This is a genomic window from Solidesulfovibrio sp. DCME (genome assembly GCF_049995385.1).
Taxonomy (GTDB): domain Bacteria; phylum Desulfobacterota; class Desulfovibrionia; order Desulfovibrionales; family Desulfovibrionaceae; genus Solidesulfovibrio.
In genome coordinates this window covers 3079094-3135711 of the sequence record NZ_CP188261.1, presented here as the reverse complement: position 1 = coordinate 3135711, position 56618 = coordinate 3079094, and the positions used below count along the sequence as shown (strand labels likewise).

The following is a 56618-nucleotide window of genomic DNA, read 5'->3' as shown; positions in this document are numbered from 1 at the left end:
ACCATGGTGCGGCGCATGACCTCGGCCGGCTGGACCTCGACCACCTGGCCGTCGTGGTAGCTGACCACGTCGCCGCCGAAAAAGGCCACGTCGGCCGGGTCGTGGGTGACCATGACCAGGGGGATGTCCAGGCGGCTCAGGATGCCGGCCAGCTCCACCCGCACCCGCTGGCGCAGGGGGATGTCCAGGGCCGAGAAGGGTTCGTCGAGGAGCAGGGCGCCCGGTTCGCTGACCAGGGCACGGGCCAGGGCCACCCGCTGGCGCTGGCCCCCGGAGATGCGCGAGGGGCGCGACTTGGCCAGGCCGGCGATGCCGAACAGTTCCATGATGGAGGCCACCCGTTCGCGGCTGGCGGCCGGGAGCTTGCCGAAAAGCGGGGTCAGGCCGAAGGCGACGTTTTGCTCCACCGTCAGGTGGGGAAACAGGGCGTAGTCCTGGAACAGGTAGCCGATGCGGCGGTCACGGGGGGGCAGGAAGATGTTGGCCTGGCTGTCGCACAGCACCCGGCCGTCCAGGGTGATGCTGCCGGAGTCGGGCCGCATGAGCCCGGCGATGGCCCGCAGGGTGAGCGTCTTGCCCGAGCCCGAGGGGCCAAACAGCACCACCCTATTGTCCGTGGTGGAAAAGACGGAATGGAGATGGAAATCCCGGGTCGCGCTACGGTAGCACTTCTTGATGTCGATGGTGATGCGCATGGGGGCAGCCGCGCTCCGTGGTTTCGGGACCCGGCCAAAGGCGGCGCGGGCCCCGGGGCAAGGCGTGGTTAGGGCTTCTTGAAGCCGAACTTGGCCAGGATGGCCTGGCCCGTGGGGCCGGTGACATAGGACACGAACGTGGCGGCGGCCTTCTTGTCGGAAGCGGTGGCGGCCACGGCGATGGGGTAGATGACCGGGGCTTCCACGGGCACCTCGGAAATGACCTTGACCTTGTCGCCGCCCTGCTTGGCGTCGGTGGCGTAGACGAAGCCGGCGTCCACCTCGCCGCGCGACAGGTAGTCCAGCACCTGGCGGACGGATTCGGCCATGACGAACTTGGCCGACAGGGCGTCCCACTGGCCGAGCTTGGTCAGGGCGGCCTTGCTGTAGCGGCCCACGGGCACGGAGTCGGGGTTGCCGATGGCGATGCGCTTGGCCGAGGCGGCGGCCAGGCTGGTGAGGTCCTTGATTTTCGCCGGATTGTCGGCCGGCACGGCCAGGACCAGGTCGTTGCGCACGAAGTTGACCCGGGTCGGCACGTCGACGAGCTTTTTCTCCACGGCCTGGTCCATGGTCTTCTGGTCGGCCGAGGCGAACACGTCCACCGGGGCGCCTTTTTCCATCTGGGAGAGCAAGGTGCCCGAGGCGGCGAAGTTGTACACGATGTTGATGCCGGGATGGTCCTTGGCGAAGTCGGCCTTGATGGCATTGAAGGCGTCGGTGAGGCTGGCGGCGGCGGACACGGTCAGGTCGGCGGCCTGGGCCGGCAGGGCCATGACCAGCACGGCGGCCAGGGCGAACAGGATTTTTTTCATTTTCGGCATCCTCCTTGTCAGGCTTTGGGTTTGATGATCTTGGCCACGACCACGAGCAGGGTCACGCACACCACGGAGATCAACAGCACCAGCTCGTTGGCCAGGTCGTCGTTTCCGGCCTGGGTGGCGCTGTAGACCGCCAGGGACAGGGTCTGCGTCTTGCCCGGCAGGTTGCCGGCGACCATGAGCGTGGCCCCGAATTCCCCCATGGCCCGGGCCAGGGCCAGCATGACGCCGGCGAGAAGCCCCCGCATGGCCAACGGCATGGACACCCGGAAGAAGATGGCCAGCTCCGAGGCGCCAAGCGTCCTGGCCGCGTTTTCCAGGTTCTCGTCCACGCCCTCGAAGGCCGCCCGGGCCGAGCGGTAGACCAGGGGAAAGGCCACCACCGCCGCGGCGATCACCGCCCCCTCCCAGGTGAACATGATGCTTATGCCGAAGGTGTCCCAGAGGTAGGACCCGAACACGCCCCGGCGGCCAAGCAGCACGATGATGTAGTAGCCGAGCACCGTCGGCGGCAGCACCATGGGCAGCGTCAGGACGGCGTCCACCAGGTCGCGTCCGGGAAAGGCCCGCACCCGGGCCAGCCTGGCCATGGCCACGGCCGGCGCCGCGGCCAGGGCCGTGGCCAGGGTCGAAACCTTCAGCGTCAGCAACAGCGGCGGCAGGGCAGCGGCGTCAAGCATGGGCGTTTTCTCTCATGGCCGCAAGGCGCGTGGAGGATTGGAAACACGGGGCGTGGCCGGCCGCGTCAATTCAGACTGCCGAAAGGATAAGGAAAGGTTGGCGTTCTGTATAGAGTATCACGGTTTTTACTGGACACGTGCCAGTCGTCGTTCCGTCCCGGACCCGACGGTATGGTAGGCCATGCGCCCTATTGCGTTTCGGGTGTGGGCGCATGCCTGGCCGGGCCTCAGCGGTTGCGCGTTTTTTCCGTGGGGACCGCCACCGCAACGGCGACGGCGGTGCGGGGCCGGCCGGCGAGGATACGCAGCAGGATGGCGAGCATGAAAACCTCCTTGGTTGGCTGGGCGCAAGCAAGAGCGATGCCGGCGCGAGGCCGCGTATGGGCTCGCAGGGCAATGCGGGCACGGAGGGCGGGCCTGGCAAGGCGCCACGCGGGAAAATACCCGGGCGCGAGCCGCGCCGGCCTGGCGGGCTGGTGCGGAAACTGGCCGGGAAACGCCAAAAATGCAGGGCGGGAAACATTTTTGTAGCCACCGGCCGTGCGCGCGCCTTCGCGGCCCGTGGCCGTACCGTCAACCCGTCAGTCGAGCACGGACAGGGCGGCCAGGATGTAGGCGTCCAGGGCCGATCGGGCGGCCGGGGGCAGGTTGCGGAATTTGAGTCCGACCTCCAGGCGGCGGCCCGAGGCGGCTACCCGGACGACGGCGCAGGCCAGGCCGGACGCCTCGTCGGCGTCAAAAAGTTCGCAATGGACCTGCGCCGTGTCGTCGACCCGCACCAAGGGTGGGGTGTTGTCGAGGACCGCCGAGAACTGGCAGCCCGACAGGCTCAAGTCCATGAGCATGCCGGCCAGGACGCTCTCCCCGAAACGGGCCCGGCCGGGGATGCAGCAGGAGATGCGCCGGTGCCGGCGCAGGTCGTGGGATTCCAGGCTGCCCGGATAGGTCAGGAAAATCAGGGGAAACGGCACCTGGATCCACTTGATCACCCGGGAGGAGAAGCCCACCACCGTGCCTTCGTGCAGGTAGCGGGCAATGACGGCCGCATCGGGATACAGCAGCTGGTAGAGGGCTTCGCGTCCGGCTTCGGGCAAGTGCGGCATCTGGGCGATGACGAACCGGCCGCGGGAATGGCCCACGCAGTGGGTCGGCAGCTTGTCCTCGAGGCCGGCCACTTCGAGGATCATCCGGGTGCCGGGCGGGCAGTGCAGGCTCTCGGTGGGGGCGCTCATGGGATGTGGTCAATGGAGGCGGTGATGTCCGGCAAGGGGAGGGCGTCGTCCCGGTCCGGCTCGCCGGCGCGCAGGCCCGACAGGAAGCGTTGGGCATGGGCGAAATCCGGGCGGAGGGCCAGGGCCCGTTCCAGGTGGCCCATGGCGCCGGCCGGGTCGCCGGCCTCGGCCTTGGCCCGGGCGATGTTGAAATGGAGGTTTTCGTCCGTGTCGTTGCGCGCGAGGGCCTTTTCGTAAAAGGCCACGGCCTCGGCGAATTTCTGTTCCTTGCGCAGGCTGATGGCGAACTCGTTGAACAGGTGGCGTTCCTGCTCCGTGAAAAGGACATCGATGTCGAAGATGCGGCGCAAGGCGGCGGCGAGCTTTTTCCCGTCGCCTTTTTGCAGGGAGATGTTGCCCAGGGCGATGTTGGCCTTGGGGTGTTTTTCGTCCAGGAGCAGTGCCTTTATGAATTCCTTTTCCGCCGCGTCCAGGTCGCCCTCGGCCAGGAGCCGGTCGGCCTGGGCGATCTTTTTTTTGAGCGATTCGATAAACGGCAGGCAGCGTTTCTCGTAGTAGCCGGACTGCGGCTGGTAGGCGGCCAGGAACTCCCCCCGGGTGACGGGCGCAACCGGGCCGGAGGGAATGGAGTTGGCGTTGAGGGCCTGGACGAAGTATTCGCCTTCGGGGCTGCGGCGCACGAACCAGTAGGTCTTTTGGTCATGGCCGCGACTGGTGGTGCCCTGCCCGATCTGTGTTTGTCGGACCATGGAATAGACGCCGAGTATGCGGCAGTCCTCCATGGCCGGCAGTTGCACGCTGGTCTGTTCGCCATCGGTGGCGGCGGATGCTTGGGGCATGGTTGGCGGTATGACGCCCACCGGAAACGAGCGTGGAGCGATGGGTTGGGGTTGTCCCCGGCCTGAAGCGCTTCGTGAGCGGCCTGATGACCGGGGCGCGGTTGGAGCCGCACGCAATCTGCCGGACTATTTACATCGAAACGGCGCCAGCGTCAAAAGCCCGTGAACGTCTCCGCAGCCACAGCCTGGGGACGTGCACGGGCCCTGTCGTCGCCGGTGCGGCCCGGCGGCCTCAGCCGCCGCAGCCCTCGCCGCCGCCGGCGCCGCCGCAGCAGGCCTTGCCCAGGCCCTTCTTGCGGCTTTTGAGAAGGGACAGGTCGCCCGCGCCGTAGACCTCGGCCAGGGCCGTCTCCAGAAAGCCCGAACATTCGTAGGGCAGCACGCCGTGGGCCGTGAGCACCTTGCGCGGCGTTTCGCCGTAGGCGGCCACGAGCACGGCCCGGCAATCGGAGAGCACCTTGGCCAGCTCCTCCCAGCGCCTGGGGCCGGCGCCCGGGTCGGGGGCCCAACGGTCCTCGACATAGGCGAAGCCGATGTCTTCCTGCTTCCAGATCTGGAACTTGTGGGCCTCGCCCAGGTGCATGTTGACGAGCATGCCCTCGCGGGTGGCCACGGCCACGTAGGGGCGCTTGTCCAGGTCGGCCCCGGGCACGGTGCGGGAGCATTCGCCCAAAAGCGGCGCGAGCTCGCCCGAGCGGTCGTTGCATAAAAGCCCCACGGCGTCGGCCCGGCAGCGCTTGCAATGGCTCATCTGGGGCACGAGGCCGCCGGCCTTTTCGCGCAGGTCCTTGATCATCTCGGCCGAGGGCGTCGGCACGTCGGCAAAGGGCGTGTCGGCCACCGGGAAGATCGGCATGATGTTTTGGATGTCCACACCCAGTTCCGACAGCTTCTTGGAGACCTCCAGGACGTGCTGGTCGTTGACGCCCGGGATGACGATGGTGTTGGATTTGACGATCACCCCCTTGTCCTTGAGGATGCGAATGCCTTCGAGCTGGCGTTCGAGCAGCAGCTTGGCCGCGGCCTCGCCGCGCAGGATGACCTTGCCGTCCCGGGCCCAGGCGTAGATCTTGGCCCCGATTTTCGGGTCCACGGCGTTGACCGTCACGGTGACGTGGGTGACGCCGAGTTCGGCCAGTTCGGCCGCGTTTTTGGGCAGGGCCAGGCCGTTGGTGGACAGGCAGAAAAGCATCTGCGGATACTTGTCCTTGAGCAGCCGGATGGTCTCCAGGGCCTCGGGGTTGGCCATGGGGTCGCCCGGGCCGGCGATGCCGACCACCGTGATGCGGGGCTCCTTTTCCAGGACCTTTTCCATGTACAGCACGGCCTGCTCGGGAGTGAGCACGGCGCTGGTGACGCCGGGCCGCGATTCGCTCACGCAATCGTACTTGCGGTTGCAGAAGTTGCACATGATGTTGCATTTGGGCGCCACGGGCAGGTGGACGCGGCCGCAGGAGCCGGCGGATTCGCGGTTGAAACAGGGGTGCTTGGAAAGGTCCTTGGTGGTGGTCATGGCGCGCTCCTTTGGGAAATGGCCGCTGCCGGCCTAGAGATAGCCGTACCCGACGGCGCTGTCTTCCTGCTTGCGTTCGAGGATGGTGTTGACGAGGAGATCGAAAAGCGTCTGGGTGCCGCGGTAGCCCACGTGGAGCAGCCGCTGGCCGCCGAAGCGGTCGTGGATGGGAAAGCCCACCCGCACAAGCGGCACGCCCATGTCCTTGGCGTAGCGGTAGCCCTTGCTGTGGCCGACGAGGAGGTCGGGGGCGAGCGTGGACGCCTGTTCGGCGATGTCGTGGAAGTCCACGCCTTCCCGGGCCTCGGGCGGCTCGGGCAGCAGGCCTTGGGTCACCTCGGCCAGGGCCTGCTTGAAGTTGCGGCACTTGGCGCCGGTTGCGGCCAGGATGGGCTTGACGCCGATCTCGGCCAGAAAGGCCACCATGGCGATGACCATGTCCTCCTCGCCGTAGACGATGGCCCGCTTGCCGGCCACGTACTTGTGGCCGTCGACGTAGGCGTCGACCAGGCGGCCGCGCTCGGCGGCGTATTTTTCCGGCATGGGGCGGCCGGTCAGCTCCTCCAGGGCGTCGAAGAAGCGGTCGGTTTCCCGGATGCCGACGGGGATGCCGAGGCGGATGTTTTTCACGTCGAAGCGACGTTCCAGGTTGGCCCCGGCGCTTTCGGCCGTGTGTTCGGCCCGGCCGCATTCGATGGTGCCCAGGGCCGCGGACATGGCCCGGATGTCGGCGAGCCTGGTGCCGCCGGCGGGCAGCTTTTCGTAGTCGAGCAGGGCCGGCCGGTCCATGGTCTCGGAGATGTCGGGCAGCACCGTGGCCGCGACGCCGTAGTCGGCCAGGATTTCCTTGAAATGGCGCAGGTCGGCCGGCGAGACGAAGCCCGGCAGGAGGTTTATGCGCCGCTCGGCCGGCAGCTTTTCCCGCACGAGTTGGGCGGCCAGGGCGGCCGTGGCCGCGTGCCAGCCCTCCATGTGGGTGCCGGAGTAGCTCGGGGTCGAGACGCTGACGATCTCCGGCAGGGGCAGGTCGGCGAACTCCTTGCGGAATTCGGCCAGAAGCCGGGGCACGTCGTCGCCGATGGTCTCGGTCAGGCAGGTGGTGGCCACGCCGACCACCGTGGCCCCGTACTTGGACATGACGTTGAGGATGCCCTTTTTGAGGTTGGGCCCGCCGCCGAACACGGCCTGCTTTTCGCCCAGCGCCGAGGAGGCGATGTCCATGGGCTCGCGGAAGTGGCTGATGATGTAGCGGCGCATGTAGGTGGCGCAGCCCTGGGAGCCGTGCAGGAACGGAATGGCCCCCTCCACGCCCCGGAAGGCCAGGGCGGCGCCCAGGGGCGTGCACAGCTTGCAGGCGTTGGTGGTGGAAACGTAGGGGGAATCGCTCATATGCCTTCTCCGCCGGCCGCGCGCTTGGCGGCGGCCTTTTCCTCGGCCTTGGCCATCGCCTCGCGACGGGGCACGAACCGCCAGATGGGGCTCGTGGCCGAGGCGTGGACTTCCTTGGCGAAATTGAGCATGCCGACGAAGCCTTCCAGGGCTTCCTTGCGTTCGTGGTTGTGGTCGCAAAACCCCACGCCGAGCTTGTGGGCGATGGGGCGTTCCTTGACGCCGCCCACGAACAGGTCCACGTCGAGTTCCTTGACGTACTTGGAGAGTTCGAGGGGGTTGGAGTCGTCCACGATGACCGTGCCGGGGTCGCAGATGGCGGCCAGTTCCTCGTAGTCTTCCTTGGTGCCGGTCTGGGAGCCGACCAGCACCACCTTCATGCCCAGGTGGCGGAAGGCCTTGATCAGCGAAAAGGCCTTGAAGGCGCCGCCGACGTAGACGGCCACCTTCTTGCCTTCCAGGTCCTTGCGGTACTGCTTGAGCTTGGGCAGCAGATTCGCCAGCTCCTCGCGCACCAGGTCCTGGGTGCGTTCGACGATGCCCGGGTCGCGGTCCTTGAAATGGTCGGCCACGGCGTAGAGCGAGTCGGCCATGTCCTCGATGCCGAGGTAGGAGACGCGCAGAAACGGCGTGCCGAAGCGTTCCTGCATCCTCTGGGCCAGTTCCATGGTGGCCCCGGAACATTGCACCACGTTTAAGGCCGCGCCGTGGCAGCGCTTGATGTCGGCCACCCGTCCGTCGCCGGTGATGTTGGCCACCACCTCCACGCCCATCTTGCGGAAGTATTCGCGGATGATCCAGATTTCCCCGGCCAGGTTGAAGTCGCCGAGGATGTTGACGGAGACGGGGCTGATGCCGGCCGTGTCGCCCGTGCCGGCGAGCGTGAACATGGCCTTGCAGGCGGCGGCGTAGCCTTCGCGCTTGTTGCCCTTGAACCCCTCGGACTGGACCGGGATGACCGGAATGCCGGTCACTTCGGCCACGTCGCGGCACACGGCGCCCACGTCGTCGCCGATGATGCCCACGATGCAGGTGGCGTAGACGAAGGCCGCCTTGGGCTGGTGGCGGGCGATGAGTTCGAGCAGGGCGGCCTTGAGCTTTTTCTCGCCGCCGAAGATGACGTCTTTTTCCTGAAGGTCGGTGGAAAAGCTCAACCGGTGCAGCTGCGGGCCCGAGGACAGGGCGCCCCGGATGTCCCAGGTGTACACGGCGCAACCGATGGGGCCGTGGACCAGGTGCAGGGCGTCGGCGATGGGGTAGAGCACCACGCGCGAGCCGCAGAACACGCAGGCCCGCTGGGACACCGCCCCGGCCAGGCTGTCGCGGTTGCAGGCCAGCTCAAAGGGCCCTTCGCCCTTGCGGTGGATTTGATCCCGTCGTTCCTCGAAAATGGCCTCTTCCATGCAAGCTCCTTTCCCCGGTCACCTGTTGTCGGGGTCAGCGAGACTATACAAGGAGCGTGCCACGCGATAACAGCTTGAATTTGTTTAGTTTGTATTGGAAGTGTCACAGGCCCTAACAAAATTGTAGCAGCGCCGGCAACAGAATTGTAGCCACAAGCAGGCTTTGGTCCAAAAAACGTGGACGCTGGTCACCAATCGCCCGCGAAGGCCGGCCTGGGCGCCGCCGGGCGGGCACGGGGCCGCGCCGTGGAGACAGTGGTTGTGATGGTATCAGCCCGGCGACGCCGGACGGGCACGGGGCCACGGCCCCCGACACGGCCCATGCGCGGATTGTCGGCGTCCCGTCACGCGTTCGTCGCCTGGGGCGGCCCGGCCCGGACTATAAGCGGCGGGCATAAACGTCACCCACAACGCCCACCGGCACGGAACCATGACAAAACCACTGCGCTCCCGCCTCCACGACGCCTTTTTCCGCTTCGTCCACGGCAACCGCCTCATCTACAACACCTGCTGGGAAGATCCCCGCCTGGACCGGCGGCTGCTCACCCTCGGGCCTAACGACAAGGTGGTGGTCATCACCTCGGCCGGGGACAACGCCCTGGACTACCTGCTCGACGGCCCGGCCGCCGTGGCCTGCGTGGACGTCAATTTCCGGCAAAACGCCCTGCTGGAGCTCAAGCGGGCGCTTTTTGCCGCAGCGGGCTTCGAGGAGCTCTACGCCTTTTTCGGCGACGGCGGCGGCCCGGGCTGCGCTGCCACCTATGCCCGCATCAGGGGGGTGCTGCCGGACTATGCCCGGGCCTTCTGGGACCGTAACATCGACTATTTCAAGGCCGGCTTCCTGTCTCGCTCGTTTTACTACCACGGCGCTTCCGGGGCGGTGGCCTTCGCCTTTTCGCGGCTTTTAAGCGCGGTCAAGCCCGGCCTGCGGCGCCGGATCCCCGAACTGCTGGCCGCGGTCGACCCCGAGGAGCAGCGCCGGATCTTCGGCGAGATCGAGCCGGTCTTCTGGGACCGCCTCAGCCGCTGGCTGGTGGGCCGGCCGGAAACCATGGCCCTGCTCGGCGTGCCCCGGCCCCAGATCGCGCTCATTCGCCAGTCCCATCCCGGGGGCCTGGAAGGCTTCGTGCGCGACAAGGTCCGCCAGGTCTTCACCGGCCCGCCCATGGCCGAGAACTATTTCTGGCGCGTCTACCTGACCGGCCGCTACAGCCGGGACTGCTGCCCCGAATACCTCAAGCAAGAGCACTTTCCGGTCATCCGCGACCGCCTGGGGAGGCTTTCCAGCCACACCGCGACGCTCAGCGCCTTTTTGGCCGAAAACCCCGGCCCCTACAGCCGGTTCGTCCTCCTCGACCACCAGGACTGGCTGGCCAGCCACGCCCCGGCCGCCCTGGCCGAGGAATGGGACTTGATCCTGGCCGCCGCCGCGCCCGGGGCCAGGATCCTCATGCGCACGGCCGGCCTGGACGTGTCCTTCGTGCCCGGCCCGGCCCGGGCGCGGCTGCGCTTTTTCCCGGAACTGACCGAACCGCTGCACCCCGCCGACCGGGTCGGCACCTACGGCAGCCAGCACCTGGCCGAGGTGGCCTGATGGAGGCCGGGTGCGCCCATTCCCTCCAGGCCTACTACGCCTGGCACGCCCGCATCTACGACGCTACGCGCTGGAGTTTCCTGTTCGGCCGCGACCGGCTTGTGGCCCGGGCTGCCGCGGCCTTCGGCCCCAGGCGCACGGCGGCGCTGCGCATCCTCGAGGTCGGCTGCGGCACCGGCCGCAACCTGCGCCGCCTGGCCCGGGCTTTTCCCGCCGCGCGCCTCACCGGCATCGACCTGTGCCGGCCCATGCTCGATCGGGCCGAGCGGGCCGTGGCCGGCCAGGCCGGCCGGGTGGACCTGCTGTGCGAGGCCTACGCGCCCGGGAGCTTCGAGCCGGCCTCGGCCGACCTGATCGTCTTTTCCTACAGTCTGTCCATGTTCAACCCCGGCTTCGAAGCGGCCCTCGACGCGGCCCGAGGGCACCTGGCCCCGGGGGGCCTCGTCGCCGTGGCCGATTTCCGCCATTCGCCCAAAGCCTGGTTTCGGGCCTGGATGGGCGTCAACCACGTGCGCCTGGACGACCAGCTGCCGCCGGCCCTGGATCGCCGTTTCACCCGGGAGGCCGCCGAGACCCGGACGGCCTACGGCGGCCTGTGGACGTATTTCCTGTATCTGGGACGCTAGAGCATCCGGCTCAGTTGGTGGTCAGGCCGCCGTCCACGTGGAAGACCTGCCCGGTGATCCAGCCCGCCAGCGGCGAGGCCAAAAACACGGCCAGGGGGGCCACGTCCTCGGGCCGGCCGATGCGGCCCAGGGGATAGATGGTGCGGATCATGTCCTGGAAGCGCTCCCGGCCCTCGGGCGAGAGCCGCTCCAGGTTGTGCCGTACCTGGGCCGAGTCCACCGTGCCCGGGGCGATGGCGTTGACCCGCACGCCGACCGGCCCCAACTCGAAGGCCAGGGCCTTGGTGAAGGAATCGAGCCCGCCCTTGGTCATGGAGTAGAGGGTCGACAGCCGCCCCGGGAGCATGCGGTCCGCGAAATAGGACGAGATGTTGAGGATCGAACCCTTTGTTTCGGTCAGGGCCGGCAGCAGCGCCCGGGACAGGAAAAAGGGCGTGCGCATGTTGAGCGTCATATGCGTGGCGTAGCCCGCCTCGGTCACGGCGGCGATGGGGTCGAAACGGCCGATGCCGGCGTTGTTGACCAGGACGTCAACACCGCGCCCCAGGCCCACGATGTCGTCGGCCAGGGCTTCGGCCGCGCCCTCCCGGCTGAGGTCGGCCACGATCCCGGCCGATTCCCGGCCCAGGCTCTCCCCGGCCCGGGCGAGCTTGCCCCGGTCGCGGCCGGCCAGGACCACGAAGGCTCCGCTGACGGCAAAAGCCCGGGCCAGGCCGAGGCCGATGCCGTCGCTGCCGCCCGTGACCACCACGGTCTTGCCCGTGAAATCCATGCGCAACGCGTCCATGTGCTTCTCCGTTGTTATGGTTCCATAAAATTTGGCCCCTAAATATGTGGCCGGGATTGGCCGGCTATGGCCGACTATCCGGCCCGCCGGTCAGGCCAGCCGGGCCAGCCCCTGGGCGACCTTGGCCAGAAGCCCGATCAGGGTGTCGCGTTCGGCCTCGGTGAGCGCCTCCATGGCCGTGGCCACGCGGTCGTAGTGGCCGGGCAGGACGGCGTCGAGCAAGGCCATGCCCTTGTGGGCCGGCAGCACCGTCACGGCCCGCCGGTCTTCGCTGCCATGCTCCCGGCGCACGCAGCCGTCGCGCTCCAGGGTGTCGAGCACGCCGGTCATGGTGGCGCAGGTCACGCCCGTGGCCGCCGCCAGGCGCGACGGTGACAGCCCGTCCGGGTTGCGGGCCAGCAGGATCAGCACGGAAAAGCGCCGCAGCGACAGGCCATGGCCGGCCAGATGCCGTTCCATGCTGGCCAGGGCGTCCTGGCCTGTGCGCAGGAGCTGCAGGAAGGTGACGTCCAGGTTGGGATAGCGCTGCCGGAGTTTGCCCAGGGCGTCCCGGTGGGGCAGGTCACGCAGGTCGAACATTGTTGACTCCGTATATTTAGGAGCCTAAATATACCGGGCCGTCAAAAGGCGCAAGGAAAACTTGGCCAAACCGGGCAAAGGTGCAGGCCGATGGCAGCACCGGCCGGCTGGCCCACTTCGGAAACCGGATGCCACAACCTCCGGCCGGCTGGCCCACACCGAAAAACGGATGCGGCAACTCCCCGTGCCGGCGGTTTACCCGAGAAGCAGGTGGTAACCCCCGGCCGGCCAGCGCGACCCGGGAACCGGATGCGGCTGCCCCCGGCCGGCTGGCACACCCGGGGGAACCGGATGCGGCTGCCCCGGCCGGCCGGTTCAACCCGGGAAGCGGATGAGGTAGACGCCGGCCGCCAGCAGCAGGCTGCCCAGCAGCCGTTTGCCGTCGAAGGGGATGTGGGGAAAGCCGAGCAGGCCGAAATGGTCCAGGGCCATGGAAGCGGCCAGCTGGCCGGCCAGGGTCAGGGCGATCATGGACGCGGCGCCGATGCGCGGGGCCAGGATCACCGTGGCCGTGACGAAAAACGCCCCCAGCGAACCGCCGACCCAGTACCACCACGGCGTGCCCGGCACGGCCCGGGACAGGGGCAGCCCCTGGCCCATGGCGGCCAGCACCAGCCCCAGCGCGACCGTTCCCACGAAAAAGGACACGAAGGCGGCCGGGATGGCGCCGTCCACCACCCCGGCCAGCTTGGCGTTGATGCCGGCTTGCACGGGCATGAACATGCCGGCGGCCAGGGCCAGGATCAGATAGGCCGATTGCATGGCGCCCCCGGCTCAGTACCGCTTGTCGATGACGGTCTTGCCGATGGGGGCCAGGGCCAAGGCGGCCAGTTTGAGGTGCTGCAGGGCGAAGGGGATGCCGATGATGGTGATGAAGTTGGCCACGGCCGCGAGCAGATGGCCGATGGCCAGCCAGACCCCGGCCAGGACGAACCAGATGATGTTGCCGACAAGCCCCAGCGCCCCGGTGCCGATGTCCTCGCCCGAGACGTGGCGGCGGTCCACCACTTCCTTGCCGAAGGGCCAAAACGACAGGTTGCCGAGCACGAAGCAGGCCCGGGTCCAGGGCAGGCCGATGATGGTGATGGCCATGAGCACGCCGGCCAGGTACCAGCCGATGCCCATCCAGAAGCCGCCGAGGAGAAGCCACAGGATGTTCATGAGGAAATTGACGGGCTGCATAGGGGATGCTCCTTTACTTAGGCCAGTTGCTTCATGAGGTTGGACACGGCGCGCAGGTGGGCTTTTTCCTCCTGGCCAAGCGTTGCGTACAGCGCGGCCGATTCCGGCGCCGCCGCCTTCTTGGCCAGCCGCAGGTAGAGGTCCAGGGCCTGCGCCTCCACCGAGGCGGCCAGCTCCAGGGCTTCCCGGGCCGATTCCGGCGCGCCGCCGAGCTGTTCCAGGAAACGCTCGCCGGGCAGGCCGCCCTCGAGGGCCGTGGCGCCGCCGTCCAGGAGCCGGGCAAGCTCCGTGTCGTCGCCCGTGGCCTTGCGGTAGAGGGTGTGCACATAGTGGAGGTGGCGTTCCTCGACGCCGGCCAGGCGTTCGAAGACGGCCCGGGCCTCGGCGTCGGGGGCTTCCTTGGCCAGGGCCTGGTAGAAGCCGCCCAGGGCCGCTTCCATGGCCAGGGCCGTGCGCAGGATCACCCCTGGCGCCTCGTCGCCGCGAAGCAGGGTCATGCCGGCGTCGGGCGCGCCCACGGCGGCCGCGCCCTGCCAGGCCATGGCCCCGCCGAGCATGTTGACGACGCGGGGAAAGCCGGCCCCGGCCAACAGCTTGGCCGCGGCGGCGCTGCGGCCGCCGGAGCGGCAATAGACCACCACCGGCCGGTCGCGGTCGAGGTCGTCGAAATGGTCGGGCAGTTCCGGCAAGGGCAGCAGCCGGGCGCCGGGCAGGTGGAACTCCTCGTATTCGGGTTTAAGGCGCACGTCGAGCAGGGTCAGCTCGCCGGGCCGGGTCGTGTCGAGGAGGGCGCGCACCTCGTTTGGCGACGCGTTTTGGATCGGGTCCGGGGAGGCTTGGCGAGACATGGGCACTCCGGGGTTACGGGTTGCGCTCGGGCCGGCGGGTAGGGTAGGAATCGGCCAGCCTGCCCGCAGCATATGCGCGTGGCGGGGAAATCTTGTCAAGGCGGCAGCGTATGGCGCACACGCGGTGGCTGACACCGGTCTGGCTCGAAGTGCTGGTGATCCTGTTGCTGGGGAGCGGGCTGGCCGTGGCCATGAACATGGCCCGGGAAGAGCCCGTGCCCTGGGTGATCGATTTCGCCGCCCTGGACCGCCGCGAGGCGCTGCGCAAGGGCCTGGAGACCGTCGACGCCCATGCCGCCCGCATCATGCTCGGCAAGCCGGGCGTGGTCTTCGTCGATGCCCGGACGCCCGAGGAATTTGCCATGGGCCACGTGCCCGGCGCCAAAAGCCTGCCCCAGGAGGCCATGTACGGCGAACTCGACGCCGCGGCCAAGTCTCTGGGCCTGTCCACCGAGGACAGGCTCATGGTCTACTGCGGCGGGGTGCTGTGCGACAAGAGCAAGGAGCTGGCCGAGGCCCTGCGTACGGCCGGCTATCCCTACGTCACGGTGGTCACGGACGGCTTCGACGGCTGGGTGGCGGCCGGCGGCTCCACGGAGGGCGGCATATGAGGATCGTGTATTTCCTGTTGCGCGCCGCCCTGGGGCTCGTGTTCCTGGCCGCGGCCTGGGACAAGGTCGCCGATCCGCTGGCTTTCGCCAAGATCATCCGCAACTACCAGATCCTGCCGGAACTGCTCGTCGGTTTCGCGGCGCTGGTTCTGCCCTGGATCGAGGTGGTGGTGGGCATGTGCCTGCTTGTCGGGCTTTTTTCGCGCGGGGCCGGCCTTTCGGCAACGCTCATGATGGCGGTGTTCCTTTCGGCCATGGCCTGGGCCATGCACAAGGGCATCAGCACCCAGTGCGGCTGCTTCACCACCAAGGCCGACGACGCCATCTCGGCCAGGACCTTCGTGCGGGACGGCTCCATCCTGGCCCTGGCCCTCGTCGTGACCGTGGGGGCGTTCCTGCGGGCCCGGCGGGCCTGAGCAAGGCTCTCCCATGTCCGGGGTCAAGATCATCCCCATCGGCCAGCCCCGTACCGTGCGGGAGCGGCTGCTCGAAGCCCTGGGCGACCTGCTCGCCCGGCAGGGCTTCGACGGCCTGTCCCTCGAGACCGTGGCCAAGGCGGCCGGTTTCGAGCGGGCCGTGCTGCTGCGCCATTTCCAGGACCTTGACGACATGGTCACGGCCTTTGGCCAGTCCGCCGCCTTCTGGCCGCCGGTGTCCGAACTGCGGGCCGAGGTGGTCGACCGTTTCGCCGCCCTGCCGCCGCGCCTGCAACTGTCCCATTTCTTCAAGGCCACCATCCGGGGGCTGCTGGCCCGGCCGCGCACCCTGGACATCCTGGCTTGGGAGCTCATGTCGCGAAACCGCTACACCAGGCTGCTGGAATACCCCCGGGTGCGCTGCGCCCTGGAATTTTTCGAGTCCGTGACCGGCGAGGTGCCCGATTCCCTGGACCTCACGGCCGTGGTGGCCGTGCTTGGCGGCGCGGCCATGTTCCTCACCGTCCGCTCCCGGCAAAGCGGGGTGTTCGGCGGGCTCAACCTCTACGACGACGAGGACCGCCACCGCGTGGACCGGGTCATCGACCTGATCGTGGGCGGCATCCTGCGCGAGGCCGACATCCGCTGACGGGAAAAGGAGAAGAGCCTATGTTGATGCTGGGCAAAAAGGCCTTGGTTTTCGGCGTGGTCAACGAACGCAGCATCGCCTACGGCATCGCCAAGGCCCTGCGCGACAACGGCGCCGCCCTGGCCCTGGGCTACGCCGCCGAACCCATCCGCAAGCGCATCGAACCCATCGCCGCCAACCTGGGCGCCGACTTCGTCTTCCAGTGCAACGTCTCAAAGGACGAGGAGATCGCCGAGGCGGCCGCGCTGGTGCGCGAAAAGTGGGGCGGCGTGGACTGCCTGGTCCATTCCATCGCCTACGCCAACCGCGAGGACCTGGCCGGGCGGTTCATCGACACCAGCCGCGAGGGCTTCCGGGTGGCCCTGGACGTCTCGGCCTATTCCCTGGTGGCCTTGTGCCGGGCTTTCGAGGGGCTTTTCGCCTCCGGGGCCTCGGTGATGACCATGAGCTATTACGGCTCGGGCCGGGTCGTGGCCAACTACAACGCCATGGGCGTGGCCAAATCCGCCCTGGAGGCCAGCGTGCGCTACCTGGCCGTGGACCTCGGCGCGCGCGGCGTGCGCATCAACGCCATCAGCGCCGGCCCGGTCAAGACCATGGCCGCCTCGGCCATAAGCGGCTTCCGCACCATCCTCGAAACCATCGAGAACCGCTCGCCGCTGGGGCGCAACATCTCGCTGGACGACATCGGCCGCTGCGCCCTCTACCTGGCCTCGGACCTGTCCTCGGGCACCACGGGCGAGGTGATCTTCGTCGATTCCGGCTACAATATCATGGGGGTGTAGGCATGGACCGCGAGGCCTTGCTGCGCCGCATCGCCCCCTGCGGCCTGGATTGCGGCCGCTGCCTGGACAACCCGGACAGCCCCATCGTCCGCCATGCCCGGGCCTTGCGCGGGGAACTCGGCGGTTTCGGCCATCGGGCGCCCTTTTTCGCGGCCATGGACCCGGCCTTTGCCGCGTATGCCGCCTTCGAGGCGCTCCTTGACCGGCTGGGCCGGGCCTCCTGCCGGGGCTGCCGGGAGGGGCAATGCCTGCTGGCCTCCTGCCGGGTCAAGGACTGCGTGGGGCGGCACGGGGTCGACTTCTGCCATGCCTGCCCGGAGTTCGAAACCTGCGACCCCGGCTTGCCCGAGGGCCTGACCGAACGCTGGCGCGCCAACAATCGCCGCCTGGCCGAGATGGGCCTGGCCGCCTACGCCGACTGGGTCGCGACCAAGCCCCGCTACTGACGTTGCGGTCCGGTGTCCGGCCACCGCCCGAGGGTGGGGTGGCGGCCGTTTTCCTAGCCGCCGCCCACGGGCGGGAAGATGCCCACCCGGTCGCCGTCGGCCAGTACCCGGTCGAGGTCTGCCGCCGTGCCGTTGACGAACACGATCTTGACTTCCTCGCGCGGGATGCCCAGGCGGTCGATCAAGGCGTTGACGGTCTCCCCGGGGCCAATGGGCAGGGCGTTGGCATTGCTTGGCGTCAAGGGCGCCAGGGTGGCGAAACAGCGCAGTTCGATGGGCATGGTGTCTTCCTCGCGCGGGGCCGGCCGGGCCGTTTTTTCATATGCTCTATAAAACATGGCCAGGCGCTTGTCCATGCGGCGAGACAGGCCCGCAAAAAACGGGGATGCGTTGCCATTGCCGTGTCAAGGGTGTATTCCTGGCTCGGTGGGGCTTCTCGCCCCTGGCGTTGCGGCCGGGCGGGGCCGGCTTCCCGGTGTCGGGGTGACGGCCTGATTTGGGCGCGGCCCGGGTCCCGGGAAAGCACGATGGGCAGCGGTGATGGAGCCATGCGAAACGTCCTGGGCTATGTCGCGGTCACGGTTTTTTTCCTCATCGGCGGGGCAATGGCCCTTTTCTACGTGCGCTCGGGCGAGCAGGGGACGTCCCCGGTCTGGCCGGGCGGGGAGATCCGCGTCGGCTATTCCATCGAGCCTCCGTATGCCTACCGCGCGCCCGGCGGCGAAGTGACCGGGGCCGGGCCGGAAGTGGCCAAGGCCGTGCTCGGCCAGGCCGGCATCGGGCCCATCCGCTGGGTGTTGCTCGATTTCCAGGAAGCCTTCGGCGCCCTGGCCGACGGCCGCATCGACATGATCGCCAACGGGCTGTTCATCACCCCCGAACGGGCCCGGTTCATGCGGTTTTCCAAGCCCTACAGCCGCACCGGGCATGGGCTTTTGGTGCGCTGGGGCAATCCGCTGGGCCTGCGTGCCTATGCCGATGCCGTCAGGCATCCCGGGGCCGTGGTGGCGGTGCTCGACAGCGCCGTGGAGCAGCAGGCCCTTTCGCGCCTGGGCCTGCCGCCCGACCGCCTGTTCGTGGTGCCCAATCCGGCCGACGGGCTGACGGCCGTGCGCACCGGCCGGGCCGACGCGCTGGCGCTGTCCGCGCCGACCGTGGCCCAGCTTGCCGGCGAGGCCCCGGGAGAGGTCGAGACGGCCTTCCCGTTCGTCCCGGAGCCGGATGCCGCGCCCGGGGAAAGCGCCTTCGCCTTCCGGCCGGCCGATCAGGACCTGGCCCGGCGGGTGGATGCGGCCCTGGAGGCGTTTCGAAACACGGCCCGCTACCGCGAAATCATGGCCGGGCTCGGCTTTGAAACCGTGGCCCCCTCGGGGGGGAACCACTGACATGCCCTCGCGCATGCGTGGCAGGGGCCTTGGCGTTTCACGGGGCTGGATCGACCTGCATCTGTATGCCATGGCCACGGCAGCTGTCTTGACCGGGGTCCTGCTGTGGTGGACCAACGCGTCCTGGCGGGAAAACCTCACCGTCGATCCGCCGCTGCGCAGCGAGTTGCGCCAATGCCGGTCCGACCTGACCAAGGCCTACCTGGCGGTGGTACGCCACCAGGGAGGCTTGGGTGCGGCCATGCCGGTCGAGGCCGCCGCCTATATGGAACAGGCCCTGGCCGCGGTCGAGGCCGTCCGGTCCAGCCTGGGCCGGTTCGCCTCGGGCCGGTTCACCTCGGACGAGGAGGCCGCTGCCCTGGCCGTCGACCTGGAAACCTACCGCGCGCAGATCCTCCGTTTCGGGGCGTTGCTGGGCCGCGCGAAGCCCGGGGCCGGCGATACCCGGGACGTGCTGGACGTCGAGCGGCATGCCGCCTTCGCCTCCCTGGAAAAGCTCGGCGACAGCCTGGACAACGCCTTCGAGGGGCGGCTTATCGCCGCAACCAGGCGCCAGGACCGGCTCAGCCGGCTCCTTTTTTACGTCTGGCTGTCGTTTCTGGCCGTGCTGGCCGTCACCTTGTCCCTGGCCGCAGCCCGGCGCCGCAAGGCCGAAATGGCCCTCGTGGAGAGCGAAGGCCGCTACCGGCTGCTGTTTACCCAGTACATGGACGTCATCGTGCTCGTGGACGAGGAGACGGAGCGCATCCTCGACTGCAATCCGGTGGTCACCGGCGAATGGGGCTATTCCCGCGAGGAGCTGTTGGGCCAGAAGCTGTCCCGGTTTCGCCTGGAATCCGCCGCTGCCGGCCGGGCGGCGCCCGTCGAAACCCTCCATGCCGACGGCCGGCGGGTCGTCAGCCGGGAGATGCGCCTGGCCACCCGCCAGGGGGAGGTCCGGGACGTCTCGGTCAAGACCGGTTTTTTCAAGCTCGACGGCCGGCGCGTGCGGCTGGAGATCCTGCGCGACGTCACCGAGCGCAAAAAGGACGAAACCGCCCTGGCCGAGCGCGAGGCCATGTTGCGGGGCCTGGGCGACAACCTCCCGGAGGGCGCCATCTTCAAAATCGAGGTCCAGCCCGACGGGACGCGGCGATTTGTCTATGTCAGCCGGGGGGTGGAGCGCCTTTTCGGCCTGGATGCGGCGGCGGTGCTGCGGGATGCGGGCAGCGTCTTCGCCCGTTTCGATCCCGGGGATTTGGAGGCCCTGCGCCGGGCCGAGGCCGAGGCCCAGGCCGACCTGGTCGTCTTTAACGTCCAGGCGCGCTTCCGGGGGCCGGACGGCGCGGCGCGTTGGGGCCAGTTGCGGGCCGCGCCGCGCCGGACCCCCGGGGGCGGTGTCGTCTTCGACGGCATCCTGGTGGATGTCACGGAACACAAGCGGGCCGAGGAGCGGCTGCGCCAGGCCATGGACGAGGCCAAGGCGGCAAACCGGGCCAAAAGCGAGTTTCTGGCCAACATCAGCCACGAGGTGCGCACGCCGCTCAACGGGGTCCTGGGCATGCTCCAGCTCCTTTCGGTCACGCTGTTGTCCAGGGAGGACGCCGACCACGTGCGCACGGCCCTGGCCTGCGGCCGGGGGTTGGTGCGGGTGCTGTCCGACATATTGGATTTTAGCCTCCTCGAGGCCGACCGGCTGGTCTTGCGCCGGGATGGCTGCGACCTCCAGGCCCTTGTCGCCGAGGTGTTGGAGGTCTTCTCCCTGGAAAGCGACCGCAAGGGGCTGGCGCTCACCTCGGCCGTGGACCCCGACGTGCCGCCCCAGGTGACCACGGACACGGCCAGGCTGCGCCAGATCCTGTTCAACGTCGTGGGCAACGCCGTCAAATTCACCGAAACCGGCTCGGTGCGCCTGGGCGTCAGCCTGGCCTCGCGCCGCGACCCGGACGTCCATCTCCTTTTCACCGTCACCGATACCGGCATCGGCATCCCCCGGGACAGGATCGAGGCCATCTTCGAGCCGTTCACCCAGATCGACGGCTCGCTGACCCGCAAATACGGCGGCACCGGGCTTGGGCTCGGCATCGTCCGGCGCCTGGTGGGCTTGCTCGACGGCTTCATAACGGTGGACAGCAGCCCGGGCGCGGGCACGCAACTGAGCTTCACCATCCGCTGCCAACCGGCCCGGGCCGCGGGCACCAGGGATATGGACGAGATCTTCCGGCGGCCGGACACGGCCAGCCCGGTCCGGGTGCTGGTGGTGGAGGACGAGGCCGTCAACCGCATGGCCACCGTGTCGATGCTGCGCAAGATGGGCTTCGCCGCCCAGGCCGTGGAGGACGGCGACGAGGCCCTCGACGCCCTGGAAGGCGACGCCTACGATGTGGTGCTCATGGACATCCAGATGCCCCGCTTAAGCGGCGACGAGGCTACCCGGCGCATCCGGCGGGGCGACCGGCCCGGCATCGATGCCGGCATCCCCATCATCGCCCTGACCGCCCACGCCATGGACGGCGACCGCGAGCGCTACCTGGCCTGCGGCATGGACGACTACCTGTCCAAGCCCGTGGACATCACCGCCCTGGGCAACGCCGTGGCCCGGGCGGCCGGGGCGCGCCGTCGGGCCGGGACCTGAGGCGCCGGCGTCGCCTGTCCCTTGACCTGGCCGCGCCCCCATGATTGACCGATACCAACGCCAACCCCATCACCGGAGGATGCACTGGATGGCTCCGACTGTCGTCGAATATCTGACCAAGCGGCTCAAGGACATCGGCATCACGGATGTCTTCGGCGTGCCCGGGGATTTCTCCTTCGCGCTCAACGATGCCGTGGATAATGATCCGGGCATGCGCTGGATCGGCTGCTGCAACGAACTCAACGCCGCCTACGCCGCCGACGGCTATGCCCGCATCAAGGGCCGCGCCGCGCTGTGCACCACCTACGGCGTGGGCGAGCTGTCGGCGCTTTGCGGCGTGGCCGGCTCGTTTACCGAGCACCTGCCCGTGGTCCACCTGGTCGGCATGCCGAGCGTATCCACCCAGCGGGCCCGGCGCATCGTGCACCACACCCTTGGCGACGGCAGCTTCGAGGCCTACGTGCGCATGACCGAACCGGTGGTGGCGGCAAGCGCCGTGCTGACCCCGGAAAACGCCGCCTGCCAGATCGAGCGCTGCCTGGAGGCGGCCGTGACCCGCAACCGGCCGGTCTACATCGCCCTGCCCCAGGACTACGCCGACGTGCCCCTGGCCGGGGAGCCCGTCTGCGCCCCCGAGGCCCCGCGCAGCGATCCCGGCACCCTGGCCGCCGCCGTGGCGGCCGTGGCCGAACGGCTGGATGCGGCCGGCTCGGCCGTGGTCCTGGCCGGCTACCTCATCGCCCGCCTGGGGCTGCGCGAGGTGGCCAAGGCCTTGCTCGCCCGCACCGGGCTGCCCTTTGCCACCATGTTCATGGACAAGACCGCCCTGGACGAGACCCTGCCCGGCTACATCGGTCTCTACGACGGCCGGATCATGAACCCCGAGGTGCGCGATTTTGTCGAGGGCTGCGACTGCGTGCTCAACCTCGGCGCGCTATGGAGCGATTTCAACACCGGGGCGTTCACCGCCAAGATCGACCCCTCGCGCATGATCGCCGTCATGCAGCACGAGACCCGGGTGGGCCATGCCACCTTCAAGGACGTGGAGATGCGCGACGTCATGGAGGGGCTGGCCAAGGCCGTTTCGCCAAAACCCGTGACCGTCGCCGGCCCCAAGGGCCTGGGCGAGCCCAAGGGCGCGCCCGGCGACCCCATAAGCCCCGATTCGCTGTATCCCCGGTTCGAGCGGTTCTTGCGCGAGGGCGACATCGTTGTGGCCGAGACGGGCACCATTTCCATGGGCCTGGGGTTTGCCCGCATGCCGGCCGGGGCGGAGTTTTTCAACCAGACCCTGTGGGGGGCCATCGGCTGGGCCACGCCGGCGGCCTTTGGCGCGGCCATGGCCGCGCCAAACCGGCGCACACTTCTTTTTACCGGCGAGGGCGCCCACCAGATGACGGTCCAGGAACTCGGCCAATTCGGCCGCTATGGCCTCGCGCCCGTCGTTTTTTGCCTCAACAACGACGGCTACCTGATCGAACGGCTCTTGTGCAAGGACCCCAAGAGTTCCTACAACGACCTGGCGCCCTGGCATTATGCCCAGTTGCCGGCGGCCTTCGGCATGCCCGACTGGTACTGCGCCAAGGCGTCCACCAACGCCCAACTCGACGCGGCCATGGCCGCGGCCGCCACCCAGCGGAGCGGCGCCTATATCGAGGTGGTCATGGACCGCATGGCCGCGTCGCCCCTGGCCCAGAAACTCGGGGAATCGATCCGCACGCTCTACGGCGGGCACTAAGCCCCGCCCTCGAGGGAGCCGGCGCGCCGGCGCCGCCTGGCTGCCGGGTGGCGTCGGCGCTGTATTTTCGGCCGGCCGGAAGGCGGGCAGGCCCGGGCTTGCGGCGTGGGGCCTCGTGCCAGTCGGTGGACCGACAGGCCCTGGCGGGAGGGGCGTGGGGGCAGCGAGGGGGCTCGGGGGCCGGCGGGGGGCTTGCGGCCATGCCATGGCCGGCCAGGTTTCGCGCGGCCCGGCCCCGGTCGCGGCCCGCGTTCGCGGCCATGCCGCTGGGCGCGGTTTTGGCCGGGTCAATCCGCGGGCGTGTCCAGCCCGGGGCGCGGGGGGCTGACGAGGTTTCGCTCCTCGAGCACGTGGCGGTAATCCTCGCCGTAGAGCGTCAGCATGACCATGGCGAAACCCAGCACCAGCGGGCCGTAGAGGATGCCCAGGGCGCCGAAGAGCTTGATGCCGCCGATGATGGACAGAAACACCCAGAAGGTCGACATCTTGGACCGGTTCTGCATGAGGATGGGCCGGATGATCGAATCGATGCTGGAGACCACGACCGCGCCCCAGCCGATGAGGAACAGCCCCCATTGCCACTGGCCGGTGAGCATGAGGTAGATCGACACCGGCAGCCAGATGATGGCCGTGCCGACCACCGGGATCAGCGAGGCGAACCCCATCATGCAGCCCCAGAAAAAGGGCTGGATGCCGACGATGAAAAGCCCGACCCCGCCGGCCGCGCCCTGGGCCAGGGCGATGACGAAGGCGCCGAGGATCACGGATTTGGCCACGTCGTCGAGCTGGCGGAAGATGCGGTTTTCCTGGTCCGTGGACAGGGGCAGCAGGTAGCGGGCGTAGCCGAGCATGGCCTCGCCGTCGCGGATGAGGAAAAACAGCACGAAAATGAGGATGACGAAGTTCATGGTCAGCACGAAGACGTTGCCGAGGATGGTGGTGCCGCTGTCGAGGAGGATTTGGCCGGCGTTTTTGGACAGGGAAAGCAGGTCGGCCTGCAGGGCGAGCTTTTTGATGTCCAAAAAGGGCAGGTGTTCCTGGACCCAGTTGAGGTAGGGGGCCACGGATTCGTGGCTGAACAGGGCGTTGAAGTCCGTGGTGGCCAGTTTGGCCTGCAAGGCGTTGACGGACTGGACGCCCTGGGCGAGCAGGGCGCCGAGGAAGAAAAAGACCGGGATGATGAGGCAGGAAAAGATCAGCCCCGTGGTGACCAGCGCGGCCAGGGTGGGGCGCGGGCCGCAAAGCCCGGCGATCTTGCGGTGCACGGGCCGAAACAGGGCGGCCAGGACCAGGCCGATGATGAGGATGTCGATGAAGGGACGCAGGACCAGGAAGGCCAAGACCAGGGCGCCGGTCAGGATGAGCAGCAGGAAGGTCGAATAGAATTGTCTGCGTTCTCTGTTCATGCCGTGGCCTGTAGCAAAATCGGCGTGCCGGCGGCAAGGGGGGTGGGGGGATTGGGCCGGCGGCATTGCGAATCGTCGCCGCTCCGTCATAGGATGGACCCATGAGGACGCTTTTTCACCGGTTGGTGCGCCGTGCGGTCGTGGCCGATGCCCGGTCCTGACCTTCCCCCGGTCGAGGCCGGCAAGACCCCGGGCCGCCCCGCCGCGCCGCGGCGGGTGCGGCTGTGGCCGCGGCCGGGGCTGCGCGACCTGACGCCGTTGCTGCTCGGCGACGAGGCGGCCTGGGCCGTCGAAATCCGGGCCCGTGACTGGGCCTACGTGCTCTCCGCCCGGGGCATCCCCCATAGCCTGCGCCGCGATGGCCCGGGCTGGAGGCTGTTCGTGCCGTCGCGACGGGCCGCCGAAGCCCTGGAGGAAATCCGCGCCTACGCCCAGGAACGCGCCGACATCCCCCTGCCCGACCCCGAGGCGGCCCCGCCGCGCCCCTCGGCCTTTTGGCCCGTGCTCGCGGTCATGGGCATCGTGGCCGGCCTGTGGGGCTTTCTGCTCGGCAACACCTCCCTTTTCGGCCGCTCGGTGCCCTGGCGGGCCATCGGCGCCGGCGATTCGGCCGCCATGCTGGCCGGCCAGTGGTGGCGGGCGGCCACGGCCCTGTGGCTCCACGCCGACCCGGCCCACCTTTTCGGCAACGCGGCCAGCGCCGCCCTGTTCCTGAGCCTGCTGTGCCGGGAGACCGGGCTTGGCCTGGGGTTTTTCCTCACGGTCGCGGCCGGGGTCGGCGGCAACGTGCTCAAGGTCCTCATCCAAGGGCCGGGTTTGCATTTCCTGGGTGCCTCCACGGCCGTTTTCGGCGCCCTGGGCGCCCTGGGCGGGCTGGGCCTGTCCGGGTTCCACCCGGCCGCCTCGACCAGGCGGGCCCTGACCGCCGGCGCGGTGCTCATGCTGCTGGCCATGCTCGGCGCCGGTTCCGAGGATACGGGCCTGGTGGACCTGGCCGGGCATTTTTTCGGGTTCGCCTGCGGTGCCGCCCTGGGCCTGGCTTTCGGCCGGCGGCTGTGCCGGGCCGGAAAACCGGGCGCCGCCGGCCAGGCCGCCTTCGCCGCCCTGGCCGTGGCCGTGCCCCTGGCCGCCTGGGGACTGGCCCTGGCCGGCTGGTGGCCGGGCGGCTGAGGAAGCCTTTGCCTACCGCCCGGTTTTCGGGTAAGGCCACGGATTGCCGTCCTGGCGCGCCATGCCGCGCCCGGCGGCCCGATGACGACCGCCAAGTGGGGGAGCCATGAGCCTAAAGGGCCTCGTGTTCGAGGGTGAGGACATCCGGTACAAGACCGGCAAGCATTGGGTGGTGCTGGCCAAGGCGGTGATCCTTTTTGCCCTGGCCTTGGCCGTATGGTCGAGCGGCCCGGCACTGCAAGGCCTTGTCCAGTTCAAGGTCCCGGAAGAACTGGAAAAATTTTTGCCGAAGATCATTTCGGCCGCGGTCTGGCTCTTTCGTTACATCTTCTTCATCATCCTGACGCTGCTGGCCCTGACCCGGCTTTTTTCCTTCTTCACCCTGCGCGTGGGCGTCACGGACAAGCGCCTGCTGTGCGACGACGCCCTGTTCGGGACGTTCTCCCTGGACATCGGCAAGGTCGAATCCGTCAAATGCGAGCCCGGCCTTTTCGGCGGCCTGCTCGGTTACGGCAAGGTCATCCTGACCGCCTCGAGCAGCCAGCGGCTGGTTTTGACCAACATCCGCCGGCCCCACGCGCTCGAGCAGGAACTGTTCGCCGCCAAGTAGCCCCCGGGCCCGGCTGGGGCCGGCCTTCCGGCACAAGCCTTTTTCCGCGTCCCGCGCGACCGCCGACCACGTATGTATTTGTACCGAAGACCTATCAAGCAGTATGGCCTCTTGTTCAAGATGCTGGCGGTCTATATCGGCATCACGGTCGTGGCCTATTTCACCATCTCCACCTTGCTGATCTACATCAAGGAATCGGTCAACATCTCCCGCGACATCGTCAAGGTCCGCTTCGAGGTCCTTTCCATTTCCCAGCGCCTCGTGGACAGCCTGCTGGCCATGGAGGAGAACCAGAAGAAATACGAGATCCTGCATTCCGAGGAATACAAGAAGAATTTCCTCACTGCCCTCAATGAATACAAGAACGCCATCTGGAGCATCCTGTGGTTCCGCTACGAAAGTTTTTCCGTCTGGGAGGAACTGCACGCCGAATTCCGCCAGGCCTTTCCCCAACTGGCCCAGGGCAAGGAGCTGGCCGGGGAACCCTGGATCGACCAGGAAACCCTCAACAAGTGGATGCGCATCGTGGTCAGCGCCCGCCAGGACAACGAACGGGTCCTGGAGACGGGCATGCGGGAGCTTTTCCGCATCAGCGAAGTGGCGGTTAGCCGGGGCGTGACCGGGCTGACCGTGTCCATCGGCCTGGGGCTATTGGGCATCGTCTACCTGACCTATTCCCTGCGCCGGCCCCTGCGCGAGCTGCGCCGGGGGATACGGGCCTATACCCGCGACGGCCGGCTCGAACCCATACGCGTGCTGTCCAAGGACGAACTGGGCGAACTGGGCGCCGCCTTCAACGACATGACGCGGCGGCTCAAGGAAGAGGAGCGCATGCGGGCGGACTTCATCGACATGGTCAGCCACGAGATCCGCACGCCGCTGACCTCCATTCGGGAATCCGTCAACCTCATGCGCGAACGGGTCCTGGGCGAGGTCAACGAACGCCAGAAACGCTTCCTTGACATCGCCAGCGACGAGCTCCAGCGCATTTCCGCCATGCTCACCAGCCTGCTCAAGGTCTCCAGCATGGCCTCCCAGATCGTGGACCTCTCGCCCACCACCGTCAATCCCGAGGAGCTCGTGCGCGACACCCTGGAAAAGGCCGGCCCCGCGGCCGAGGCCAAGGGGATTCGCTTGACGCCGCGCCTGGGGCGCGACATCGTCTCCGTGGTCGGGGACCGGGAGTTGCTCGGCCAGGCGCTCTACAACCTGGTCGGCAACGCCGTGAAATTCTCGCCGCCCGAGCGCTCGGTGTTCGTCGGCCTGGAAATGGCCGACGGCGGGCGCAAGCTCCTGGTGAGCATCACCGACGAGGGGCCGGGCATTCCCGAGGAAGAGCAGTCCCACGTCTTCAACAAGTACTATCGCGGCGCCCGCACCAAGCGGAGCACCGACGGCATCGGCCTGGGGCTTTCCATCGCCAAGGCCATCGTCGAGGCCCACGGCGGCAACATCTGGCTGTCGAGCCTGCCCGGCAAGGGCTGCACCTTTTATTTCACGCTCCCCGTGGATGGGGCGACCGGCTTTACCCACCCAAACCCATGAAGACGTTCCTGCAAACCGCAATGGTCCTTGGCCTGTGCGCCGTCATCGCGCCCGTTGCCGGCGGCTGCGCCAAACACCAGCCGCCCGCGCCCCAGCAGCCCGCGCCCGTCGCATCCGCCGCGCCGGCCGCGCCCGCGCCGGCGGCCCCGGCCGTGGCCTCGCCGGCCTGCGATCCCCGGCGCGACACCCTCTACGACCAGGGCGTGTGCGCCTACGACGCCGGCGAGGTCAAGCGGGCCATCGGCCTGTGGCGCACCGCCGCCAACAGCGACCCCGACCCGGCCGTGCGCCGCAAGGCCCTTTTTGCCCTGGCCGCGGCCAAGCTCGGCCTGGCCGGCAACGACGCCGACCTGACGGCGGCCCTGGAGATGCTCGACGCCTGGGCCAAGTCCTCGCCCGACGGCGGCAGCGGCGAGGAGGCCCGCTTTCTGCTTCCGGCCGTCAAAGCCTTGAAACCCGCCTGGGGCTTCAAGGAGCAAAAGGCCGCCCTGGAGCGCGAATGCGCCAAGAAACTGGCCGAGCGTGAGGAGCAGGTGCGCAAAAGCCTCCAGCAGCAGGTCCGGGCCCTGGAGACCATCCACCAGCAGATCCAGGAAAAAAAGAAAGGGCTGATCAACAACTAACGACCCCGGGGCTCCAACCGACGTAACGCCCATGAAAAGCGCCGCCCAGACGCGAAAGACCATCCTGGCCGTGGACGACGACCCGCATATCCTGGAAGTCCTGGAGGTGCGGCTGGTCTCGGCCGGCTACGACGTGGTCACGGCCGGGGACGGGGCCGAAGCCCTGGCCGTCCTGGCCAGTCGTCCGGTGCGCCTGGTCATCTCCGACATCCGCATGCCCGGCATGGACGGCATGCGCCTGCTGGAGGAGATGGAACGGCGGGGCATCCGGCTGCCCATCATTTTCCTGACCGCCCACGGCAGCATCCCCGGGGCGGTGGAGGCTATCAAGCACGGCGCCATCGACTACCTGACCAAGCCCTTCGACGGCCAGGAGCTGCTCACCCGCGTGGCCGAGGTCTTTGCCAAGGCCGCCGGCATCGAGGCGCCGGCCGCGCCGGACCTGGCCGAATCGGGCCTGGTCGGCGGAAGCGGGGCCATGCGGGAACTGGCCGGGCTCATCGACCGGGTGGCCGCCCGCGACGTCAACGTGCTGATTTTGGGCGAATCCGGGACGGGCAAGGAGTTGGTGGCCAACTGCATCCACCGGCGCAGCCCGCGCAAAAACGGGCCCCTGGTCACCGTGGACTGCGGCTCGACCCCGGCCGGGCTCCTCGAATCCGAACTCTTCGGCCACGTCAAGGGCTCGTTCACCCACGCCGTCAAGGACAAGAAAGGCCTCATCGAGCAGGCCAACCAGGGCACGCTGTTCCTCGACGAGATCGGCAACATCACCATGGAAATGCAGGTGCGCCTCCTGCGTTTCCTGGAAAACCACAAGATCCGCCGCATCGGCGACGTGCGCGAGATCCAGGTCGACTGCCGGGTCATCGCCGCCACCAACGCCGACATCTTCGAGCAGGTGGCCGAGGGGGTGTTCCGCGAGGACCTGCTGTACCGCCTCAAGGTCGTGACCATCAACATGCCGCCCCTGCGCGAGCGCCGCGAGGACATCCCGGTCCTGGCCGAGCACTTCATCCGTCAGTTCTGCGCCGCCCAGGGCATGCCGCCGGTGATCGTCCCCCCCGAAACCATGGCCTATCTCATGGCCTATCCCTGGCCCGGCAACGTGCGCCAGCTGCGCAACGCCCTGGAGGCCGGGGTGGTGCTGGGTTCCGAGGGCAGTCTCGTGCCCGGCGACCTGCAACTGCCCCTGGCCGGCAAGGGGCCGGACCGCTCGGGCGAAGGCGAGGATTCGCTGTCGCTCGACGCCAGCGAAAAGGCGGCCATCGTGCGCGCCCTGGAGCAGGCCGGCTGGGTCCAGAAGGCCGCCGCGCCGCTTCTGGGCGTCAGCCGCCGGGCGCTCAACTACAAGATCCAGAAATACGGCATCGAGATCCCCAGGCGCCGGCCGAAAAAATAGGGGCGCCCACGTCCCGTCACCGTCTTGTGCCTTGGCAGGGGCCGGCCTTTCTGTCACAAAGAGGTATGATCGTAACGGGATGGAACACGGCGCGGCCCCGGCGTCTCCACCAACGGATTTTCCATGCGGCACGCTAACGAGGCAGCGCCTTCCCGGCACAAGGACAGGGCCCGCATCGCCCGCCAGGTGGTGTTGCCGTTTCGCATGTCCCTGGCCATCAGCATCAAAAGCATCCGGGTGCGTTTTTTGCGTTCCATGGTCACGGTGGCCAGCCTGGTGCTGGCCGTGGCTTTTTTGAGCTTCATCCTCACCGGCACCGAGGTGGCCGGCGGCGTGCTGGCCAGCGGCCGGCCAGAATTGCGCGTTGCCCTGATCGAGGCCGGCTACGACCTGCCGGCCGTGGCCCCGGCCGGGGCCACGGCGGCGACGGAAGCCGCCCGGCTGGGGGCCAGCCCCAAGGAACGCTGGATCGTCATCCTGTCGCTTCTGGTGTGCACGGTGGGCATCGTCAACGCCCAGCTCATGGCCGTTACCGAACGCTTCCGCGAAATCGGCACCATGAAGTGCCTGGGGGCGCTGGACCGCTTCATCCTGCGCCTGTTTTTGCTCGAAGCCGGCATGCAGGGCCTGGCCGGCGCCTTTGCCGGGGCGCTTGTGGGCATGCTGGGCGCCGTCGCGGCCGGGCTTGTCCGCTACGGTTTCGTCGCCGTCAGCCAGCTATCCCCGGCCGGGCTTTTGCGGGTCCAGGCGGTTTCCATGGCCGTCGGCGCGGGCCTAAGCCTCCTCGGCGTGGTTTATCCGGCCATCGTGGCCGCCCGGATGCGTCCCGTGGAGGCCATGCGGGCCCAGGAATAGGGTAAACGGCCCGGCGCGTCCGGGCGCGACGGGAAGGGGGACGGCGGTACATGGCCGAGGCGCACAACATCGTCCGGGTCAGCGGGGTGGCCAAGACGTTCACCATGGGCTCCCAGGTGGTCACGGCCCTGCGCGGCGTGGACCTCACCATCAAGGCCGGCGAGTACCTGTCCATCATGGGGCCGTCGGGCTCGGGCAAATCCACGCTTTTCAACATGATCGGCGGCCTGGACAAGCCCTCCTCGGGCAAGGTCTTCATCGACGAGGTCGACATCGCCCAGCTCGACGCCTACGAGCTGGCCTGGCTGCGCAACCGCAAGATCGGCTACATCTTCCAGACCTTCAACCTCATCCAGGTCATGACGGCGCTGGAAAACGTCACCCTGCCCATGACCTTCGCCGGCCTGCCCCAGGACGAGGCCACGGAAAAGGGCCTGGAACTGCTCGCCCTGGTCGGCCTGCGCGAGCGCCACGCCCACAAGCCGCAAGAGCTTTCCGGCGGCCAGCAGCAGCGCGTGGCCATCGCCCGCTCCCTGGCCAACACCCCGGCCATCGTCCTGGCCGACGAGCCCACCGGCAACCTCGATTTGACCACGGGCGAGGACATCATCGCACTCCTTAAGCGCTTAAGCAGCGAGCGCGGCGTCACGGTCATCTCCGCCACCCACGACTACAAGATGCTCAACGTCTCCGACCGGGTGGTCTGGATTCGCGACGGCCGCATCGACAAGATCGAGGAGCGCGACCAGCTCAACATTTCCGTGGGCGCCATCGGGGCCAAGGAGGCATAGGTCCCGATGCCCCGTCGCCGTTTGCCTGTTTTTCCCTTTTCCGGCCGGGCGCTGATCGCGGCGGCCCTGGCCGTTTGCCTGCTCCTGGCCGCCTCGGCCGCCCTGGCCAAGCGGCCCAAGAAGGCGGCGGCCGATGCCCGTGGCCAGGCCCTGGCCGCCGACTGGCTGGCCGCGCCAGGCCAGGCGGGGGCGCTCGAGCGGGCCGTGGTGACGGGGCTGGCCGGGTTGCCCTCGCGGCTGACCGGGTCTCCCGGCTGCGCCCTGGCCGCCGATGCCGTGGAAGCCTATTTCCGGGGCCTGGGCGCGGGTGACGTCGGGCGCCTGGACTTCCGGGTCCCGGCCGTGGACTACGCCCCGGCCTCCCTGGCCGTGGCCGGCGGGGGCAAGGCGGCGCTGTGGCCGCTGGCGCTCAATGCCATGACGCCGCCGGCCGTGCCGCCGGCCGGCCTCGCCGGCCCGGTGGTCTGGGCCGGGACCGGGGAGTACGGCGAATTCAACGGCAAGAACCCGGCCGGGGCCATCGTGCTCATGGACCTGCGCTCGGGCCGCAACTGGCAGGCCGCCGCCCAGCTCGGGGCCAAGGCCCTGGTCTATGTCGACACGGTCGAAAACGGCGCCAGCGCCGATGCCGGGCTTTTCAAGGACAAGTTCGAACTCACGCCGGTGGTGTTCCCCCGGTTCCTGCTCCCGGCCGCCGCCGCCAGGGAGCTTTTCGGCGATTTCACGGCCTTGACCGGCGATCCCGCCGGCCCGACGGCCAGCCTTTCCGGCCGGGCGGCCTGGGAGGCGGCCGTGGCCAGCGACGTCTACCTGCTTTTCCCCGGCACCGATCCCGCCCTGGCCGGTGAACTGCTGGTCGTCGAAGCGCCCTACGACGCCTCGGCCTTTGCCCCGGGCAACGCCCCGGGCGCGGACGAGGCCGCCTCCATCGCCACCTTGCTGCGCCTGGCCCGGGAGTTCGCCGCCGCGCCGCCGGCCCGGCCGACCCTGCTTCTGGCCACGGCCGGCCATGCCCAGTCCCTGGCCGGGCTGCGGGAATTCTACGGCGCCCTGCGCGGCAAGGGCAAGGACCTGCGCGCCCAGTCCCGGGAGGCCCGGGCCGATGTCCGCAGCATCGCCGAGGTCGTCGAAGGCCTCGATGCCCTGGGGCAGGGGGGGGCGGCGGCCGCCGCCGCACCGGCTGGAAGCGACGGCGCGCCGCCGCCCTTGCGCCGGCCGGCCGTGCGCCAGGCCCTGACCGAGACCCTCAAGGACGAGGTGGACGCCGTCACCACCGAGCTCATGCGCCTGCGCCTGTCCGAGGGCGGCAAGGAGGCCGCCGCCATCGAGGCCCTGGCCGCCCGGCGGGCGCTGTTGCGCCGGCTCATGTGGCGCGAGGAGTTCGCCGAGGCCCCGGCCGAGGAGCTCGACGCCTTGCTGGCCCTGGTGCCAACGGCCCGGGACAGGCTGGAAAAGGCCAGCTTGTCGGCCGAAATCGAAGGCCGTTGCGCCGAATCGGCCCGGGAATTGCGCAAACTCGTGGGCGAGCGCGACATCGTGGCCCAGGCCTCGCTCCATCTGTCCAGCCACGGCCACGGCGTGGGCGGGTTCGCCCAGGGCTTCGCCTTCGAGGTCAAGCCCGACGTCAACCCCACCCAGGCCTACGGCCGCCTGAGTCGTTCCCTGTCCGCCGCCGCCACAGCCGTGGCCAGGGGCCAGGGGCTGCCCGCCGACTACTACCACGACGGCATGCGCGAGGACCGCTCCCGGCCCTGGCAGGGGCTGTTGCCCGACCGGCCGCCCCTTGGCGGCGAGATCGGCAACATCGCCGGGGTCCTGGGCTTCACCCTGGCTTCGGTCACCGACGCCCGCCAACGCTGGGGCACGCCTGGCGATACTGTCGATGCCGTGGATTTCGCAACCTTGGCCCGCCAGTCCCGGTTCGTGGCGGGCCTGGCCGCGGACATGGCCCAGCCCGGCTTCGTGGTCGGCGAAAAGCGGCCCCGCAACGTCTTTTCGACCCTCACCGGCCGGGTCAATTTCATCCGCCAAGGCGAGCTGTTCCCCGAGCGGCCGGCCCCGGGCACGACCCTGTGCGTCTACCAGGGCAAGACCCGGTTTTACGCCGCAACCGACGCCAAGGGCGGTTTTCGCCTAACCGGCTTGGCCAACAAGAAATATGTGCTGGACAAGGCCGTCATCGAGGGCTTCCGCTTCGACCCGGACAGCGGCGAGGCGGTCTGGGCCATCGACAAGAAGCAGACCGGCAAGGATGCCTACCGGGTCAAGATGAACCGCAACGCCATGGAAACCGACCTCATCATGTTCGGTTGCCGGCAAAGCACGCTTTTTTCCGCCTTCGACCCGCGCACCTTCCGCTACTTCACCCGCATCGACCTCCTGGACGCCCGGCGCGAGGCTCCGCCCCTGCGCTCCTGGTTCAGCCGCCTGGACACCCTCGATTCCACGCTGCTGTCGGTCTTCCTCGAACCCGGCACGCCGTACAAGTGCATCCTGTCCGACACGGTGCTGGCCCGAAAGCTCATCCTTTTAAACGCCAGCCCCGAGCACCCGACCGGTACGGGCTACCTCGTCGACGCCTGGCCCGTGCTGCCCGTGACCGAAATGCTCGGCGCCCGCGACATGTGGGAGCTCCTCGGGCCGCGCGTGCAAAACCTCGAGGACCACGGCATCGTCAACGACCGCATCCGGGACCTGGGCGAACGCGGCCGGGCCCTCTACGCCAAGGCCCTGGCCGACGGCCAGGCCAGGCGCTTCGATGCCATGGTGGCCGCGGCCCGCTCCAGTTGGGCCCTGGCCGTGCGGGTCTACAACGACGTGGAAAAGACCCAGCGCGACGTGCTGCTGGGCGTGCTCTTTTACATCGCGCTGTTCATCCCCTTCGCCTACTGCGTCGAACGGGTGGTCTTTAACTACGCCGACATCCACAAGCGCATCGCCGCCTTTCTCGGCATCCTGGCCGCGGTCATCGCCGTGGTCTACCAGGTCCATCCGGCCTTCGAGCTGACCTACAGCCCGCTGGTGGTCATCCTGGCCTTTTTCATCCTGGGGCTGTCGGTCATGGTGGCGCTGATCATCTTCCTGCGCTTCGAGCGCGAGATGACGGCCCTGCAAAAACGCGCCTCCCAGGCCAAATCCTCGGAGATCGGGGGCATGCGGGCCTTTGCCGCCGCCTTCGTCATTGGCGTGAGCAACCTGCGCCGCCGCAAGGTCCGCACCAGCCTCACCTGCCTGACGCTGGTCATCCTCACCTTCACCATCATGAGCTTCACCAGCGTCAAGTCCACCCGCGACGAGGGGGCGACGCGGTTCGCCGACGCCGCGCCCTATCGGGGGGTGCTGCTTAAAAACGTGGGCTGGAAGTCGCTGCCGCCCGAGGCCCTGGCCGTGGTGCGCGACGGGTTCGGCGCGGGCGAGGTCGTGGCGCCGCTGGCCTGGCTGGAACTGCCGGAAAAGACCCTGACCCCGACCACCACTATCCGGGCGGGCGACAAGTTCGAGGCCGTGCAGAGCTTCCTGGGCCTGTCCGCCCAGGAGGCCTCCATCGGGCGCATGCGGGGGCTGTTGACCGCCGGGCGCTGGTTCGCCCCGGACGAGCGCGACGCCGCGCTGCTGCCCGCGCCCATGGCCGAACGGCTGGGGGTTTCCCCGGGCGGGACGGTCACGCTTTTTGGCCGGTCGTTCACCGTGACCGGCATCCTGCGCAAAAACGCCCTGGACGACCGCGTGGACCTCGACGGCGAATCCATCACCCCGGTGGTCTACCCCTCCGAAGCCATGGCCATGACCTCCGAGGCCGAAAAGGAGGCCGTGGAGTCCGGCGAGGACGTCAAGTCCATGCAGAGCCGCTACCAGCACATCGACGACGACCTGACCGTGGTTTTGCCCTACGAGACGCTCATGGGCCTGGGCGGCCAGCTCAAGTCCATCGTCGTCGCCCCGTCCCCGGACGCTCTGGCCATGGGCAAGGCCACGGCCGACGACGGCTCGGCCCTGGCGGCGCGGCTGGCCGACCGCTTCGGCCTGGCCGTGTTCTCGGGCCAGCCGGGCGGCGTGTTCGTCTACCACGCCGGCGACGCCCTGGGCTATGCCGGGGTGCCCAACATCCTCGTTCCCTTGATTATTTCCGTGCTCATTGTGCTCAATACCATGATCGGCGCGGTCTTCGAGCGCAAGCGCGAGATTGGGGTCTACACCGCCGTGGGCCTGGCCCCGTCCCATGTCTCTTTTCTCTTTATCGCCGAATCCCTGGCCTTTGCCGTGATCAGCGTGGTGCTCGGCTACCTCCTGGCCCAGGTGGCGGCCGGGCTTTTATCCGGCACGAGCCTTTGGGCCGGCATGACGGCCAACTATTCCTCCATGGCTGGCGTGGCCGCCATGGGCCTGGTCATCGCTGTGGTGCTGCTGTCCGTCATCTATCCCTCGCGCATGGCCGGCCAGATCGCCATCCCCGACGTCAACCGGTCCTGGAGCCTGCCCGAGCCCGATGACGGCGTCATCCGGACCCGGCTGCCGTTCCTGGTGCGCGTGCGCGAGCAGGAGTGCGCCGGCGGGTTCCTGTTCGACTACTACCAGACCCACCAGGACGTCTCCCATGGCCTGTTTGCCACGGCCGACGTGACCTATGCCTTCGAGTGCCCCTGGGACTTGCCCGGCGCGCCGCCGCACCCCCGGGAGCGCTTTCCGGAATTCTGCGATCTCAAGGCCTGCCTGCGGCTTACGGCCACGGTGTGGCTCGCTCCGTTCGATTTCGGCATCAAGCAGGCGCTCACCCTGTATTTCATTCCGGCCCTGGATACGCCGGGCTATATGGAAATCGATGTGGAGCTTTCCCGCCTGGCCGGCGAGGCCGGCATGTGGAAGCGCCTCAACAAGGGCTTCGTCAACGATCTGCGCAAGCAGCTGCTCATCTGGCGCTCCCTGGAGGAAGCCGTGCGCGTGGCCTACGAAGACAAGGTGGTCAACGACTACGCTGCGAAACTGCGCGGCGAAACCCCGGCCGGAGGCGCGGCATGACCGCCCCGGGCGCCATTCGGGCGCGCGCCGTCGTCCTGGGGCTGGTCCTGGGGCTGGCCGTTTGCGCCGTCACGCCGCTTAACAACCTCTATTACGGGGCCACGCCCCTGGGCGGCGGTCATTTCCCCCTGGCCCCGTTTTTCATCCTCGTCTGGCTCACTCTCCTGGCCGCCGGCCTGGGGCGGCTTTTGCGCGGCCGGGCCATTCTCTCCGGCACGGACCTCATGGTCTGCTGGATGCTCATGGTCGTGGTTTCGGGCGTGGCCCATACCGGCCTGGCCCGGACGTTTTTTATTAACCTCACGGCGCCGCTGCATTTCGCCACCGAGGGCAACCAGTGGAGCGCCCTGTTCGGGCCGCTTTTGCCCAAGGCCTGGTACCCCGGCGACCCCGAGGCCGTGGAGACCCTCTACAACGGCCTGGAGGGCGGCTACTCCATGACTTGGGGCCAGGTGCTGGCCGCCATCCCCTGGCGGGCCTGGTCCGGGCCGCTGGCGACCTGGGGCGTGTTCATCGGGCTGTGTTTTTTTGTGATGCTGTGCCTGACGAACCTCTTTTCCCGGCAGTGGGTCTCCAACGAGCGCATGAATTTCCCCCTGCTGCGCCTGCCCGAGGCCATGACCGGGGCCATGGATGAAGGCGGGCTGGCCGGGTTTTTCACCGACCGTTTTCTGCTGTGCGGCCTGCTGGTGAGCGTTTGTCTGCACACCATCAACGGCATCGGCTTCTACGACCCCTCCGTGCCCCAACTCCCCACGCTCATCCTGGCCGGGCCGTATTTCCCGAAAACCGGGCTTTTTTCCGGCTTCACCAAGCTCAAGATCTACTTCTATCCGGCCTTCATCGGCTTCGCTTTTCTGACCGCCCGCCAGATTTCCTTGAGTTTCTGGGTGTTTTTTTTGCTCGGTGGGCTTTTTTACGGCGTGCTCGACATCCTCGGCCAGCAGGTGCCGGCTGCTGCCCTGGGCGTCACCTTCGGCCCGACCCTGGCCCTGCCCGAGGAGACGCAGATGATCGGGGCCTACGGCGTCTTTTTTCTGTTCATCCTGTGGCTGGCCCGTCACCACTTGTGGGAGACGGCCCGGGACGCGGCGCGGCTGCGGTTTCGCCGCCCGGACGAGGCCGAATGGGTCGGCGCGCCGGCCTCCCTGTGGGGGTTGGTCCTGGGTGGCTGGGCGTTGTGCGCCTGGGCCGCCGCCTTCGGCCTGCCGCTTTTTCAGGCCGTGGTGCTGCTGGCCCTTTTTTTCATGGTCATGTTGGTGGCCAGCCGCATCATCTGCCAGGGCGGCATAGCCTATTTCACGCTGACGGCCGCGCCGACGGACGGTTTGCTGGCCTTTTGCGGCACGGGTTTTTTCAGCCGCATGGGCCTGCTCATGGCTGCGGTCATGCAGAAGATGCTCTTCGTCGACCTGCGCGAGTCGCTGTTGCCGTCGCTTTTTCACGCGGCCAAGGTGGGGGAGGGCAGGCGGCCCAAGGCCCTGTACCTGGCCGGCATTGTCGTCGCCCTGGCCCTGGCCGTGTGCGTTTCGTTTGCCGCCATGCTGGCCGTGTGCCACAAGTACGGCCTGCGCGACCTGCAGGTTGACTGGGAAACGCAGACCGTCAACACGGTCTACGAGAACGTCCAGCGCCTCATCGAGGCGCCGGCCGGGGTCAACAAGACCATCATCGGCTTCGCCGTCGCCGGGGCGGCGGTCATGTTCGCCCTGGTCGTGGCCTACCAGCGCTTCTACTGGTGGCCGATCCATCCCATCGGCTACCTGACCATGTATTCCTCGGCCATGCGCATCCTGTGGTTTTCCTTTTTCCTGGGCTGGCTGTGCAACCATCTGACCTTGCGCTACGGCGGCATCGTGCTGCTCAAGCGGGTGCGGCTGCTTTTCATCGGCCTCATCCTGGGCGATTTTCTCATGGGCGGGGTATTTGCGGTCATTGGATTGTGGACGGGACAGAGTTATTTAGTATTGCCGAACTAGCTTTGAGCAAAGGTATTGTTATGGAACAATGCGAACTCATTCCGCATATTAATTATAGAGTAATAGATAGAGTGATTAAGAAAATCCTAGAGAGTCCAACATTAGCGATTGTTGAATTAATCGCTAATGCTTGGGATGCAGGGGCTACGAAGGTTGAAATTAATTGGCCAATAGGAGAAGGCTCGTTCTTTAGCATTCTTGACAACGGACAGGGGATGACCAAAGATGAATTTCAGCAGCGATGGATAGAAATAGGCTATAATCGTTTGCAGGTTCAAGGAAAGTCTGTTTCATTTTTGTATAATAACAAAGAACATACAAGGTTAACATTTGGTCGAAATGGAATCGGAAAGTTCGCGGCTTTTTGCTTTGGAAGTAAATTTAAAGTTATAACATCAAAGAATGGTTTGAAACATACTTTTCTAGTGTATAGAAATTATTCTGATACATTTTTTTCGGCAAAACTGGAGGATGTTTGCGAAACATCAGAAATTGGAACTCAGATTCATTCTTTGGAGCCATTCCAGAAGAAAGTACCTGCGGCCTTTGTGAGCCAACAGATTGCCGAAAGGTTTCTGTTTGACCCTTTGTTCAGTGTTCGGGTTAATCAAGAGATTGTGTCCTTTGGCAGTATTCCAGAAGGGCAAATCGACAAGAGAGAAATAGTTGTTCGTAGTAACTGTGTGATTGATATGTATATAATCAAACGAAATGAAACCGATAGGACCTTGAGGTTTTCTGGTATTGCTTGGCATGTTAATGGCAGATTAGTTGGCCAAAGTTCTTGGGGTAGTCTGTCGGATGAAAAGCTCCTGGATGGACGTACTGTAAATGCTAGGCAGTATGCTATAGTTTTGAAAGCAAATTGTTTGGCTGATGTTGTCTTACATGATTGGTCTGGATTTGATGTTGAAGATGATTTGTATAAAGAAGCCCTAGGCGCAGTAAGAAATGAGATTAATTTGTTTCTAAGTCAACTTACGGAGGATAGCCGTATTGAAAAAATGAATATAGTTAAGAAACATGCAAATTTGAAATTAAGGCGATTGGGGGCGTTGTCGAACCAGCAGTGGTGCAATTTTGTTGAAGAAACTATTTCGAAATGTCCTTCTATCAAAATGAGTGACCTCATCAAGCTAGGGGATATGCTTCTAAATTTGCAGCTTTCTCAGGGAAAATATGCTATTCTGAATATTTTGTCTCAGCTGCAGCCAGGTGAGTGGGATAAGCTAGGCTCGATTTTGAATGAGTGGACAATTGACATGGCGAAGGAGGTGTTAGACGAAATTCAATTGAGGTTGACGCTAATTGATGAACTTAGGCAGAGGTTGAGTGATAGAGATTCTTTGGAAGTCCAAGATATTCAGCCCGTATTGGAAAAAGCGCTTTGGATATTTGGCCCAGAGTTTGAAAGTATTCAATTCACTTCTAATCAAACTATTGCTTCAGTTTTTGCTAAAATGAAAGGTATTAAAGTGAAAGGTGTAAGTAAAAATCGTCCTGACTTTGTTTTGTTGGAGGATGGAGCCGCTAGCTTCTATTCTGCAGATGATTTTGGGGATGATTATCATGAGATTGGGCTCAAGCAACTCTTAATTGTTGAGTTGAAAGCTCCGTCGGTTGCGATTGGAAGAGAAGAAAAAAATCAACCTGCCAAATATGTTGATGAATTTAAATCAAGGGGTCTTATATCAGAAGAGACTAAAGTTACAGCCTTTGTCTTGGGTTCTAATAAACAAAAGTCCTTGTCTTTAGATCCAATGGTTGAAGGTTTCTTTGTTACTCGTGTAATGCTTTTTCATACTTTATTGAAAAGAGCTGAAAGTAGACTTTTTAATCTTCGAACAAAAGTTCAAGGGGCACCTTTCTTACAGCGAAATAATGTCTTAGCTGCTTGCTAATAAGAGTGTGTATAGAAGAATTGGGATACGCCGATGTACGACGACAAAGAGTTAGCCGAATACCGGGACCTGCTGCCCGCGCCGAAGCACTTCGAGGAGGGCTTCGACTGGAAGACCATCGTCGGCGCGGTCTTTATCGGCTTCCTCATGATGCCGGGCAGCATGTATCTGCAGCTCGTCATAGGCACGGGCATCGGGCCGGCCGCCCGCTGGGTCACCATCATCCTGTTCGCCGAAATCGCCAAGCGGGCCTACACCGAACTCAAGCAACAGGAAATCTTCCTCCTGTATTACATGGCCGGCGCGGCCATGGCCTCGCCCTTTCACGGCCTGCTCTGGAACCAGTACCTGGTCCAGTCCGACGCGGCCAAGATGCTGGGCTTAACCGACCTCATCCCGACCTGGATCGCGCCCGGGCCGGACTCCGAATCCCTCGTCGCGCGTACCTTTTTCCATCGCGACTGGCTTGTCCCCATCCTGCTGCTGGTCGGCTCCCAGATCGTGCAGCGCATCGACCATTTCGGCCTGGGCTATGCCCTGTACCGCATCACCTCCGACGTGGAGAAGCTGCCCTTTCCCATGGCCCCGGTCGGGGCGCTGGGCACCATGGCCCTGGCCGAATCCACCGAGGACCGCAAGACCGGCTGGAAATGGCGGGTCTTTTCCATCGGCGGCATGATCGGCCTGGCCTTCGGCGCCCTCTATGTGCTTTTTCCCGTGGTTTCGGGGCTTATATTCACCGAGCCCGTGCGCCTGATCCCCATTCCCTGGGCCGATTTCACCCGCAACACCGAACAGTGGCTGCCGGCCGTGGCCACGGGCATCCAGTTCGACCTGGGGCTGGTTTTCACCGGCATGGTGCTGCCGTTTTGGGCCGTCATCGGCGGCCTGGTGGGCCTTGCCATCACCTTTGTCGCCAACCCCATCCTCTTCGACCACGGCATCCTGCACCGCTGGCGCCAGGGCATGGGCACGGTGGAAACGGTCTTCGCCAACAATTTCGACTTCTACATGTCCTTTGGCATTGGCCTGGGCCTGGCCATCGGCGTCATCGGCGTGTGGCAGGTGGCCCGGTCGCTGCGAAAGGGCGGCGTGGGCGGCGCGGCCTACAAGGCCCTGTTTAGCACCAACAAGGCCCGTGGCGACATCAACTTCTGGACGTCCATCGCCATCTACGTCTTTTCCACCCTGGCCTATGTCGGTATGTGCCTGTTTTTGGTGCCGCAGTTTCCCTGGATGTTCTTTGTGCTCTACGGCTTCGTCTATACGCCGGTCATCTCCTACATCACGGCTCGCATGGAAGGCATCGCTGGCCAGTTCGTGAGCTTGCCCCTGGTGCGCGAGGCCAGCTTCATCGCCGGGGCCAAGTTCTTCGGCTACCAGGGCATCGAGATCTGGTACGCGCCCATCCCCATCCACAACTACGGCAAGGCCACCGTGGATTTTCGCGAGATCGAGCTGACCGGTACGAGCCTGCGGGGCATCATCAAGGCCGAGATCGTGGTCTTTCCCGTGGTCATGGTGGCCAGTCTGCTCTTTTCCCAGTTCATCTGGCAGCTCGCGCCCATCCCCTCGGCCAGCTACCCCTACGCCCAGGAGCTGTGGCACCTCCAAGCCCTCAACACCCTGCTCATGCAGACCTCGACCCTGGAGGGCAATTCGCTTTTCTTCCAGGCCCTAAACGGCTGGTACGTCTCGGCCGGCCTGGGGCTGGGGCTCGTCACCTATTTCCTGCTCATGCTGTTTGGCCTGCCGGTGCTGCTGGTCTACGGCATCGTGCGGGGCCTGGGCCAGAGCGTGCCCCACGGGCTGATCCTCGAAGTGGTGGGCGCGCTTTTGGGGCGCTATTACTTCCTCAAGCACTACGGCAAGAAGTGGCGGCAATACGCGCCGGTGCTTTTGGCCGGCTTTTCCTGCGGCATGGGGCTCATGGGCATGTTCGCCATGGGCGCGACGCTGATACTCAAGTCGCTGGGCAAACTGGCCTATTAGGAGCGCTCCCGCACAACGAGGGACGCCGCACCGGGCATTGCGGCCGGTGGGCCGGATTGCCTGTCGCGGCCGGCGGTCAGGAACCGGCCGACGGGAGCGCGCCCGCCCCGGCCTTACTGTCGTGTCGCATCCGGGCGATGAGCTCCCGCAGCCGTCGGGCCTGGCGGTTGAGCCGGTCGACGGCCTTGGCGGAAACGCCCATGGCCGTGGCGGTTTCGCCGGCGATACGGGTGATGTCGCCGAGGCTGCGGTTGATTTCCTCGCTGGCGGCGGATTGCTGCTCCGAGGCGGCGGCGATGGAACGGATCTGGTCCGTGGCCTGGTCGACGAAGCCGACCACGGCGTCGAGCACGGTTCCGGAGGCGTCGGCCTGGCTGGTGGCGGCCTCGATGCGTTCGGCGGCGGCATCCATGTTGCCGATGTTTTTTCGGGTCCCGGACTGGATGGCGGTGATGGCCTGGCCGACCTGCGCCGTGGCGGCCATGGTTTTCTCGGCGAGTTTGCGGACCTCGTCGGCCACGACCGCGAAGCCTCGGCCGGCATCACCGGCCCGGGCCGCCTCGATGGCGGCGTTGAGGGCCAGCAGGTTGGTCTGGTCGGCGATGTCGGAAATGACGCCGAGGATGCTGCCGATGCCCTGGCTGAGTTCCCCGAGCTGCGCCATGTCGGTTTTCATGGCCGCGGCCTGGGTTTTGACCTGGCCGACGCCGGCCGCGACCACGGTGACGGCCTGGGCCCCATCCTGGGCCTTGCGGCGGGCCTCGTCGGCCATGGCTGAGGCCTGGCCGGCGTTATGGGCCACTTCCAGCACGGTGGCGTTCATTTCTTCCATGGCCGTGGCCGTTTCCCGCAGCCGGTCGGCCTGGGCGGCCGCGCCCTGGCCGGCCTGGGCCACTTGGCGGGAGAGGTCGTCGCTGACCGTGGACACCTCGCCCACCGCCTCTTCCAACTGGCTGGCCGCGTCCAGGAGATCCTGGCGGCCTTGTTCGGCCCGCCGAGTTTCGGCCGCGGCTGTTTCCAGGGCTTGCAGGGCTTTCTGGGCCTGCGCAGCGGCCTCCTGGCCCTTTTGGTCGGCCTGGCGCATTTTTTCCTAGAGGCTTTCCACCATGGCGCCCATGGCCGCGGCCAGGACGGCCGTTTCGTCCGTGCCGGAAACGTCCAGCACGGCGTCGAGCCGGCCGTGGCCCACGGCCTCGGCGTAGGCCAGGCTGCGGCGCAGGGGGCCGATGATGGAGCGGACGATGCATGTGGCCAGGGCGATGAGCAGGGCCGTCCCGCAGGAGACGCCAAGGAGATTGAGGAGCCGGACCTGGCTGTAAAGGGCTTGGGCCGCCGCGACGGCCTCCTGGCGCATGTTCGCGGCGCGCCCGTTTATGTCCTCGACGATGTCGTCGATGGCCTTGGTGGGTTCGCGGTCGATGCCGACGACGAGGCGGTCCACCTTCTGGCCGGTGGTGGCGTCGGCGGGGTCGAAGTGTTGCAGGGCTCCCTTGTAGCGATCGAACAGGGAGACATGCGTTGCGATGGCCTTGTCGATGGCGGAAACGGGGAACTGGAGCTGTCGGGCGACGGCCTTGAGTTGTTCCAGGGCGCTGAGGACCCCGGCATGCTCTTGTTGAAACAGGGCGACGTATTTTGCGTAACTGTCCGGGGTATTGCCGCGCAACAGGATGTCTTTCCATTCCTGCACCTGCTTTTTGAACATGACCTGGGCGGTGCGGGCCTGGTCCACGGCGGTGACGATCAGGGTCCCCGCTTGGAGCTGGCGCATGGCCGCCTCGTTGATCCGGGAGATGCTGTAAATCCCGTAGGCCGCGCCGGCGATCAGGAAAACGAGGGCGACGGCGGACAGGGTGACCAGGCGCGCGGCGATGCTGTAGCGGTGCAGGCCCATGATGGCTCCTCTTTTTGCATGGCAGGCTGCGTCACTGGCGGGGGAGGGAGCACCGCCGGGATGACCGGGGTTGCGACGGCTCCCCGGGGAGGGAAGCATTTTTCCTGATTGTCAACGATGGGGCGAAAACACAAGCGGGATGTCGAGAAAAAGCCGGTCGGCCGAAGGGTGCGGGGCGTTGTCGCGGCGCGGGGGGGATGCGCTGATGTCGGTACGCACGCCCCGGGCCGTGCGGGCGTTGCCGCGGCGCGGGGGGGGATGCGTCTTGACTTTGTTTCGACGATTCAATATTAAAAAGAGTTTCGCGTCGGATTGAAGGTTTGGCGGCCGGGTTTGACCCAAGGAAATCCCCTTGACTCGGCCCCAAAACGTCTTACCAGGGTGTCACCGCACCCGGTCGGCGTACCGCCCCCTCCACGCGCAAGGAGAAACGCATGGCGCGCATTACCGTCGAAGACTGCCTGGAAAAGATCAACAACCGTTTTCTCATCGTCCAGATGGCCATCAAGCGGGTCCACCAGTACCGCGAAGGCTACGACCCGCTGATCGAATGCAAAAACAAGGAAGTGGTCACCGCTTTGCGCGAGATCGCCGCCGGTGAGGTGTTGCCGAGCGAGCCCATCGAGGAAGCGGGCGTGCTGCTGCCCGAAAACGAATAGCGATCACCCATGCCCCGGGACTATTACGAAGTGCTGGGCGTCGAACGCGGCGCCGACGACGAGTCCATCAAGAAGGCCTATCGCCAGATGGCCTTCAAGTTCCACCCCGACCGCAACCCGGACGATCCCGAGGCCGAATCCAAGTTCAAGGAAGCGGCCGAGGCCTACGAGGTGTTGCGCAACCCCGAGACCCGGGCCCGCTACGACCGCTTCGGCCATGAAGGCCTGGGCGGCAACGGTTTCGGCGGTTTCGGCACAACCGACGACGTCTTCAGCGCCTTTTCCGACATCTTCGGCGAATTTTTCGGCTTCGGCGGCCGTTCGACCGCGCGCGGCCCCAGGCCCCAGGCCGGCAACGACCTGCGCTACGATTTGACGGTGTCCTTTCGCGACGCCGCCAAGGGTACCGAAGTCGCGCTCAAGATACCCAAAAACGTCCAATGCCACGAATGCGGCGGCTCCGGCGCCGAACCCGGCACCACGGCCGAGACCTGCAAGCAGTGTGGCGGCTCGGGCCAAGTGGTCCAAAGCCAGGGCTTTTTTCGCATCGCCGTCACCTGCCCCATCTGCCGCGGCGAGGGGCGGGTCGTCACTTCGCCCTGCCGGGAATGCCGGGGCCGGGGCGTCACCCGCCAGACCCGCGATCTCAAAGTCCGCGTGCCGGCCGGCGTGGACGACGGCAGCCGTTTGCGCCTGCGCGGCGAGGGCGAACCGGGGCTGCACGGCGGCCCGCCCGGCGACCTCTACGTCATCCTGCACGTCGAGGCGGACAAGGTCTTCGAGCGCCAGGGTCAGAACCTGGTGCTGCGTACCGAGATATCCTTCGTCCAGGCGGCCCTTGGCTACAAGCTCGAAGTGCCGACCCTGGACGGCCACGAGGCCATGGACATACCCAAGGGCACCCAGAGCGGCGAGGTCTTTTCGCTGCGCGGCCTGGGCCTGCCCGTGCCCGGAACCAGCCGTAACGGCGACCTGCTCGTCGAGGTGACAGTGGTCACCCCGAAGAACCTGACCAAGAAGCAGGAAGAGCTTCTGCGCGAGTTCGAGAAGCTCGACGAGCAAAAGCCCATGAAAAAGGTCAAGGATTTCTTCCGTAAAGCCAAGGAAGCCATGGGGAACTGAGCCATGTCCAAGCGTCTTGCCGCCGCGTTTTTCGCGTTTGCCGTTTCGCTTTTTTCGGCCGCCGCCTGCCTGGCCGGCCCCAACGAGGACTTCCGGGAAGGCATGGCCGCCGCCCAGTCCGGCGATATGGACAAGGCCATGGCCGCCTTTTCCCGCATTATCGACGCCGCGGCCTCGGGCGTGGCCATTGAGGCCCAGAACCTGGCCAGCGCCTACAACCTGCGCGGCATGTGCCACGAGGTGAAAAACGAGGCCGACAAGGCCCTGGCCGACTACACCAAGGCCATCGAGACCGACGTCAAGATGGCCGAGGCCTACGGCAACCGGGCCATGCTCTACATGAAGCTCGGCGAGGTGGACAAGGCCAAGGCCGACGCCACGGCCGCCAAGCGCATCGACCGCAAGGTCAAGGTGCCGAATTTCCAGTAGGCTAGCCATGAGTGACACCCTGACGCATATCGACGCCGAAGGCCGCACCCGCATGGTGGACGTGGGGGCCAAGTCCAAGACCCGCCGCCTGGCCATTGCCGGCGGCCAGGTCCGGTTGAGCCCGGCGACCATGGAGCTGCTGTCTGCCGCCGCCCTGCCCAAGGGCGACGCCCTGGCCACGGCCAAGATCGCCGGCATCCTGGCCGCCAAGCGCACGGCCGACCTCATCCCCCTGTGCCATCCGTTGCCCCTGGCCTTCGCCGACGTGCGCTTCACGGTCGATGCCGCCGCCTGTCTGGTCCATATCGAGGCCGAGGCCTCGACCACGGCCGAGACCGGCGTGGAAATGGAGGCGCTCACCGCCGCCTCCGTGGCCGCCCTGACCCTCTACGACATGTGCAAGGCCGTGCAGAAGGACATCGTCATCGGCGAGATCCGGCTGCTGTACAAATCCGGCGGCAAGTCCGGGACCTACGTGGCCCCGGAGTGGCCCGAGGGCCGTCCCTTCCCGGACGCCTGAGCGCGGCTTCTCTCGCAAATCAAAAGGCCCGGCGGAGTGGTTCCGTCGGGCCTTTCGCGTTTTGGGCCACTGTCGCCGGGCGTCGCCTCGTGTTGCGCCCCAAAAAATAGCTCTTCTCCTCCGTTACGCTTCAACAAGTCTATGTCTCTTCCGAGGAAACGACCTAGACGGCGCAACTGGCGTGGATGCGGCGCACCACCCAGGACTTCACCACCTGGGCCAGGCACATGTAGCAGAAGATCACCAGGGCCATGAGCCCCCAGTAGCCGGCCGGCGGCACGACCAGGCCGAAGGTGTGGGCCAGGGGCGAGAAGGGCAGCCAGATGCCGAACAGGCAGATGAGGATGGTCGTGGCGCCAAGGGGCAGGCTCGACCAGCTCTGCACGAAGGGAAGGTTGTCCGTGCGGATGACGTGCACGATGAGGGTCTGGGAGAGCAGCGATTCGATGAACCAGCCGGTCTGGAAGAGCGCCGGGTTGTTCCAGGCGCCGAAGAAGTGGATGAGGATGAAGAAGGTGACGTAGTCGAACAGCGAACTGACCGGGCCGAGGTAGAGGATGTAGCGGCGGATGTCGTCGATGCGCCAGCGCCGCGGTTTGCCGAGGATGTCCGCGTCCACATTGTCCGTGGGGATGGCCGTCTGGGAGAAGTCGTACATGAGGTTGTTGACCAGGATCTGGATGGGCAGCATGGGCAGGAAGGGCAAAAAGGCGCTGGCCCCGAGCACGCTGAACATGTTGCCGAAGTTGGAGCTGGCCCCCATGCGGATGTACTTGGTGATGTTGAAAAAGATCTTGCGGCCTTCGAGCACGCCGTGCTCCAGGACGTGCAGGCTTTTTTCGAGCAGGATGATGTCGGCCGATTCCTTGGCCACGTCCACGGCCGAGTCCACCGAGATGCCGACGTCGGCGGCCCGCAGGGCCGGGGCGTCGTTGATGCCGTCGCCCATGAAGCCGACCACGTGGCCCTTGGCCCGAAGGGCCGCGACGATTTGTTCCTTCTGCATGGGGTCGAGCTTGGCGAAGACGTGGCACACCTCCACGGCCTCGAGCACCTCGGCCTCGGACATGGCTGCCAGCCGCTCGCCGGTGATAATGTGGTCGCCCGCGTCGAAGCGCACCTCGCGGCAGATTTTCGCCGTGATCACGGCGTTGTCGCCGGTGACGATCTTGGGCTGGATGCCGTGGGCGCGCATGGTGGCCAGGGCGTCGGCGGCGGTGTCCTTGGGCGGGTCGAGGAAGGCCAGGTAGCCCATCAGCGTCAGGTCGCACTCGTCGGCCACGGCGAAGTCGTGGCGCGAGCCGTCCACTTCCTTGGAGGCCAGGGCCACCACCCGGAAGCCGTCGTCGTTGAGTTCGTGCACGACCTCCTGCATGGTCTCGCGGTGCACGGCGTCCAGGGGGGAGATGACGCCGTCGTGGAGGCAGTCGCGGCTTTGGGCGAAGACCTCCTCGGCCGCGCCCTTGCAGATCAGCACGGCCTTGCCCGTGGCCGTGTCGCGCACGATGACGCTCAGGCGCCGGCGCATGAAGTCGAAGGGGATCTCGTCGAGGAGTTGGTAGCGGGCCGGGTCGATGGCCGACCCCATGTCGTCACCCGAGGCGATGACGGCCAGGTCCAGGGCGTTGCGCAGCCCGGTTTGCAGCTTGCTGTTGACGTAGGCGTATTCGAGGACCGAATTGTCCTCCTCGCCGGTGACGTCCAGGTATTTTTCCAGGATGATCTTGTCCTGGGTCAGCGTGCCGGTCTTGTCCGTGCACAGCACGTCGATGGCCCCGAAGTTCTGGATGGCGTCCAGGCGCTTGACGATGACCTTGTGCCGGGACATGGCCAGGGCGCCCTTGGACAGGCACACCGTCACCACCATGGGCAGCATTTCCGGGGTCAGCCCCACGGCCACGGCCAGGGCGAACATGAAGGCCCCCATCCAGTCGTGGCTGGTGGCGCCGTTAATGATGAAGACGAAGGGCACCATCACCAGCATGAAGCGCAGCATGAGCGCGGTGAAGCTCTTGATGCCCTTGTCGAAGTCGGTCTCCACGCGCTTTTGCGAGAGCTTCGCTGCGATGCCGCCGAAATAGGTGCGCGCCCCGGTGGCCGTGACCACGGCCGCGGCCGAGCCGGACACGACGTTGGTGCCCATGAAGCACAGGGCCGGATCGCCAAGGCCGGTTTCGCCGCCCGGGGCGGCCTCGCCGGCCGGCCGGGCGGTTTTTTCCACGGGCAAGGCCTCGCCCGTCAGCATGGCCTGGTTGATGTGCAGGTCCTTGGCCCGGATCAGCTGCACGTCGGCCGGCACCATGTCGCCGGCGGCCAGCAGCACGATGTCGCCGGGCACCACCTCGGCCAGGGGGATTTCGGCCTGCTTGCCGTCGCGCAGGGCCGTGGCCGTGGTGTGGACCATCTTCTTGAGCTCGGCGGCGGCGGTGTCGGCCTTGGCCTCCTGGATGACCTTGAGCACCACGCCCATGACGGCCATGCCGATGATGACCACGGCCGAGCGGAGGTCGTCGGTGGCGTAGGAGATGGCGCCAAGGACCAGCAGCAGCACGACCAGGGGGTTTTTGACCGCGTCCCACAGCCGGTTCCAGACGGTGACGGGCTTGGCCGTGACGGCCTGGTTGGGGCCGAATTTGCGCAGGCGCTCCCGGGCCTCGGCGCCGCTGAGCCCGGGGAAGGCGGGTTTTTGCTCGGGTTCGGGCTCACGCAGGGTCTGGCCGGTCTGGGCGAGCTGGCGCCACAGGCCGTCGAGGTGCCTGTAGACGTCGTAGGCCGAGAGCTTGCGCTGATGGGCCAGGGCGTCGAAGGCGTTGGCTTTCTGAACGAAATGTTCAAGGTTTTTGAGGAAGGCTTCTTCCGGGGCCAGCCGCAGGGCCTCCTGGCCGAGGGCGTCGACGGCGTTGGCGTCGTCGGCGCCCTCGGGGGCATGGGGGGCTGCGGTCGGTTCCGTGGGCTTGGGGTCGGTCATACGCTCTCCGCAATTTTCTTCGAGGACGCGATCCTAGGCCCCGACTTCGCGCAAAAAGGCCAGGCAGGCTTCGGCCGCCTTGTGGAAGTCCACGCCGCCGTCGATCTCCAGGACCGGCAGGTCGCCGAGCAGGTCGAGGTAGGCCTTCTGGCTGGCCATGGTGGGCTCGTCGGCATCCTCGAATTCGTAGAAAAGCCCCAGGTCCTTCATGAAGGCGGCCATGAGGTCGCGCCGCTCCCGCAAATCGACCCGCCGCGCCGTCATGGGCGAGCTGTCGCGCTTCCAGCGCAGCACCACCAAGCCAGCCATGGGGCAGGACAGCTTGAAGCGGCCAGGGCCGAAACAGGTGTCGATAAAGGCGTCGTACTTGTGCTCCAGGTCCCAGAGTTCGGCCTGGGGCAGGGCGGAGAAACGCTGGCGGTCGGCTTCGCTCATGACCCCGTGCAGGCTCGGGTTGTGAAGCACCGTGCCGGGGTTGACCCGGGGCATCTTGGCCACGCCGGTCATGACCAGGCCCGAGTCCGCCTTGGCGACCATCACCCGGTCGTTGCTCACGAAATCCGTGCCGTGGCGCATGATTTCCAGGGCCAGGGTCGACTTGCCCGCCCCGGAGAAGCCGGAAATGACCAGGCCCTTGCCCCCCTCGGCCACGCCGGCGGCGTGGAAGAGCAGGGCCCCGCGCTTGAGGCACAGCTCGATGAAGCGGTTGTTGATGAAGTTGACGACCTGGTTGTCGTTGTCGATGCAGGGGCCAACGGCGTAGTTGTCGCCGTGGCCGAACAGGAAGACGAGCCCGGTGAGGAGCTTTTTGACCACCCGGCCGTCCGGCAGGTCGCAGTAGGCTTCCTTGAGCTTGGTCTTGCCGGGCTCGCGCCCCTTGACGGCGAAGGGCAGGTCGAAGTCCGGCGGGCCGGCCTCGATGGCGGTGACCGGGATGCGGGTGGCGCCGCCGCCGCCCACGAAGTCGCGGTAGTAGTCGGCCAGCTTGTCGGTAAGGCCCTTGGAATTGGACGCGACCAGGACCGTCACGTCGCCGAAGGTCACTTCCAGGCGGTGGGTGATGGGGGCGGTTTCGAGGATGGGGGCCAGCAGCCGGGCCATGGTCACGGGATGGTGCGCGCTCATCGGATGGCCTCCAGGACGTGGTCGGCGTAGGCGGCGGCGGCGTCGATGCCGCAGGCGTCCAGCAGCCCCCGGAAGCCGCCGAAGGCCGAGACTTCGTAGATGGCCGCCCCGTCCGGGGTTTCCACCACGTCGACGCAGGTAAAGGCCATGCCCGGGAACAGGGCCTGGGCCTTGTGGGCCAGGGCGATGATGGCCTCGGACGGTTCGTGGGGCACGTACTTGCCGCCGGTGCGGGTGGTGGTGTCCCAGGAGTCGCCGCTGCCCTGGCGGGCGTAGGTGGCCAGGTATTTGCCGCCGAGAAAGGATACGCCGAGGTCGAGGTGGCCGCCGGCGTGGGAGACCATCTTCTGGATGTACATGACCTCGTTGCCGGCGGACTTGAAGTCGGCGATCTCCTCGCGCACGTCGCCCGTGTCCTCGATGACGGTCATGCCCCGGGCCTTGGAGGAATACAGCGGCTTGAACACGGCCTTGCCGAAATCGGCCACCGTGGCCGCAGCCTCCTCGATGTCCTCGGTGACCACGGTGGGCGGCATGGGAATGCCGCCCAGGCGCAGCACGGTCGTGCCGCTTAGGCGGTCGATGAGGCGGAACATGCTGTCCGGGTCGGAGAAGACCGGTACGCCCTTGCGGTGCAGGAAGCGCAGCACTTCCATGCGGTCCAGGGCATGGGGGGAATACGACGGGGCGATCTTCTTGACGATCACGGCGTCGAGGCCGGTGAGGTCGGTTCCCTGGCAGAAGACCTTGCCCGTTTCGAGGTCGAGGCGGACCTCGGCCATGTCGATGCACAAACGGTAGCCCGTGCGCGCTTCCAGGGCGTCCAGGAGCCGCAGGGTGGACCAGCCCTTGGGGATGCCCACCACGCCGATTTTTTTCATGATGCCTCCATGGCGTCGATGTCGTCTGGCGCCGGGGCGGGAGGCGGCGTTGCCGCGCCCCCCGGTCGCCTGTTTGGGGCTAATAGCACACGGCCGCCAACGGCAGCCGAAATCCCGACGGGTCGCCGCCGTGGGCGGCCGTGCGGGAAAGCAGAAACATGCCGCGCGCGAACATGAGCTTGGAGAACCGTTCGCTCAGTTCGAACCGGGTCGAGGTGATCAGCGACCGGCCCAGGCCCAGGGCCAGGCGCAATTCGAAGCTCGTATCGCCGTGGCGGGCGGCGAAGGACCGGGCGAATTCGAAAAATTCGGTGCTGATGGCGTTGAGCAGCCGCCGCCGGGCCGCGTCGAAGACGGGCAGGCGGAAGTTGGAGATCATGAAGACCGAAACGTCCTGGGCGGGGTCGCCGTCGGCCGACCGGTGCAGGTCGATGTAGTGGATGCGGTCGCGGGCCGCGTCGTAGAGGATATTGTTGCTGTTGTAGTCGCCGTGCAGCAGCACGGCATAGGGCGCGGCCAAGTTGCGTTCCACGGCCTCGGCGGCGCCGACGGCCTCGTCGAGGCTCGGCAGGGCGAAGGTGCCGATGACCCGGCGCACGCTTTTAAAGCCCGGGTGGACGGAAAGCACCTCAGGCAGCCGGGCGCGCAACTGGGCCATGGCCCCGGCCGGCACCGGGGCAGGAGTGAGGGAATTGTCCCAGATCTCCCCGGCGGTGCGGCACTGGGCCGAAAGCGCCCAGCGCAGCAGGGCCACGTCGCCGCCCACGGCAATGTCCTGGATGGTCTGGCCGGGCATGAGTTCCACCAGCATGGAGCTGGATTTCTTGCCTTCCCGGAAGGCCTCGACCCGGGGGGCGAGCCCCGGGGCGAGCCTGGCCCAGCGGTCGATGTTTTCGGCTTCCTTGCGCAGCTTGGCCGTGTCGCCGTCCTTGAAGATGACTTCGCGGTGGGTGACGCCGTCGCCGTCGCGGTCGGCCACCCGGCCGATGCGGCAGCCCGACCGGGTGCCCCAGATGGAGGCGAAGTCGATCTCGGACAGGGGCAGTTCGTGGCCGCCTTCGGTGAGGATGTCCTTGAGGGCCGTGAACTGGTGGATCTTGAACTTGTCGCCGGTGATGGCGAAAATGGCCGCCTCGCCGACGTTGAGGAGGGCATCGCCCATGCGTTCCAGGTAGCGGAAGATGAACAGCGTGGTGAGCAGGTCGCCGGTCTGGAAGCCCGAGCGCAGTTCGTCGCGGATGCGGTCGAACTGCTCCTTGTAGAGCCGGTCGAGCTGGAGTTCGCAGCGGCAGATTTTGAGCGCCGCCGCCATGTCGCGTTCGAGCACGGCCTTCGGCGTCCACTCCAGGGCCTTTTTGACCTCGGCGAAAAACGGTTTGTAGGCGTAGCGCTTGATGCACTCCGGGTCGTCGTAGTGGCGGGTCTGGCGCACCACGTTGACGAGGTGGTCGCCCACGCGCTCGAGGTTGTTGCCGATGATGTTGAGCGCCCGAAGTTTGGCCATTTCCGGGGCGGTCAGCCTGTCCTCGCCGTGCAGCGTGGCGAAGCAGGCGTTTTCGATCACGCTTTTGAGGTTGTCGATATAGTCGTCGCGGGCCTCGATCTTGGCGATGCGCCGTTCGTCGTGCTTTTCGACCACGGCCTGGGTGGCCTCGAGCTGGCGCTCGATCTCGACCAGCAGGAACTGGAAGTTGGTGACGATCTCATGCATCGTCGCCGCCCCCTGGCGCGATGAGCAGCGGGGCGTCGGTGAGGGCGCATTCCCGTTCCTTCCAGCGGAAGGTCATCTTGAGTTTGCGGTCCTCGCCTTTCTGCTTGCCCTCGATGGTCACGGAAACCAGGCCCTTGGGCATAAGTTCCAGCACCTGTTCGCCCTGGGTCAGGCGCACGGCCCCGCGGGCGAAACCGTCGCGCACGGCTTCCAGGTATTCGGCGATCATGGCCGGTTCCTGCAGGCCGTCGTATTTGAAGAGCTTGTTGGACACACTGCCTCCTGTGCTTCGGCCCGGGTCGTCCGCGGCCGGTGGCGACCCGGTTCCTACCACGCGATTATGAAGAAAAGATGAAGCCCGGGCCGCAAATTGCGCGCGGCCCGGAATTTTGTCACGATCCGTCACCAGGCCCCACGGCGGCAACGGGCCGGTAACACCGAATCGTCATGGCCCGTTGACCGGCCCTTCACGTCGGCCAGGCGAAGATACAGCCCATGGCGCGCCGCCGGCGCGCCGGGAGGAAGCCATGAGCCAGGAAGCCATCGACCGTTTCCTCGAATACCTGCGCCAGGACAGGGACCGGCTGCTCCTCGTCGGCGGCATGCCCCTCGACGAGCTGGTCGCCTATGCCGCCAGCCACGGCTTCGCCTTCACGGCCGAGGAGCTCAAGGCCCGGCAGGCCCTGGTCCATCTGGTGGAAGGCACCTAGTGCGGTGTCCCGCAAAAGACACGTCGGTATATTTACGAAAAAATGAACTATACTGATATGTTATCCTCAACAAAGCACACGCTTTTTTGAGGGCGCGACACGCGTGTCGCCGACCACGGCCCCCCGGCCCGGTATTGCCGGGCGCCCAGGCCTGGGTCGATGCGAAAGGGCCAGCGCGGCCATGGGCCGCCGATCACGCTTCGCAGTATCGCCAAGGAGTACGGCATGCACCTTTTCGGAGGCCTCGACGGACATACCCTCGCTCTCCTGATCGCATCGCTTGGCATCGCCCTCTCCTTCGAATTCGTCAACGGCTTTCACGACACGGCCAATGCCGTGGCCACGGTCATCTACACCAAGGCCCTGCGCGCCCGCACGGCGGTCGTGCTGTCGGGGGTGTGCAACTTCCTCGGCGTGCAACTCGGCGGCATCGCCGTGGCCTATTCCATCGTCCACCTGCTGCCGGTGGACCTGCTCGTTTCGGTCGACACCAACCTCGGCCTGGCCATGGTCTTCGCCTTGCTCGTCTCGGCCATCCTGTGGAATTTCGGCACATGGTACCTGGGCTTGCCAGCCTCGAGCTCCCACACGCTCATTGGCGCCATCCTGGGCGTGGGCCTGGCCAACGCCGTGCGCGAGGGCCTGCCGCTCGGCGCGGGCGTCAACTGGCACAAGGCCGTGGAAGTCGGGCTGTCGCTGCTGATTTCGCCGATCATCGGCTTCGTGTGCGCCGGGGGGCTGCTGTTGCTGCTGCGGTGCTTCCTGGCCAACCCCGCCCTGCATGCCCCCCCGTCCGGCGACGCGCCGCCGCCGGCGGGCATGCGGGCCGCGCTGATCGCCTCGGGGCTCGGCGTGAGCCTGGCCCACGGCTCCAACGACGGCCAGAAAGGCGTGGGGCTGATCATGCTCATCCTCATCGGCATCCTGCCCGGGGCCTACGCCCTCAACGCGGACCTGGCCCCGGCGGACGTGATGGCCGTGCGCGAGAGCGCGGCGAGCCTCACGGACTATTTCGACGCCCATCGCCTGGAGATCGACAAGGCCTATGCCCGGGGGGTGTTCCGGGACCGGCCCGCCGACGCGCCGGCTGTTCATTGCGACGTGCACGGGGCCGTGGCCGCCGCCGAGGCCATCCAGGTGCGTCTGGCCCAGGTCGAGCGCCTCGACGCCCTGCCGGTTGCGGAGCGCTGGGGCCTGCGCACGGACATCCTGTGCCTGGACGACGCGGCCCGCCAACTGGAAGGCATCGTCCCGGCCGAGGAACGGGGGCGCATCGAGGATTGGCGCGAAACCCTGCGCCAGCCCACGGAATACGCGCCCGACTGGGTGCTTCTGGCCGTGTCCCTGGCCCTTGGCGTCGGCACCATGGTCGGCTGGAAGCGCATCGTGGTCACCATCGGTGAAAAAATCGGCAAGACCAAGCTGTCCTACGCCCAGGGGGCGGCGGCGCAGGTGGTGGCCATGGCCACCATCGGCCTGGCCGACGGCCTGGGGCTGCCGGTCTCGACCACCCACGTCCTGTCCTCGGGCGTGGCCGGCACCATGGCGGCCGGCAAAAGCGGCCTGCAGATGCGCACCCTGCGTTCCATCGCCATGGCCTGGGTGTTCACCCTGCCGGCGGCCATGTTTCTGGGGGCCGGCCTTTTTTTCCTCTTCGCGTTGCTGGCCTGACGTTTCCGTCGGGCCTCGGGGCGTGGCCGGGCGGCCTGTGGGGGCCGGTCGGCTGGCCAGGCACGGACCTGGGCCGTCCGGCCTCGTCCTGGGGCGGACGGGGTTACGACGTAGGCGCGGCGGCCGGGGATTACGCCGTGGGCGCGGCGGCCGGCCTGGGCCGCTCGTCCATGAGCTGGCCGGCCCGGCGCAGGGACGCGGCCAGGGGGGCCAACAGCGCCGTGGCGGCCTCGGCCTCGGCCCGGCGCAGGGATTCCTCCAGCTCGCCGGCCATGCGCCGGGCCGCTTCGGCCCCCACCGCGCCGGCGATGTTTTTGAGCGAATGGGCGGCCAGGGCGGCTTCGTCCCAGTTCTCGTGGTCCCGGCACAGGGCGATGTGGCGCAGCTTGCGCGGGTATTGGCGCAAGAAGTCCTTTTCCAGTTCCTCCAGCAGTTCCGTGTCACCGCCCAGGCGGGCCAGGGCCTTGTCCGTTTCCAGGTCCGGCGCGGGGGCCGCCGCCGCGTCCCGGTCGGTGTCCGCCGGGGCGCGGCTGCCGGCGATGCGGGCGAGCAGGTCGTCCAGGGCCTTGAAGTCCAGGGGCTTGGACAGGTAGTCGGTCATGCCGGCCTCCAGGCAGCGCTGGCGCACGCCGCTTAGGGCATGGGCGGTCATGGCGATGACCGGGATGTGCCGGTTGACCTCGCCGGCCTGGCCGCCGCGCAGCCGCCGGGTGGCCTCCAGGCCGTCGCAGCCGGGCATCTCCAGGTCCATGAGCACCACATCGAAGGCGGCCTCGGACAGGCAGGCCAGGGCGTCGTTGCCGTTG

General features: G+C 66.8%; 50 protein-coding genes (2 of these 50 running past the window's edge). 27 read left to right on the top strand and 23 right to left on the bottom strand.

From position 1 onward, the window contains the following. The 8 genes from ACP59X_RS13835 to nifE form a co-directional block, all read right to left on the bottom strand. Positions 1-695 carry the 5' portion of an ABC transporter ATP-binding protein gene (locus ACP59X_RS13835; RefSeq protein WP_428559293.1) on the bottom strand. The gene continues 13 nt to the left of window position 1, outside the view, so 695 of the gene's 708 nt are visible here — the first part of the coding sequence; it begins with the start codon at positions 693-695; its stop codon lies off the left edge, out of view. Between the two features lie 68 nt (positions 696-763). Next, complete coding sequence (gene modA, locus ACP59X_RS13830) at positions 764-1510, bottom strand: molybdate ABC transporter substrate-binding protein (protein ID WP_428559291.1); 747 nt, start codon at positions 1508-1510, stop codon at positions 764-766. Between the two features lie 17 nt (positions 1511-1527). After that, the gene (gene modB, locus ACP59X_RS13825; RefSeq protein WP_428559289.1) at positions 1528-2196 is read right to left on the bottom strand and encodes a molybdate ABC transporter permease subunit; all 669 of its coding nucleotides are present in this window, start codon (positions 2194-2196) and stop codon (positions 1528-1530) included. 581 nt (positions 2197-2777) lie between these two features. After that, positions 2778-3428 (bottom strand): flagellar brake protein, encoded by a 651-nt coding sequence (locus tag ACP59X_RS13820; RefSeq protein ID WP_428559287.1) that lies wholly within the window; start codon positions 3426-3428, stop codon positions 2778-2780. Further along, complete coding sequence (locus ACP59X_RS13815; RefSeq protein ID WP_428559284.1) at positions 3425-4267, bottom strand: tetratricopeptide repeat protein; 843 nt, start codon at positions 4265-4267, stop codon at positions 3425-3427. Before ACP59X_RS13815 ends, ACP59X_RS13820 begins: the two co-directional genes overlap by 4 nt. A gap of 232 nt (positions 4268-4499) precedes the next feature. Then, positions 4500-5780 (bottom strand): radical SAM protein, encoded by a 1281-nt coding sequence (locus tag ACP59X_RS13810; RefSeq protein ID WP_428559282.1) that lies wholly within the window; start codon positions 5778-5780, stop codon positions 4500-4502. A gap of 33 nt (positions 5781-5813) precedes the next feature. Continuing rightward, positions 5814-7169, bottom strand: a complete 1356-nt coding sequence (locus ACP59X_RS13805; protein ID WP_428559280.1) for a nitrogenase component 1 — start codon at positions 7167-7169, stop codon at positions 5814-5816. Further along, positions 7166-8572, bottom strand: coding sequence for a nitrogenase iron-molybdenum cofactor biosynthesis protein NifE (gene nifE, locus ACP59X_RS13800; RefSeq protein WP_428559278.1), 1407 nt, complete (start codon positions 8570-8572; stop codon positions 7166-7168). The genes ACP59X_RS13805 and nifE overlap by 4 nt, the downstream gene beginning before the upstream one ends. 430 nt (positions 8573-9002) lie before the next feature. Between nifE and ACP59X_RS13795 the strand changes: the two genes are divergently transcribed. Both ACP59X_RS13795 and ACP59X_RS13790 read left to right on the top strand, forming a co-directional pair. Then, complete coding sequence (locus tag ACP59X_RS13795; RefSeq protein ID WP_428559276.1) at positions 9003-10166, top strand: BtaA family protein; 1164 nt, start codon at positions 9003-9005, stop codon at positions 10164-10166. Beyond that, the gene (locus ACP59X_RS13790) at positions 10166-10792 is read left to right on the top strand and encodes a class I SAM-dependent methyltransferase (protein ID WP_428559274.1); all 627 of its coding nucleotides are present in this window, start codon (positions 10166-10168) and stop codon (positions 10790-10792) included. The genes ACP59X_RS13795 and ACP59X_RS13790 overlap by 1 nt, the downstream gene beginning before the upstream one ends. 10 nt (positions 10793-10802) lie before the next feature. Here ACP59X_RS13790 and ACP59X_RS13785 read toward each other — a convergent pair whose 3' ends face one another. The 5 genes from ACP59X_RS13785 to ACP59X_RS13765 form a co-directional block, all read right to left on the bottom strand. Beyond that, positions 10803-11579, bottom strand: coding sequence for an SDR family NAD(P)-dependent oxidoreductase (locus tag ACP59X_RS13785; protein ID WP_428559272.1), 777 nt, complete (start codon positions 11577-11579; stop codon positions 10803-10805). A 90-nt stretch (positions 11580-11669) separates the two neighbouring features. After that, positions 11670-12158 carry a MarR family winged helix-turn-helix transcriptional regulator gene (locus tag ACP59X_RS13780; RefSeq protein ID WP_428559270.1) on the bottom strand — a complete coding sequence of 163 codons (489 nt, stop codon included), beginning with the start codon at positions 12156-12158 and terminating at the stop codon, positions 11670-11672. A 315-nt stretch (positions 12159-12473) separates the two neighbouring features. Beyond that, positions 12474-12920, bottom strand: a complete 447-nt coding sequence (locus tag ACP59X_RS13775; protein WP_428559268.1) for a DMT family transporter — start codon at positions 12918-12920, stop codon at positions 12474-12476. Between the two features lie 12 nt (positions 12921-12932). Continuing rightward, positions 12933-13340, bottom strand: a complete 408-nt coding sequence (locus ACP59X_RS13770; RefSeq protein ID WP_428559265.1) for a YccF domain-containing protein — start codon at positions 13338-13340, stop codon at positions 12933-12935. Between the two features lie 17 nt (positions 13341-13357). Beyond that, positions 13358-14188, bottom strand: a complete 831-nt coding sequence (locus tag ACP59X_RS13765) for a rhodanese-like domain-containing protein (protein WP_428559263.1) — start codon at positions 14186-14188, stop codon at positions 13358-13360. 110 nt (positions 14189-14298) lie between these two features. Between ACP59X_RS13765 and ACP59X_RS13760 the strand changes: the two genes are divergently transcribed. Genes ACP59X_RS13760 through ACP59X_RS13740 form a run of 5 tightly spaced genes read left to right on the top strand, consistent with a single transcriptional unit; the run spans position 14299 to position 17095 of the window. Beyond that, the gene (locus ACP59X_RS13760) at positions 14299-14799 is read left to right on the top strand and encodes a rhodanese-like domain-containing protein (RefSeq protein WP_428559260.1); all 501 of its coding nucleotides are present in this window, start codon (positions 14299-14301) and stop codon (positions 14797-14799) included. After that, positions 14796-15215 (top strand): MauE/DoxX family redox-associated membrane protein, encoded by a 420-nt coding sequence (locus tag ACP59X_RS13755; RefSeq protein WP_428559258.1) that lies wholly within the window; start codon positions 14796-14798, stop codon positions 15213-15215. The genes ACP59X_RS13760 and ACP59X_RS13755 overlap by 4 nt, the downstream gene beginning before the upstream one ends. A 13-nt stretch (positions 15216-15228) precedes the next feature. Beyond that, entirely contained in the window at positions 15229-15864 is a 636-nt protein-coding gene (locus tag ACP59X_RS13750) for a TetR/AcrR family transcriptional regulator (protein WP_428559256.1), read from the top strand. Positions 15865-15884: 20 nt separating this feature from the next. After that, a complete protein-coding gene (locus ACP59X_RS13745; RefSeq protein WP_428559254.1) occupies positions 15885-16649 on the top strand; it encodes an enoyl-ACP reductase FabI in 765 nt (254 codons plus the stop codon). 2 nt (positions 16650-16651) lie between these two features. Next, on the top strand, positions 16652-17095 hold the full coding sequence (locus ACP59X_RS13740; protein ID WP_428559252.1) for a DUF3795 domain-containing protein: 444 nt from the start codon (positions 16652-16654) through the stop codon (positions 17093-17095). Between the two features lie 53 nt (positions 17096-17148). Here ACP59X_RS13740 and ACP59X_RS13735 read toward each other — a convergent pair whose 3' ends face one another. Further along, positions 17149-17376 carry a MoaD/ThiS family protein gene (locus ACP59X_RS13735; protein ID WP_428559249.1) on the bottom strand — a complete coding sequence of 76 codons (228 nt, stop codon included), beginning with the start codon at positions 17374-17376 and terminating at the stop codon, positions 17149-17151. 267 nt (positions 17377-17643) lie between these two features. Here ACP59X_RS13735 and ACP59X_RS13730 point away from each other — a divergent pair, with 267 nt between their 5' ends. From ACP59X_RS13730 to ACP59X_RS13720, 3 genes are all read left to right on the top strand, one after another. Next, a complete protein-coding gene (locus ACP59X_RS13730; RefSeq protein ID WP_428559247.1) occupies positions 17644-18480 on the top strand; it encodes a transporter substrate-binding domain-containing protein in 837 nt (278 codons plus the stop codon). A 1-nt stretch (position 18481) separates the two neighbouring features. After that, positions 18482-21094, top strand: a complete 2613-nt coding sequence (locus ACP59X_RS13725; protein WP_428559245.1) for a response regulator — start codon at positions 18482-18484, stop codon at positions 21092-21094. An 88-nt stretch (positions 21095-21182) separates the two neighbouring features. Next, complete coding sequence (locus ACP59X_RS13720; protein WP_428559243.1) at positions 21183-22832, top strand: alpha-keto acid decarboxylase family protein; 1650 nt, start codon at positions 21183-21185, stop codon at positions 22830-22832. Positions 22833-23119: 287 nt separating this feature from the next. Here the strand turns inward: ACP59X_RS13720 and ACP59X_RS13715 are convergent, their stop codons facing one another. Further along, positions 23120-24238 carry an AI-2E family transporter gene (locus ACP59X_RS13715; RefSeq protein ID WP_428559240.1) on the bottom strand — a complete coding sequence of 373 codons (1119 nt, stop codon included), beginning with the start codon at positions 24236-24238 and terminating at the stop codon, positions 23120-23122. Between the two features lie 147 nt (positions 24239-24385). Here ACP59X_RS13715 and ACP59X_RS13710 point away from each other — a divergent pair, with 147 nt between their 5' ends. The 11 genes from ACP59X_RS13710 to ACP59X_RS13660 all read left to right on the top strand — a co-directional run bounded on the left by ACP59X_RS13710 (position 24386) and on the right by ACP59X_RS13660 (position 42122). Beyond that, the gene (locus ACP59X_RS13710) at positions 24386-25408 is read left to right on the top strand and encodes a rhomboid family intramembrane serine protease (protein ID WP_428559238.1); all 1023 of its coding nucleotides are present in this window, start codon (positions 24386-24388) and stop codon (positions 25406-25408) included. A gap of 106 nt (positions 25409-25514) precedes the next feature. After that, complete coding sequence (locus ACP59X_RS13705) at positions 25515-26018, top strand: PH domain-containing protein (RefSeq protein WP_428559236.1); 504 nt, start codon at positions 25515-25517, stop codon at positions 26016-26018. 120 nt (positions 26019-26138) lie between these two features. Beyond that, on the top strand, positions 26139-27563 hold the full coding sequence (locus tag ACP59X_RS13700; RefSeq protein ID WP_428569899.1) for a sensor histidine kinase: 1425 nt from the start codon (positions 26139-26141) through the stop codon (positions 27561-27563). Further along, positions 27560-28186 carry a hypothetical protein gene (locus ACP59X_RS13695; RefSeq protein ID WP_428559234.1) on the top strand — a complete coding sequence of 209 codons (627 nt, stop codon included), beginning with the start codon at positions 27560-27562 and terminating at the stop codon, positions 28184-28186. Before ACP59X_RS13700 ends, ACP59X_RS13695 begins: the two co-directional genes overlap by 4 nt. A 31-nt stretch (positions 28187-28217) precedes the next feature. After that, complete coding sequence (locus ACP59X_RS13690) at positions 28218-29588, top strand: sigma-54-dependent transcriptional regulator (RefSeq protein WP_428559232.1); 1371 nt, start codon at positions 28218-28220, stop codon at positions 29586-29588. A 123-nt stretch (positions 29589-29711) separates the two neighbouring features. Then, positions 29712-30443 carry an ABC transporter permease gene (locus ACP59X_RS13685; RefSeq protein WP_428559230.1) on the top strand — a complete coding sequence of 244 codons (732 nt, stop codon included), beginning with the start codon at positions 29712-29714 and terminating at the stop codon, positions 30441-30443. A gap of 50 nt (positions 30444-30493) precedes the next feature. Continuing rightward, complete coding sequence (locus ACP59X_RS13680; RefSeq protein ID WP_428559228.1) at positions 30494-31234, top strand: ABC transporter ATP-binding protein; 741 nt, start codon at positions 30494-30496, stop codon at positions 31232-31234. Positions 31235-31240: 6 nt separating this feature from the next. After that, on the top strand, positions 31241-36250 hold the full coding sequence (locus ACP59X_RS13675; protein WP_428559225.1) for an ABC transporter permease: 5010 nt from the start codon (positions 31241-31243) through the stop codon (positions 36248-36250). Then, positions 36247-38229 carry a DUF6785 family protein gene (locus tag ACP59X_RS13670; RefSeq protein ID WP_428559222.1) on the top strand — a complete coding sequence of 661 codons (1983 nt, stop codon included), beginning with the start codon at positions 36247-36249 and terminating at the stop codon, positions 38227-38229. Before ACP59X_RS13675 ends, ACP59X_RS13670 begins: the two co-directional genes overlap by 4 nt. 20 nt (positions 38230-38249) lie before the next feature. Next, on the top strand, positions 38250-40130 hold the full coding sequence (locus ACP59X_RS13665) for an ATP-binding protein (protein WP_428559220.1): 1881 nt from the start codon (positions 38250-38252) through the stop codon (positions 40128-40130). A 33-nt stretch (positions 40131-40163) separates the two neighbouring features. After that, a complete protein-coding gene (locus ACP59X_RS13660) occupies positions 40164-42122 on the top strand; it encodes an OPT family oligopeptide transporter (RefSeq protein ID WP_428559218.1) in 1959 nt (652 codons plus the stop codon). Between the two features lie 76 nt (positions 42123-42198). On the opposite strand, the gene ACP59X_RS13655 is transcribed toward ACP59X_RS13660, so the two are convergent. Both ACP59X_RS13655 and ACP59X_RS13650 read right to left on the bottom strand, forming a co-directional pair. Further along, positions 42199-43206: a methyl-accepting chemotaxis protein gene (locus ACP59X_RS13655; protein ID WP_428559216.1), complete on the bottom strand. Its 1008-nt coding sequence runs from the start codon at positions 43204-43206 to the stop codon at positions 42199-42201. A 6-nt stretch (positions 43207-43212) separates the two neighbouring features. Then, positions 43213-44016 (bottom strand): HAMP domain-containing protein, encoded by an 804-nt coding sequence (locus ACP59X_RS13650; RefSeq protein ID WP_428559214.1) that lies wholly within the window; start codon positions 44014-44016, stop codon positions 43213-43215. A 434-nt stretch (positions 44017-44450) separates the two neighbouring features. Between ACP59X_RS13650 and rpoZ the strand changes: the two genes are divergently transcribed. From rpoZ to moaC, 4 genes are read left to right on the top strand one after another with little or no spacing between them, the layout of a single operon-like run. Continuing rightward, positions 44451-44675, top strand: coding sequence for a DNA-directed RNA polymerase subunit omega (gene rpoZ / locus ACP59X_RS13645; RefSeq protein ID WP_323426899.1), 225 nt, complete (start codon positions 44451-44453; stop codon positions 44673-44675). Positions 44676-44684: 9 nt separating this feature from the next. Then, the gene (gene dnaJ, locus ACP59X_RS13640; protein WP_428559211.1) at positions 44685-45797 is read left to right on the top strand and encodes a molecular chaperone DnaJ; all 1113 of its coding nucleotides are present in this window, start codon (positions 44685-44687) and stop codon (positions 45795-45797) included. 3 nt (positions 45798-45800) lie between these two features. Continuing rightward, entirely contained in the window at positions 45801-46226 is a 426-nt protein-coding gene (locus tag ACP59X_RS13635) for a tetratricopeptide repeat protein (protein ID WP_428559209.1), read from the top strand. A gap of 7 nt (positions 46227-46233) precedes the next feature. After that, on the top strand, positions 46234-46746 hold the full coding sequence (moaC, locus tag ACP59X_RS13630; RefSeq protein ID WP_428559206.1) for a cyclic pyranopterin monophosphate synthase MoaC: 513 nt from the start codon (positions 46234-46236) through the stop codon (positions 46744-46746). 163 nt (positions 46747-46909) lie between these two features. Here moaC and mgtA read toward each other — a convergent pair whose 3' ends face one another. The 5 genes from mgtA to ACP59X_RS13605 form a co-directional block, all read right to left on the bottom strand. Continuing rightward, positions 46910-49714 carry a magnesium-translocating P-type ATPase gene (mgtA, locus tag ACP59X_RS13625; protein ID WP_428559204.1) on the bottom strand — a complete coding sequence of 935 codons (2805 nt, stop codon included), beginning with the start codon at positions 49712-49714 and terminating at the stop codon, positions 46910-46912. A gap of 33 nt (positions 49715-49747) precedes the next feature. Continuing rightward, positions 49748-50839, bottom strand: a complete 1092-nt coding sequence (locus ACP59X_RS13620) for an HprK-related kinase B (RefSeq protein WP_428559202.1) — start codon at positions 50837-50839, stop codon at positions 49748-49750. Beyond that, positions 50836-51720, bottom strand: coding sequence for a GAK system ATP-grasp enzyme (locus ACP59X_RS13615; protein ID WP_428559200.1), 885 nt, complete (start codon positions 51718-51720; stop codon positions 50836-50838). Before ACP59X_RS13615 ends, ACP59X_RS13620 begins: the two co-directional genes overlap by 4 nt. 79 nt (positions 51721-51799) lie before the next feature. Next, the gene (locus ACP59X_RS13610) at positions 51800-53431 is read right to left on the bottom strand and encodes a PhoU domain-containing protein (protein ID WP_428559198.1); all 1632 of its coding nucleotides are present in this window, start codon (positions 53429-53431) and stop codon (positions 51800-51802) included. After that, positions 53424-53705 carry an amphi-Trp domain-containing protein gene (locus ACP59X_RS13605; protein ID WP_428559196.1) on the bottom strand — a complete coding sequence of 94 codons (282 nt, stop codon included), beginning with the start codon at positions 53703-53705 and terminating at the stop codon, positions 53424-53426. Before ACP59X_RS13605 ends, ACP59X_RS13610 begins: the two co-directional genes overlap by 8 nt. Positions 53706-53958: 253 nt before the next feature. Here ACP59X_RS13605 and ACP59X_RS13600 point away from each other — a divergent pair, with 253 nt between their 5' ends. Beyond that, positions 53959-54141, top strand: coding sequence for a Nif11-like leader peptide family natural product precursor (locus ACP59X_RS13600; RefSeq protein WP_428559194.1), 183 nt, complete (start codon positions 53959-53961; stop codon positions 54139-54141). A 225-nt stretch (positions 54142-54366) separates the two neighbouring features. Continuing rightward, positions 54367-55812, top strand: a complete 1446-nt coding sequence (locus tag ACP59X_RS13595; protein ID WP_428559192.1) for an inorganic phosphate transporter — start codon at positions 54367-54369, stop codon at positions 55810-55812. A gap of 130 nt (positions 55813-55942) precedes the next feature. Here ACP59X_RS13595 and ACP59X_RS13590 read toward each other — a convergent pair whose 3' ends face one another. After that, positions 55943-56618 carry the end of a PAS domain S-box protein gene (locus ACP59X_RS13590; protein WP_428559190.1) on the bottom strand. Its footprint extends 2717 nt past the window's final position, so 676 of the gene's 3393 nt are visible here — the last part of the coding sequence; its start codon lies off the right edge, out of view; the stop codon is at positions 55943-55945.

Coding starts and splice junctions, on each gene's coding strand:
- modA (WP_428559291.1), bottom strand. CDS start 1,510: ATGAAAAAAATCCTGTTCGCCCTGGCCGCCGTGCTGGTCATGGCCCTG.
- modB (WP_428559289.1), bottom strand. CDS start 2,196: ATGCTTGACGCCGCTGCCCTGCCGCCGCTGTTGCTGACGCTGAAGGTT.
- ACP59X_RS13820 (WP_428559287.1), bottom strand. CDS start 3,428: ATGAGCGCCCCCACCGAGAGCCTGCACTGCCCGCCCGGCACCCGGATG.
- ACP59X_RS13815 (WP_428559284.1), bottom strand. CDS start 4,267: ATGCCCCAAGCATCCGCCGCCACCGATGGCGAACAGACCAGCGTGCAA.
- ACP59X_RS13810 (WP_428559282.1), bottom strand. CDS start 5,780: ATGACCACCACCAAGGACCTTTCCAAGCACCCCTGTTTCAACCGCGAA.
- ACP59X_RS13805 (WP_428559280.1), bottom strand. CDS start 7,169: ATGAGCGATTCCCCCTACGTTTCCACCACCAACGCCTGCAAGCTGTGC.
- nifE (WP_428559278.1), bottom strand. CDS start 8,572: ATGGAAGAGGCCATTTTCGAGGAACGACGGGATCAAATCCACCGCAAG.
- ACP59X_RS13795 (WP_428559276.1), top strand. CDS start 9,003: ATGACAAAACCACTGCGCTCCCGCCTCCACGACGCCTTTTTCCGCTTC.
- ACP59X_RS13790 (WP_428559274.1), top strand. CDS start 10,166: ATGGAGGCCGGGTGCGCCCATTCCCTCCAGGCCTACTACGCCTGGCAC.
- ACP59X_RS13785 (WP_428559272.1), bottom strand. CDS start 11,579: ATGGACGCGTTGCGCATGGATTTCACGGGCAAGACCGTGGTGGTCACG.
- ACP59X_RS13780 (WP_428559270.1), bottom strand. CDS start 12,158: ATGTTCGACCTGCGTGACCTGCCCCACCGGGACGCCCTGGGCAAACTC.
- ACP59X_RS13775 (WP_428559268.1), bottom strand. CDS start 12,920: ATGCAATCGGCCTATCTGATCCTGGCCCTGGCCGCCGGCATGTTCATG.
- ACP59X_RS13770 (WP_428559265.1), bottom strand. CDS start 13,340: ATGCAGCCCGTCAATTTCCTCATGAACATCCTGTGGCTTCTCCTCGGC.
- ACP59X_RS13765 (WP_428559263.1), bottom strand. CDS start 14,188: ATGTCTCGCCAAGCCTCCCCGGACCCGATCCAAAACGCGTCGCCAAAC.
- ACP59X_RS13760 (WP_428559260.1), top strand. CDS start 14,299: ATGGCGCACACGCGGTGGCTGACACCGGTCTGGCTCGAAGTGCTGGTG.
- ACP59X_RS13755 (WP_428559258.1), top strand. CDS start 14,796: ATGAGGATCGTGTATTTCCTGTTGCGCGCCGCCCTGGGGCTCGTGTTC.
- ACP59X_RS13750 (WP_428559256.1), top strand. CDS start 15,229: ATGTCCGGGGTCAAGATCATCCCCATCGGCCAGCCCCGTACCGTGCGG.
- ACP59X_RS13745 (WP_428559254.1), top strand. CDS start 15,885: ATGTTGATGCTGGGCAAAAAGGCCTTGGTTTTCGGCGTGGTCAACGAA.
- ACP59X_RS13740 (WP_428559252.1), top strand. CDS start 16,652: ATGGACCGCGAGGCCTTGCTGCGCCGCATCGCCCCCTGCGGCCTGGAT.
- ACP59X_RS13735 (WP_428559249.1), bottom strand. CDS start 17,376: ATGCCCATCGAACTGCGCTGTTTCGCCACCCTGGCGCCCTTGACGCCA.
- ACP59X_RS13730 (WP_428559247.1), top strand. CDS start 17,644: ATGCGAAACGTCCTGGGCTATGTCGCGGTCACGGTTTTTTTCCTCATC.
- ACP59X_RS13725 (WP_428559245.1), top strand. CDS start 18,482: ATGCCCTCGCGCATGCGTGGCAGGGGCCTTGGCGTTTCACGGGGCTGG.
- ACP59X_RS13720 (WP_428559243.1), top strand. CDS start 21,183: ATGGCTCCGACTGTCGTCGAATATCTGACCAAGCGGCTCAAGGACATC.
- ACP59X_RS13715 (WP_428559240.1), bottom strand. CDS start 24,238: ATGAACAGAGAACGCAGACAATTCTATTCGACCTTCCTGCTGCTCATC.
- ACP59X_RS13710 (WP_428559238.1), top strand. CDS start 24,386: ATGCCCGGTCCTGACCTTCCCCCGGTCGAGGCCGGCAAGACCCCGGGC.
- ACP59X_RS13705 (WP_428559236.1), top strand. CDS start 25,515: ATGAGCCTAAAGGGCCTCGTGTTCGAGGGTGAGGACATCCGGTACAAG.
- ACP59X_RS13700 (WP_428569899.1), top strand. CDS start 26,139: ATGCTGGCGGTCTATATCGGCATCACGGTCGTGGCCTATTTCACCATC.
- ACP59X_RS13695 (WP_428559234.1), top strand. CDS start 27,560: ATGAAGACGTTCCTGCAAACCGCAATGGTCCTTGGCCTGTGCGCCGTC.
- ACP59X_RS13690 (WP_428559232.1), top strand. CDS start 28,218: ATGAAAAGCGCCGCCCAGACGCGAAAGACCATCCTGGCCGTGGACGAC.
- ACP59X_RS13685 (WP_428559230.1), top strand. CDS start 29,712: ATGCGGCACGCTAACGAGGCAGCGCCTTCCCGGCACAAGGACAGGGCC.
- ACP59X_RS13680 (WP_428559228.1), top strand. CDS start 30,494: ATGGCCGAGGCGCACAACATCGTCCGGGTCAGCGGGGTGGCCAAGACG.
- ACP59X_RS13675 (WP_428559225.1), top strand. CDS start 31,241: ATGCCCCGTCGCCGTTTGCCTGTTTTTCCCTTTTCCGGCCGGGCGCTG.
- ACP59X_RS13670 (WP_428559222.1), top strand. CDS start 36,247: ATGACCGCCCCGGGCGCCATTCGGGCGCGCGCCGTCGTCCTGGGGCTG.
- ACP59X_RS13665 (WP_428559220.1), top strand. CDS start 38,250: ATGGAACAATGCGAACTCATTCCGCATATTAATTATAGAGTAATAGAT.
- ACP59X_RS13660 (WP_428559218.1), top strand. CDS start 40,164: ATGTACGACGACAAAGAGTTAGCCGAATACCGGGACCTGCTGCCCGCG.
- ACP59X_RS13655 (WP_428559216.1), bottom strand. CDS start 43,206: ATGCGCCAGGCCGACCAAAAGGGCCAGGAGGCCGCTGCGCAGGCCCAG.
- ACP59X_RS13650 (WP_428559214.1), bottom strand. CDS start 44,016: ATGGGCCTGCACCGCTACAGCATCGCCGCGCGCCTGGTCACCCTGTCC.
- rpoZ (WP_323426899.1), top strand. CDS start 44,451: ATGGCGCGCATTACCGTCGAAGACTGCCTGGAAAAGATCAACAACCGT.
- dnaJ (WP_428559211.1), top strand. CDS start 44,685: ATGCCCCGGGACTATTACGAAGTGCTGGGCGTCGAACGCGGCGCCGAC.
- ACP59X_RS13635 (WP_428559209.1), top strand. CDS start 45,801: ATGTCCAAGCGTCTTGCCGCCGCGTTTTTCGCGTTTGCCGTTTCGCTT.
- moaC (WP_428559206.1), top strand. CDS start 46,234: ATGAGTGACACCCTGACGCATATCGACGCCGAAGGCCGCACCCGCATG.
- mgtA (WP_428559204.1), bottom strand. CDS start 49,714: ATGACCGACCCCAAGCCCACGGAACCGACCGCAGCCCCCCATGCCCCC.
- ACP59X_RS13620 (WP_428559202.1), bottom strand. CDS start 50,839: ATGAGCGCGCACCATCCCGTGACCATGGCCCGGCTGCTGGCCCCCATC.
- ACP59X_RS13615 (WP_428559200.1), bottom strand. CDS start 51,720: ATGAAAAAAATCGGCGTGGTGGGCATCCCCAAGGGCTGGTCCACCCTG.
- ACP59X_RS13610 (WP_428559198.1), bottom strand. CDS start 53,431: ATGCATGAGATCGTCACCAACTTCCAGTTCCTGCTGGTCGAGATCGAG.
- ACP59X_RS13600 (WP_428559194.1), top strand. CDS start 53,959: ATGAGCCAGGAAGCCATCGACCGTTTCCTCGAATACCTGCGCCAGGAC.
- ACP59X_RS13595 (WP_428559192.1), top strand. CDS start 54,367: ATGCACCTTTTCGGAGGCCTCGACGGACATACCCTCGCTCTCCTGATC.